The 57154-nt window shown below is 69.3% G+C and carries 52 protein-coding genes; 10 read left to right on the top strand and 42 right to left on the bottom strand.

All coding sequences use genetic code 11. The annotated features are described in order from the left end of the window. Positions 1 to 54: 54 nt before the first annotated feature. A complete protein-coding gene (locus tag ACQ393_RS00985) occupies positions 55 to 882 on the bottom strand; it encodes a TetR/AcrR family transcriptional regulator (RefSeq protein ID WP_430644942.1) in 828 nt (275 codons plus the stop codon). Here ACQ393_RS00985 and ACQ393_RS00980 point away from each other — a divergent pair. Continuing rightward, complete coding sequence (locus ACQ393_RS00980) at positions 845 to 1333, top strand: DUF6326 family protein (protein WP_430644941.1); 489 nt, start codon at positions 845 to 847, stop codon at positions 1331 to 1333. The two genes, ACQ393_RS00985 and ACQ393_RS00980, sit on opposite strands and share 38 nt — an antisense overlap. A 23-nt stretch (positions 1334 to 1356) precedes the next feature. Here ACQ393_RS00980 and ACQ393_RS00975 read toward each other — a convergent pair whose 3' ends face one another. Together ACQ393_RS00975 and ACQ393_RS00970 are read right to left on the bottom strand one after the other, a co-directional pair. Then, entirely contained in the window at positions 1357 to 4443 is a 3087-nt protein-coding gene (locus ACQ393_RS00975) for a hypothetical protein (RefSeq protein ID WP_430645332.1), read from the bottom strand. A gap of 151 nt (positions 4444 to 4594) precedes the next feature. Continuing rightward, positions 4595 to 4909 (bottom strand): SHOCT domain-containing protein, encoded by a 315-nt coding sequence (locus ACQ393_RS00970; protein ID WP_430645331.1) that lies wholly within the window; start codon positions 4907 to 4909, stop codon positions 4595 to 4597. Positions 4910 to 5397: 488 nt separating this feature from the next. On the opposite strand from ACQ393_RS00970, the gene ACQ393_RS00965 reads away from it, so the two are divergent. Further along, the gene (locus ACQ393_RS00965) at positions 5398 to 6264 is read left to right on the top strand and encodes a MarR family winged helix-turn-helix transcriptional regulator (protein ID WP_430644940.1); all 867 of its coding nucleotides are present in this window, start codon (positions 5398 to 5400) and stop codon (positions 6262 to 6264) included. Between the two features lie 41 nt (positions 6265 to 6305). Here the strand turns inward: ACQ393_RS00965 and ACQ393_RS00960 are convergent, their stop codons facing one another. Both ACQ393_RS00960 and ACQ393_RS00955 read right to left on the bottom strand, forming a co-directional pair. Beyond that, positions 6306 to 7676 carry a class I SAM-dependent methyltransferase gene (locus ACQ393_RS00960; protein ID WP_430644939.1) on the bottom strand — a complete coding sequence of 457 codons (1371 nt, stop codon included), beginning with the start codon at positions 7674 to 7676 and terminating at the stop codon, positions 6306 to 6308. After that, on the bottom strand, positions 7673 to 9010 hold the full coding sequence (locus tag ACQ393_RS00955; protein WP_430644938.1) for an FAD-binding oxidoreductase: 1338 nt from the start codon (positions 9008 to 9010) through the stop codon (positions 7673 to 7675). Before ACQ393_RS00955 ends, ACQ393_RS00960 begins: the two co-directional genes overlap by 4 nt. A 983-nt stretch (positions 9011 to 9993) precedes the next feature. On the opposite strand from ACQ393_RS00955, the gene ACQ393_RS00950 reads away from it, so the two are divergent. Beyond that, entirely contained in the window at positions 9994 to 11451 is a 1458-nt protein-coding gene (locus tag ACQ393_RS00950; RefSeq protein WP_430644937.1) for a DUF4041 domain-containing protein, read from the top strand. A 93-nt stretch (positions 11452 to 11544) separates the two neighbouring features. On the opposite strand, the gene ACQ393_RS00945 is transcribed toward ACQ393_RS00950, so the two are convergent. Then, positions 11545 to 11964, bottom strand: a complete 420-nt coding sequence (locus ACQ393_RS00945; RefSeq protein WP_430644936.1) for a nucleoside deaminase — start codon at positions 11962 to 11964, stop codon at positions 11545 to 11547. A 123-nt stretch (positions 11965 to 12087) separates the two neighbouring features. On the opposite strand from ACQ393_RS00945, the gene ACQ393_RS00940 reads away from it, so the two are divergent. After that, complete coding sequence (locus ACQ393_RS00940) at positions 12088 to 12492, top strand: VOC family protein (protein ID WP_430644935.1); 405 nt, start codon at positions 12088 to 12090, stop codon at positions 12490 to 12492. 238 nt (positions 12493 to 12730) lie between these two features. On the opposite strand, the gene ACQ393_RS00935 is transcribed toward ACQ393_RS00940, so the two are convergent. The 9 genes from ACQ393_RS00935 to ACQ393_RS00895 form a co-directional block, all read right to left on the bottom strand. Next, positions 12731 to 13444, bottom strand: coding sequence for a DUF6338 family protein (locus ACQ393_RS00935; protein WP_430644934.1), 714 nt, complete (start codon positions 13442 to 13444; stop codon positions 12731 to 12733). Positions 13445 to 13602: 158 nt separating this feature from the next. After that, positions 13603 to 13893 (bottom strand): hypothetical protein, encoded by a 291-nt coding sequence (locus ACQ393_RS00930; protein WP_430644933.1) that lies wholly within the window; start codon positions 13891 to 13893, stop codon positions 13603 to 13605. After that, positions 13893 to 14879 carry a caspase family protein gene (locus tag ACQ393_RS00925; protein WP_430644932.1) on the bottom strand — a complete coding sequence of 329 codons (987 nt, stop codon included), beginning with the start codon at positions 14877 to 14879 and terminating at the stop codon, positions 13893 to 13895. Before ACQ393_RS00925 ends, ACQ393_RS00930 begins: the two co-directional genes overlap by 1 nt. A 6-nt stretch (positions 14880 to 14885) precedes the next feature. Continuing rightward, the gene (locus tag ACQ393_RS00920; RefSeq protein WP_430644931.1) at positions 14886 to 15257 is read right to left on the bottom strand and encodes a TIR domain-containing protein; all 372 of its coding nucleotides are present in this window, start codon (positions 15255 to 15257) and stop codon (positions 14886 to 14888) included. A 118-nt stretch (positions 15258 to 15375) separates the two neighbouring features. Next, positions 15376 to 16395 (bottom strand): class 1b ribonucleoside-diphosphate reductase subunit beta, encoded by a 1020-nt coding sequence (nrdF, locus tag ACQ393_RS00915; protein ID WP_430644930.1) that lies wholly within the window; start codon positions 16393 to 16395, stop codon positions 15376 to 15378. 43 nt (positions 16396 to 16438) lie between these two features. Beyond that, complete coding sequence (gene nrdE / locus ACQ393_RS00910; RefSeq protein WP_430644929.1) at positions 16439 to 18544, bottom strand: class 1b ribonucleoside-diphosphate reductase subunit alpha; 2106 nt, start codon at positions 18542 to 18544, stop codon at positions 16439 to 16441. Between the two features lie 35 nt (positions 18545 to 18579). Continuing rightward, positions 18580 to 19008, bottom strand: coding sequence for a class Ib ribonucleoside-diphosphate reductase assembly flavoprotein NrdI (gene nrdI, locus ACQ393_RS00905; RefSeq protein ID WP_430644928.1), 429 nt, complete (start codon positions 19006 to 19008; stop codon positions 18580 to 18582). A gap of 52 nt (positions 19009 to 19060) precedes the next feature. Further along, positions 19061 to 19294, bottom strand: a complete 234-nt coding sequence (nrdH, locus tag ACQ393_RS00900; RefSeq protein WP_154347074.1) for a glutaredoxin-like protein NrdH — start codon at positions 19292 to 19294, stop codon at positions 19061 to 19063. A gap of 537 nt (positions 19295 to 19831) precedes the next feature. Next, on the bottom strand, positions 19832 to 20233 hold the full coding sequence (locus ACQ393_RS00895) for a hypothetical protein (RefSeq protein ID WP_430644927.1): 402 nt from the start codon (positions 20231 to 20233) through the stop codon (positions 19832 to 19834). Between the two features lie 108 nt (positions 20234 to 20341). Here ACQ393_RS00895 and ACQ393_RS00890 point away from each other — a divergent pair, with 108 nt between their 5' ends. Together ACQ393_RS00890 and ACQ393_RS00885 are read left to right on the top strand one after the other, a co-directional pair. Further along, on the top strand, positions 20342 to 21076 hold the full coding sequence (locus ACQ393_RS00890) for an NYN domain-containing protein (RefSeq protein ID WP_430644926.1): 735 nt from the start codon (positions 20342 to 20344) through the stop codon (positions 21074 to 21076). 130 nt (positions 21077 to 21206) lie between these two features. After that, the gene (locus ACQ393_RS00885; protein ID WP_430644925.1) at positions 21207 to 22022 is read left to right on the top strand and encodes an alpha/beta fold hydrolase; all 816 of its coding nucleotides are present in this window, start codon (positions 21207 to 21209) and stop codon (positions 22020 to 22022) included. A gap of 34 nt (positions 22023 to 22056) precedes the next feature. Here ACQ393_RS00885 and ACQ393_RS00880 read toward each other — a convergent pair whose 3' ends face one another. From ACQ393_RS00880 to ACQ393_RS00850, 7 genes are all read right to left on the bottom strand, one after another. Next, positions 22057 to 22527 carry an SRPBCC family protein gene (locus ACQ393_RS00880; protein ID WP_430644924.1) on the bottom strand — a complete coding sequence of 157 codons (471 nt, stop codon included), beginning with the start codon at positions 22525 to 22527 and terminating at the stop codon, positions 22057 to 22059. 40 nt (positions 22528 to 22567) lie between these two features. Beyond that, positions 22568 to 23629: a LacI family DNA-binding transcriptional regulator gene (locus ACQ393_RS00875; RefSeq protein WP_430644923.1), complete on the bottom strand. Its 1062-nt coding sequence runs from the start codon at positions 23627 to 23629 to the stop codon at positions 22568 to 22570. A gap of 139 nt (positions 23630 to 23768) precedes the next feature. After that, the gene (gene yjfF, locus ACQ393_RS00870; RefSeq protein ID WP_430644922.1) at positions 23769 to 24839 is read right to left on the bottom strand and encodes a galactofuranose ABC transporter, permease protein YjfF; all 1071 of its coding nucleotides are present in this window, start codon (positions 24837 to 24839) and stop codon (positions 23769 to 23771) included. Further along, positions 24836 to 25879, bottom strand: a complete 1044-nt coding sequence (locus ACQ393_RS00865) for an ABC transporter permease (protein WP_430644921.1) — start codon at positions 25877 to 25879, stop codon at positions 24836 to 24838. The genes yjfF and ACQ393_RS00865 overlap by 4 nt, the downstream gene beginning before the upstream one ends. Further along, on the bottom strand, positions 25876 to 27621 hold the full coding sequence (locus tag ACQ393_RS00860; RefSeq protein ID WP_430645330.1) for a sugar ABC transporter ATP-binding protein: 1746 nt from the start codon (positions 27619 to 27621) through the stop codon (positions 25876 to 25878). The genes ACQ393_RS00865 and ACQ393_RS00860 overlap by 4 nt, the downstream gene beginning before the upstream one ends. Before the next feature lie 197 nt (positions 27622 to 27818). After that, entirely contained in the window at positions 27819 to 28802 is a 984-nt protein-coding gene (locus ACQ393_RS00855; RefSeq protein WP_430644920.1) for an ABC transporter substrate-binding protein, read from the bottom strand. Positions 28803 to 29093: 291 nt separating this feature from the next. Further along, positions 29094 to 29681, bottom strand: a complete 588-nt coding sequence (locus ACQ393_RS00850; RefSeq protein WP_430644919.1) for an HhH-GPD-type base excision DNA repair protein — start codon at positions 29679 to 29681, stop codon at positions 29094 to 29096. 114 nt (positions 29682 to 29795) lie between these two features. Between ACQ393_RS00850 and ACQ393_RS00845 the strand changes: the two genes are divergently transcribed. Next, positions 29796 to 30176, top strand: coding sequence for a glyoxalase superfamily protein (locus ACQ393_RS00845; protein ID WP_430644918.1), 381 nt, complete (start codon positions 29796 to 29798; stop codon positions 30174 to 30176). Here the strand turns inward: ACQ393_RS00845 and ACQ393_RS00840 are convergent. From ACQ393_RS00840 to ACQ393_RS00775, 14 genes are all read right to left on the bottom strand, one after another. Further along, complete coding sequence (locus tag ACQ393_RS00840) at positions 30161 to 31264, bottom strand: LacI family DNA-binding transcriptional regulator (RefSeq protein WP_430644917.1); 1104 nt, start codon at positions 31262 to 31264, stop codon at positions 30161 to 30163. The two genes, ACQ393_RS00845 and ACQ393_RS00840, sit on opposite strands and share 16 nt — an antisense overlap. Before the next feature lie 11 nt (positions 31265 to 31275). Further along, positions 31276 to 32799 carry an L-arabinose isomerase gene (gene araA / locus ACQ393_RS00835; RefSeq protein ID WP_430644916.1) on the bottom strand — a complete coding sequence of 508 codons (1524 nt, stop codon included), beginning with the start codon at positions 32797 to 32799 and terminating at the stop codon, positions 31276 to 31278. A gap of 76 nt (positions 32800 to 32875) precedes the next feature. Continuing rightward, positions 32876 to 34483 (bottom strand): xylulokinase, encoded by a 1608-nt coding sequence (locus ACQ393_RS00830; protein WP_430644915.1) that lies wholly within the window; start codon positions 34481 to 34483, stop codon positions 32876 to 32878. A 144-nt stretch (positions 34484 to 34627) separates the two neighbouring features. Next, a complete protein-coding gene (mmsB, locus tag ACQ393_RS00825; RefSeq protein ID WP_430644914.1) occupies positions 34628 to 35872 on the bottom strand; it encodes a multiple monosaccharide ABC transporter permease in 1245 nt (414 codons plus the stop codon). A 31-nt stretch (positions 35873 to 35903) separates the two neighbouring features. After that, complete coding sequence (gene mmsA, locus ACQ393_RS00820; protein WP_430644913.1) at positions 35904 to 37433, bottom strand: multiple monosaccharide ABC transporter ATP-binding protein; 1530 nt, start codon at positions 37431 to 37433, stop codon at positions 35904 to 35906. Positions 37434 to 37565: 132 nt separating this feature from the next. Next, complete coding sequence (chvE, locus tag ACQ393_RS00815) at positions 37566 to 38636, bottom strand: multiple monosaccharide ABC transporter substrate-binding protein (RefSeq protein ID WP_430645329.1); 1071 nt, start codon at positions 38634 to 38636, stop codon at positions 37566 to 37568. 171 nt (positions 38637 to 38807) lie between these two features. Next, complete coding sequence (locus ACQ393_RS00810) at positions 38808 to 39605, bottom strand: L-ribulose-5-phosphate 4-epimerase (protein ID WP_430644912.1); 798 nt, start codon at positions 39603 to 39605, stop codon at positions 38808 to 38810. Beyond that, positions 39602 to 39754 (bottom strand): hypothetical protein, encoded by a 153-nt coding sequence (locus ACQ393_RS00805; RefSeq protein WP_430644911.1) that lies wholly within the window; start codon positions 39752 to 39754, stop codon positions 39602 to 39604. Before ACQ393_RS00805 ends, ACQ393_RS00810 begins: the two co-directional genes overlap by 4 nt. A gap of 178 nt (positions 39755 to 39932) precedes the next feature. After that, positions 39933 to 40961 carry a LacI family DNA-binding transcriptional regulator gene (locus ACQ393_RS00800; protein WP_430644910.1) on the bottom strand — a complete coding sequence of 343 codons (1029 nt, stop codon included), beginning with the start codon at positions 40959 to 40961 and terminating at the stop codon, positions 39933 to 39935. A 177-nt stretch (positions 40962 to 41138) separates the two neighbouring features. After that, positions 41139 to 42620, bottom strand: coding sequence for an MFS transporter (locus tag ACQ393_RS00795; protein WP_430644909.1), 1482 nt, complete (start codon positions 42618 to 42620; stop codon positions 41139 to 41141). 106 nt (positions 42621 to 42726) lie between these two features. Further along, positions 42727 to 43557, bottom strand: a complete 831-nt coding sequence (locus ACQ393_RS00790) for an aldo/keto reductase (protein ID WP_430644908.1) — start codon at positions 43555 to 43557, stop codon at positions 42727 to 42729. A 92-nt stretch (positions 43558 to 43649) separates the two neighbouring features. Beyond that, positions 43650 to 45008, bottom strand: a complete 1359-nt coding sequence (locus tag ACQ393_RS00785; protein WP_430644907.1) for an APC family permease — start codon at positions 45006 to 45008, stop codon at positions 43650 to 43652. 96 nt (positions 45009 to 45104) lie between these two features. Continuing rightward, on the bottom strand, positions 45105 to 46265 hold the full coding sequence (locus tag ACQ393_RS00780) for a cystathionine gamma-synthase (protein WP_430644906.1): 1161 nt from the start codon (positions 46263 to 46265) through the stop codon (positions 45105 to 45107). Between the two features lie 14 nt (positions 46266 to 46279). Beyond that, positions 46280 to 47647: a cystathionine beta-synthase gene (locus ACQ393_RS00775; RefSeq protein ID WP_430644905.1), complete on the bottom strand. Its 1368-nt coding sequence runs from the start codon at positions 47645 to 47647 to the stop codon at positions 46280 to 46282. Positions 47648 to 47922: 275 nt separating this feature from the next. On the opposite strand from ACQ393_RS00775, the gene ACQ393_RS00770 reads away from it, so the two are divergent. Both ACQ393_RS00770 and ACQ393_RS00765 read left to right on the top strand, forming a co-directional pair. Beyond that, complete coding sequence (locus ACQ393_RS00770) at positions 47923 to 48594, top strand: DUF3105 domain-containing protein (RefSeq protein ID WP_430644904.1); 672 nt, start codon at positions 47923 to 47925, stop codon at positions 48592 to 48594. Then, positions 48591 to 49301, top strand: a complete 711-nt coding sequence (locus ACQ393_RS00765; protein WP_430644903.1) for a DUF305 domain-containing protein — start codon at positions 48591 to 48593, stop codon at positions 49299 to 49301. Before ACQ393_RS00770 ends, ACQ393_RS00765 begins: the two co-directional genes overlap by 4 nt. Positions 49302 to 49352: 51 nt before the next feature. Here ACQ393_RS00765 and ACQ393_RS00760 read toward each other — a convergent pair whose 3' ends face one another. The 4 genes from ACQ393_RS00760 to ACQ393_RS00745 form a co-directional block, all read right to left on the bottom strand. Then, positions 49353 to 51287, bottom strand: coding sequence for an ABC transporter ATP-binding protein (locus ACQ393_RS00760; RefSeq protein WP_430645328.1), 1935 nt, complete (start codon positions 51285 to 51287; stop codon positions 49353 to 49355). 195 nt (positions 51288 to 51482) lie between these two features. Then, the gene (locus ACQ393_RS00755; RefSeq protein WP_430644902.1) at positions 51483 to 52478 is read right to left on the bottom strand and encodes a carbohydrate ABC transporter permease; all 996 of its coding nucleotides are present in this window, start codon (positions 52476 to 52478) and stop codon (positions 51483 to 51485) included. Further along, entirely contained in the window at positions 52475 to 53443 is a 969-nt protein-coding gene (locus ACQ393_RS00750; protein WP_430644901.1) for a carbohydrate ABC transporter permease, read from the bottom strand. Before ACQ393_RS00750 ends, ACQ393_RS00755 begins: the two co-directional genes overlap by 4 nt. Positions 53444 to 53554: 111 nt before the next feature. Beyond that, positions 53555 to 54913, bottom strand: a complete 1359-nt coding sequence (locus tag ACQ393_RS00745) for an ABC transporter substrate-binding protein (protein ID WP_430644900.1) — start codon at positions 54911 to 54913, stop codon at positions 53555 to 53557. 205 nt (positions 54914 to 55118) lie between these two features. Here ACQ393_RS00745 and ACQ393_RS00740 point away from each other — a divergent pair, with 205 nt between their 5' ends. Beyond that, positions 55119 to 56183 (top strand): LacI family DNA-binding transcriptional regulator, encoded by a 1065-nt coding sequence (locus ACQ393_RS00740; RefSeq protein WP_430644899.1) that lies wholly within the window; start codon positions 55119 to 55121, stop codon positions 56181 to 56183. 126 nt (positions 56184 to 56309) lie between these two features. Here the strand turns inward: ACQ393_RS00740 and rplL are convergent, their stop codons facing one another. Together rplL and rplJ are read right to left on the bottom strand one after the other, a co-directional pair. Then, positions 56310 to 56699 carry a 50S ribosomal protein L7/L12 gene (rplL, locus tag ACQ393_RS00735; protein ID WP_067947898.1) on the bottom strand — a complete coding sequence of 130 codons (390 nt, stop codon included), beginning with the start codon at positions 56697 to 56699 and terminating at the stop codon, positions 56310 to 56312. A gap of 50 nt (positions 56700 to 56749) precedes the next feature. Continuing rightward, positions 56750 to 57154, bottom strand: a 405-nt coding sequence (rplJ, locus tag ACQ393_RS00730; RefSeq protein WP_430644898.1) for a 50S ribosomal protein L10, incomplete at its 5' end; no start/stop codon positions are given.

Below are 57154 nucleotides of genomic sequence, written 5' to 3'. Positions count from 1 at the left end.
CGACCGACGACGAGGAGCCGGGCGTCGTCGAGATCGAGGACGCCGACGCGGGCGCTACGCGGAGGTTGCGGCGTTCCGGAGGGGCTCGAGCGCGGCGAGGACGAGGTCGAGGCCGAAGACGAACTCATCCGCCGGATCGAACCCGTCCGCGACGAGCGCCGCAGCGGATTCGTTGAGGTGGGGGAACTCGTCAGCGGGGAGCTGGGGAAGGTAGACGTCCTCCGTCATGCCCGCGATCTCATCGGCGGTGTCGAACGGGAGGCTGGCTTCCTGAAGGGCGAAACCGTAGACGTAGCTGTCCAGCAGCCAGTTCGCATGCACCGCCATCGAGACCGTGAAGCCGGCCGTTCGCAGGCAGGCGAGGACCGCCTCGTGGTGTCGGAGGTTCGCGGGTCCCGGTGACGTCCGCGACTCCATGAGGCCGATCGCCCACGGGTGGCGAGCGAGAACCCGACGGGCGGAGACCGCCCGCTGTCGAATCGCCGACTGCCAGTCGGTCCCTTCACGGGGGAGCTCGATCTCGTCGAACACGATATCGACCATCGCGTCCAGCAGCTCCTCCTTGTTCGCCACGTAGTGATAGAGCGACATCGCCCCAACGTCGAGCGTGCGGGCGAGTCGGCGCATGCTCATCCCCTCGGCGCCCTCGCGGTCGGCGAGACGGATCGCCTCGAGCACCACTCGCTGTCGACTCAGCCCTGCGTCCGGCGTGGCCTGACGTTGTTCCACCGCTGACATGGTCTCCTCGCTGGCTCGAACGGCTTGACAATCGTACAGCGTACGAGCGATAGTACAGCGTACGACGTACGGTGTACGAAACTCCCGATCACGAAGGAAGCAGCCGATGACCATCAGAACGACGACGCCGAACCCGCTCGACACCCCGTCGGTCCCCGTTCAGGTGAAGCTGGCCGCCGCATGGACCAGCTTCATGTTCCTCTACGCCTACGTCGACGTCCTCAACTTCTACAAGCCCGGCGTCGTCGACGACATCCTGGCGGGGGTCGTCTTCGAGTTCGACGTCAGCCCGACGCTGTTGACCGTCTTCCTCGTGACCGTCTCGATCCCGGCCCTCATGGTGATGCTCGCCATCATGCTTCCCGCCCGGGTCAACCGCGCCACGAACCTCGTCGTCGCGTCGCTGCTCGTCCCGTACTCCATGTTCAACGCGGTCGGCGAGTCGTGGGACTGGGCCTTCTTCTACGGGATCTCCATCGGACTCGAGTTGCTGATCCTGGCCTTCATCCTGCGCTCTGCCTGGGCGTGGCCCCGAACGCCCGCCGTGTCCGCCGGTTCCGCGGCGACCGACCAGCGACAGGGCCGTCGAGGGTGAGGCCCGGTCCGAATCGTTCCCGGCTACACGCGCGCGGTCTCCCGCTCCGCGGCGGGCGTTGCCCGTCCGCTCCGGCGAACGACGGCCGGCAGCGTCGCGGCCACGAGCCCGCACGCCGCGACGACCGCGCCGAGCACCGCGAGCCAGAGCGCCGCATCCTGCGGGATGTCGAGGTACACGGTGATCCCGAGGATCCGCGAGAGCCCCCACGGCAGCAGCGCCATCTGGTCGTTCCAGGTCGTGAGCGCCGCTTCGAGCCCGATGGCGGCGACGAGCCCGGCGATGGCGGCGACGGCGGCGCCCGACGCGGCGACGACCGCCCCGACGGCGCGTCGCACGCCGAGCGGGCCGACGACCGACCACGCCGCCGCCACGAGCACCCAGCCGAACAGCGCGAACGAGACGACGACGTAGACGCTCCGCTCCACCTCGTCCGTCCAGAACCCGAACCAGTAGCCTCCGGGGCCGGACGGCACGAGCACCGCCGCGAGCAGGGCGACGCGGAGCAGGGCGGCACCGCCGACCGCGGCGACGACCGCCGGCCAGGGCGCGCGCAGCGCACGCACGATCAGAACGAGGACGACCGCGAACACGAGCCAGGCGCCGAGCGTCGCGACCAGGTGCGCCGGCGCGGCGAACCAGGTGAGGATGCCGCGGCTGACCGCGAGCGCCACCGCCGGCACCGCGACAAGCGCGACCCGTTCGCCGCGCCCGAGGTCGCGCACGACCTCCGGGGCCCGCCACGGGCGGGTGCCGGCCACCCACATGGCGCGGGCAACGGAGGCGAGCGGCAGGCGCCGCACCCGCTCGGATCGCGCCGCGATCCCGTAGCCCAGCCAGCCCGCGACGAGCACGAGCAGCGCGAGGGCCGACCAGCCCATCGCGGGGTCCCGCTCGGCGCGCTCGGCGCCGAGTCGTGCCGCTTCGAGGTTGAACGCCGGATGGTACGGGTCGCCGCCGTAGGCGGCCTCGTGTTCGGCGGCTGATTCCCGGAACGCGGCGCGTGCCGCCTCCCACTCGCCGCGTGCCTCGGCCGACCCGGTGTCGTGCCACTCGGCGTTGCGGAGGACCATCGTGCGGTAGTCGGCGAGCATGCCGAGCGTGTTCGCCTCGTAGTCGAGGGCGCCGAGGAACTCCTCGCGCATCGACGGGTCGTGCCAGGTCGCGAAATCCGTCGTCTCGATCGAGGCGCGCATCCGCTCGACGGCCTCGAGCGCCCGCGCTCCTCCGTTGATGGCCTCGTCGAGTTCGTCGCGCGAGATCGCGTAGATCACGTCGAGCGAGGCGCTGTCTCCGGTCGGGATGTCCCATTCGAAGATCCACATCATGGGCGGCGGTTCCAGCCCGATCGCGAACACGCGGCGGTCGGCGAACGGACCGATGTAGAGGCCGTCGGTGATCGCCTCGCGCGAGTCGGCCATCGCCTCGCCGATGGCCTGCACGGTCGCGGGGTCGTCCGAGAACCAGCGCCGCGCCCAGTCGGCCGTGATCGACGCCGGATCCAGCGACGGATCGCGCGCGAGCCGCACGGCGAGCTCGGTGTTGAGCTCGGCGAGCTGCCAGAAGCCCGCCTTCAGTTCGAGGGAGAGTGGGCCGGCGCGCCAGGGTCCGCCGTCCTGCGTCCACGTCCAGATGCCCTCGATGTTCGGGTTGGCGGCGAGCAGCCGGTCGAACACCTGCGCGTAGAGCGGCCCGAGGTCGTTCGGGAAGGCGCCGAAGTTCTCGAACTCCCGGCGCGACTGGAACTCGATGATGCGACGCTGGTCGCCGACCTCGAGCGTGTCGTTGATCGGCAGGTGGCTGTAGAAATCGCCGAGCGAGTACTTCGTCGAGACGATGAGTCGGTCCGAGTCGATGCCGTCGAGCACGGCGCGGTACGAGTCGGCGTTGGTGTGCATGTCGCCGACGGCGCCCACGCCGACGCTCCAAGTGCGGAAGATCAGCTCGCGATCGGCGCGCTCGGCCTGGGCCAGCAGGGTCTCGAGCATCGTGCGCACCGCGTCGACGGTCGTCACGGCGAGCGTGCTGCGGTAGTCCCACTCGGGCAGGTCGTAGACCTGGCCGGCCTCGCCGATGCGGATGAGCACTCCGTCGACGTACGGCATCTCGCGGTAGAGCTCGTCGAGTCCCGCCGCGTACACCTCCCAGAACTCGGGGTCGTCGGTCGCGAACCCGCCGAACCGGTCCTGCAGGTACTGCTCGAGCGGCGTCGTGACGACGAGCATGTCGGTGCGCAGGTACACCTCAAGCCCGGCCGCGCGGGCCGACGCCCACATCGAACCGAACGCGTTCCGCATCGCGAGCGCGCGGGCGACGTGCTCGTCACCGGGTGCGTAGACCTCGGTGCCGTCGCCGACGTCGGAGAACGTGAGGTACTCGAGCAGGCCCGGCACGGTGATCGCGGTGTACCCCTCGGCGAGCAGGTGGTCGACGTACGCGCCGAACTCGGTGCGCGCCTCGGCGAGCGCGGCCTCGTCGATGTATGGCGCGTCGGCGAGGATCACGTCTTCGAACGCGCGCGAGTTGTGCGAGTAGTCGGTCCCCGCCGCGTGCGCCGCCTCGTCGACGGCGACGCCGACCGCGCCGAGGTCGGCCATCCGGAACCCGAGGCGCGAGGTCACCGTCTCCCCCGCATGCTCGTCGACCGGTCGGCCGTCGCGCACCGCGGAGGCGAGGTCGTAGACCCCGCGGATGGCGCCGGCCTCGGTTCGCCCGATGACGGTGAGCGCTGCACGGGTGCCCTCGAGGCGATAGGTCTCGTCGCCGTCGGCGCCCGTCGCCGCCTCGTCGGCCCTCGCGTCGCCGATCGAGGCGCCGACCCGAACCGACAGCGTCGCCCGACCGTCGGTGCGCGGCGCCCCGGCGACCGCGTCATCGAGCTCCTCGAGCGCGGCGAGCATCCGCGGCCCGTCGGGCACGTCGGATCGGACGAACTCGGGCGGTGCCGCGAACTCGACGGGCTCCGCGACGGCGGCCGTCTCGACGGGCACGTCGGCAGCCTCCGAGCGGATGCCCAGGGCGTCGGTCAGCGCGACGGCGATCCCGGCGCCCAGCGCGAGCAGGATCAGTGCGGCGATCCCGACGCGCAGGATCCGGCCGGGGTGCGTCATCACGCTGGGGAGCGTAACACCACTGGGACGACCGTCCCACTTCGCTCAGCGGAGCTAGCCCCCGGAGCGAGCACTGGCCCGGGCGTGGAGGATCCTCCACGCCCGGGCCATCGTGTCACCCGTGTCGCACGGGTTCGAGGCATCCGCTCGATCAGGCCAGCGCCTTGGCCTTCAGCTGCTCGTACTCGGTGTCGGTGATGGTTCCGGCCTTGCGCAGTTCCGCAGCCTTGGCGATCTCGTCGGTCGGGCTCGCGCCGGCGACCTGCTGGATGTACGAGTCGGTCGCCTGCCGCGCCTCGGCTGCGGCGGTCACGTTGCGCTGCGCCATCCCGTTGCCGCGGGCGATGAGGTAGACGAGCGCGGTGAGGAACGGCACGAAGATGAGGAACACGATCCAGACCGCCTTCCACCACCCGTTGAGCGTGGTGTCGCGGAAGAGGTCGCCGATGATCGAGAACAGGATCATCAGGTAGGCGACGAAGAAGAACGACCAGATGATCAGCCAGAGGACGTCGAAGAAGTTCACGGGTATCACTTTCGATGGGAGTCGGAGGCGGTCAGATCACGGCACAGTCGCATGCAGGCCAGGCGCCGCCGCGTCAACGATAGCGGGTTTCCAGGAAGGTCCGGGACCGCTCTGAACAATGTTGCACGCAGGCCGGCGCAGGGCCGATGACGGGCCCGCCCGCCCGTGAGCTTCACGCACGGACGGACCCTGTCGCCACGCACCCCCCGGATCGGCGACGGCGTCGCAGGAGAACCCGAAATGCCACCTACGCCGCAAGGCAGTCAACAGACCGAGATGCTGCCACTTCCCACCATAGCGCCACAGCCCGACATTTGGGACGCTTCTGAACAACAACATCGAGTGAACGGAGAGCAGGCCTCCCCCACGTCACGGGATACGGTTGAGGGCGCGTCGCCGCGGAGCGACGCTGGAGTCAGGGTGTGGACATGGTCGTGAGCGCGGAACGCAGGACCGCGGGGCTGCTGGGCGGGTTCAGCGAGGAGTTCACCCGCCTCTTCGACCGCTCATTCGGCACCGACTGGGCCGAGAACGCGGAGATCCTCGCACTGCTGCGGATCGTCACCGTCGACGGAACCACGACGAGGGTGATCGCGCAGGACAGCGGGCTGGATCGTCGAGCGGTCACGCGACTGATCGCCCGCCTGCGCGACCGCGGGATCGTGACCGTCGCACGCACCCCCGTCGATGGCCGAACCGTCGCGGTCGTCCTGACCCCCGAGGGCCGGAGACTCGCTCGCCGCCTGCCCGGCGAGTTCACCGAGCTGTTCCGGAACTCCGCGTCGCACGCGGCCGAGATCGTGAACCTCCTGCACGGACCCGAGGACGTGACCCCGCCGCCGGTCGGCGAGCCGCTCGAGCTGGCGCGGGAGATCGCGCGGGTCGGCATTCAGCTCGGCGACCACACGCGTGCCGCCACGGGTGGAGCCCTGCGGCCGGGGCGGCAACTCGCCGCGCTGGCCCAGATCGACGCCAACCCCGGCATCCGCCCGTCGCGATTGTCCGCTTTCCTCGGCGTGACCAGAGGCGGCGCCGCCTACGTCATCGACCAGCTGAGCGCGGCCGGCCTGGTCGAACGCCTGCGCGGTACGGTGCCGGATGACTCCCGCGCCGTCGTGCTTCGGCCGACACCAGCCGGCGTCCGGGTGGCGACCCAGCTCGTCGACGCCATCAGCGCCAATCGCGCAGCGCTGATCGCCGTGCACTCGGCGATCGCGGCCTACGCGCGCACGCCCGATCCGGCGGCCACCGCGACGGCAGCTGATCAGTTCCAGTCCGCTCTCGAACCCGACTGAGCGGGGCGGATGCCTCGGGCCTCCGGCCTTCGGTCGGCCGCCTACACCGCCCACCACGGCCGCAGCGGCAGGTCGCCGACTCCCCCGCGGTCATCCGGCTTCACCGCCAGCACCTGGTGCAGCTGGATGCCGCCGCGCTCGAACTGGAGCCGCGACCCGGCCATGTAGAGCCCCCACACCTTCGCGGTCGGCAGGCCGACCTCGTCGACCGCCTCGTCCCAGTGCTCGACGAGGTTGGCGCACCAGTCGCGCAGCGTCAGCGCGTAGTGCGGGCGCAGGTTCTCCTCGTGCAGCACCTCGAGGCCGACATCCTGCGCTTCGGTGATGATGCGCCCGGATCCGGTGAGCTCGCCGTCGGGGAAGACGTAGCGGTCGATGAACCCGTGCGTCGAGGGTTCGGACCGGTTGTCTGGGCGGGCGATGCAGTGGTTGAGCAGCAGCCCGCCGGGGCGCAGCCGCGACTGCAGGAAGCGGAAGTACTTCGCGTAGTTGCGCACCCCGATGTGCTCGAGCAGCCCGATCGACGACACCGCGTCGAACCCGGTGTCGGCGATGTCGCGGTAGTCGCCGTGGCGCACCTCGGCGAGCTCGCCCAGGCCCTCCTCGGCGATGGCGCGCTGCGCCCACGTGGCCTGCTCCTCCGACAGCGTGACGCCCACGACACGGATGCCGCGGCGCGCCGCGTAGCGCACCATGCCTCCCCAGCCGCAGCCCACGTCGAGCAGCCGGTCGCCAGGGCTCAGCCGCAGCTTCTCGAAGACGAGCCGGTACTTGTTCTCCTGGGCCTCGTCGAGGGATGCCTCGGGGCGCGGGTAGCACGCGCAGGTGTAGGTCATCGACGGCCCGAGCACCCACTCGTAGAAGGTGTTCGAGACGTCGTAGTGGTGGTGGATGGCTTCGGCGTCCCGCGCCTTGCTGTGCCGGCGCCCCGTCGCGACCCGACGCCAGCGGGGCGGCGCCTCCCCCGGCGGCGGCGCGATCGGCCGCAGGTGCGCGACGCCGATCGAACGGAGGATCTGCGCGATGGCGCGTGGCGGCGGCATCCGGAACACCAGTTCGTCGGCGAGCGCCCGCAGCAGTTCGTAGGGGTCGCCCGGGTGCACGCCGTGGATCTCGAGGTCGCCGGCGATGTAGGCGCGCGCGAGGCCGAGGTCGCCGCGACCGGTGGCGAGGTAGGTCGTGCCGCGCGGCGTCTTCAGCTCGATGCCGAGCGGGGCGTCGGGCGGGCCCGCCGAGCTGCCGTCGTACGCGGTGAACCGCAGCGGGAGCTGCCCGCCGGCGACGAGCTCGAGGATCTCCGCGAGGGTGAGCTTGCCCGAGGCATCCGGCTTCGGCGCGGCATCCGCCGTCGGGGCATCCGCCTTCGTGGCATCCGTCGCCGCCCCGGGACCGCGCTCCTTGAACGTCGTCATCGTCGTTGCACCGCCTTCGCGTAGAGGTCGAGGAGCCGTGAGTCGGGGTCGTAGCGCCGCTTCGCGGCGCGGTAGGCGTCGCCGCCGTAGAGCGCGTCGAACTCGTCGCGCGGGTAGAAGGAGTCGGAGTACAGCGACTTGTGCCCGTCGAGTTCGGTGACCTTGCGCTCGATGTTCCGGTTGGTCGCGCCCTCCGTGACGCCGACCGGCACGGTCGACCAGAAGCCGACGTTCACGTAGGTGCGGTGCGGCTCGAGCGGGTACAGCGGCCAGTCGGCATCGTCGCGCGGTCGGAGCGGGCACAGCCAGATCGGCTCGATCGGCACCTCGGCGAGGAACCAGTCGAGGAACTCCGCGGTCCGCTCGATCGGGATCTCGACGTCCTGGATGACGCGCTCGCGCGGCGGCCGGCCGCGGAACCGCTCGATGCGGTTTCCGACGTCGTACCGCCGTTCGAGCTTCATGAGCTTCCAGTACGCGCTGCTGCACCGGTAGCGCCGCGGCCAGAACCGGCGAACGAGCGGATGCTGCGCGCCGAACGCCTGCGAGCACCAGAACCAGTCGGTGTCCCACCGCCACAGGTAGTCGTGGATCGTGAGCCGGTCGCGCGTCGCGCCATCCGCATGTTTGATGGAGCGGTAGAAGATGCGCTGGCCGGTGTAGTCGCTGGTCGGGCCGGATGCCGCGGTCTGCACGCCCACGCAGAGGTAGCTCTCGTCGGCGCTGAAGACGACCCCGTCGAGGTAGTCGACCCGCGTGCCGTCGTCGAGGGCGCCGGTCTCGACGATGTTGTCCATCGTGTCGATGAGATCGGCGAGGGCGTGGAACCGCACGTGCGTGAGCGCGACGAACGGCTCGACCGGCTCGAGCTCGATGCGCAGCCGCACGGCGTAGCCGAGCGTGCCGTACGAGTTCGGGAACGCGCGGAACAGGTCGGCGTGCTCCGTCGGCGACGCGGTCACGACCTCGCCGGCGCCGGTGAGGATGTCGAGCTCCAGCACCGACTCGTGCGGCAGCCCGCTGCGGAACGACGTCGACTCGATCCCGAGCCCCGTCACCGCGCCGCCCAGCGTGATGGTCTTCAACTGCGGCACCACCAGCGGCGCCAACCTGTGCGACAGCGTCGCCGCGACAAGATCCTCGTACGTGCACATGCCGGCCACGTCGGCCGTCCGCGCCTCCGCGTCGACCGCGATGACCTGCGTCAGCCCCGACGTGTCCAGGCCCCGGACCTCGACCCGATCGCGCGACCGGAACAGGTTCGACGTCGGCTTCGCCAGCCGCACCGTCGCCGTCACCGGCACGGCCCGATAGCTTGCCAGCAGGCGCTCCACGCCGTCAGCGTGAGCAGCTCGTGCGTCAGTCGCGTCGGTCGCAGGAGCGGACACACCCTCACGGTAGTCCGCCGCGGCCGCTGCCCGCAGGAGCAGTTTGGCGGTTGTCGACGGCTGAACCCTCCCGACGGCTGCCCGATACGCCGTAGGTTGGGGAGGTGGTGAGCGAAGGCGTCCCGGACCATTGCGACTGGTGCTTCGGCGCGTTGACGGACCCGGCCCGCGAGCGGTCGCGCTGGCTAGGGCTGGCGGGCGAGGATGCGTGGGCGTGTTCGGAATGTCTCGAGGCTGGCCGATATCGGCTCCCGCCCGACGGTTGGGCTGGTCCTGCGCAGGAGTGGCTGGCGAGCGACGAGTACGTCCTGAGCGTCGACGACCGAACCGTGATCGTAAACGCGCTGAATGAGGTGCTCCATGGCCCGAGTGCCGTCGAAGACTGGGAGTTCCAGACGCGACTGGGCGTCCCGCGGCCGGCTGCACTTCAGACCCTCCGGCGCATCGGCGGCGTGTCTTAGCCTGTATCGCCCGACGCGGTCGGGACTGACGCCTCGGGGGGCGAGCTTGTCGTGCCTCCTACCGAGGCCTCGCAATTACTTGCTGGCGTGAAGCCACGCTCGATCAGGTCGACCGAGCCGCCTGCTCGATGAGCGCCCGTACCTCGGGAACGAGCTCGTCGACCGGCCCGTCAGCCGGCAGGCCCCGGCGGCCGCCGTGATCAGCAACTCCGCGACAGCGGATGCCGCCGCGCCGGCCACTGCGCGCCATCTCGGTGATCTGCTCTGACGACGCGACGTACACGATGCGCCCGAGCCCGACCCATGCAGGCGCCGTCGAGCACATCTGGGCCCTTCGGGATGCACCCGATTGGGGGCTCCCGCCCATGCCGGCAAGGCGGTAGACCTAGGGTTCCGTCCCTACTTCGCGGAGGCAGAGATGCGACCCGAACAGAGTTCACCCACAGCCCCTCGATTCGGGCGCGACCGATGAGCGGCTCGGCGCCCGCGGGGTGGTATCCGGATGCCACGACACCGAATGTTCTCCGGTGGTGGGACGGACAGCAATGGACCTCGCATGTGAGCGAGGTCCAGCCCGCCCGGGCCCAAGCGACCACGCAAGTGACCCCACGGCCGCCGACGCGCATGTCGAAACGGCAGGCCCGCGGCCGCGTGGAGGAGCTCGAGGCCCTCGTCGAGAAGCACGGGCTCAGACAGTTCGGCGAGATCGATGCGTACCGTTCCCGGGTCGAGGTCGAGATCGCCTCGGCACGATCAGCGGCAGAGGCGGAGCACGCCTCACTACGCGCACAGTGGGACCACGCCATCCGCGACCTCGCCCGCGAGCACGAGAAGCTCACCAAGACCACACAATCACTACGCGCAGAGATCGAGGCCCGCAAGCGCGAGGTGGTGAAACTGCGCGAGGCGGCCAGCCTGCAGGAGCTCGGCGTCTTCGACTACGAGCACCCGGCCGAGTCATCTGCCGATCTCGCAGGCGAACTCGACGAGCTGCGTGGGCAGATCAAGGCGGCGGTCAGGGACAACCAGGCGACCTCGGCGAGCCAAGGCTTCACGTTCAACAACTCCGCTGCGAAGGGTAGGAAGTTCGTCAGCGACATGAGCAAGATCCTCCTGCGTGCGTACAACGCCGAGGCCGAGAACTGCGTCAAGACGATGCGCGCCGGCAACCTCACCGCCGCGCAACAGCGCCTCGCCAAGGTCGCCGAGCAGATCCAACGCCAGGGAGCGATGATCGATCTGCGGATCACCCACTCCTATCAGCAACTCCGCATGAAGGAGCTTTCACTCGCAGCAAGGCATCTGCAGGCGGTGCAGCGCGAGAAAGAGCTCGAGCGCGAACGTCGAGCCGAGCTGCGTGAGCAGCGCAAGGCCGAGCAAGAACTCGCTCGCGAGCACGAGCGCCTGGAGAAGGAGAAGAGCCACTATCACTCGGTGCTCGCGGCCCTCGAGGCCAGCGGCGATCTCGAAGGCGCCGAGCGGATGCGGCAGAGGATCGCCGACGTCGACCGCGCCATCGAGGACGTCGACTATCGGGCGGCGAACATTCGCGCCGGCTACGTCTACGTCATCTCCAACATCGGCGCGTTCGGCGAGAACATGGTCAAAATCGGCATGACCAGGCGTCTCGAACCGATGGACCGCGTCAATGAACTCGGTGATGCTTCGGTGCCGTTCCGTTTCGACGTGCACGCGCTGTTCTTCGCCGACGATGCCGTCGGGATCGAGAACATGCTCCACACGACCTTCGCCGAGCATCGCGTGAACAAGGTGAACCTTCGTCGCGAGTACTTCCGCGTCACCCCGGCGGAGGTGCTCGAAGCACTCAAGGCGCATCACATCGAGGTGGTCGAGTACACCGTCGAGCCTGTTGCTGAGGAGTATCGCGCGAGCAGTGCACCTGCCTTGGCGGCAAGCGCTTCGTGAACGAGCCAATCCGACGGCCCGCGCGGGCAAACGCATAGGGCCGCGCCCGGCTTCGTTGGTCCCGCTCTGAGCCGTCCGGCGACGGCGCCCGCTTCAGTCTGATCGAGCCGCGCGTTCGATGAGCGCGCGTACCTCGGGCGCCAGTTCATCGACCGGCCCCTCAACCGGCAGCCCCGGGGCAACCGCCGAGATCGGCAACACGGCGACGGCCGATGGCGCGGCGCCAGCCTCTGCGCGCCATCCGCTGATCTGCTCGGCCGACGCCACGTACACGATCCGCCCGAGCCCGACCCACGCGTGCGCCGCCGAGCACATCGGACAGTGCTTCCCCGACGTGTACACCGCCGCCGCCACCCGCTCGTCGGCGGTCAGGTTCGCCGCCGCCCACCGCGCGATCTCGAACTCCGGATGCCGCGTGGCATCCCCCGCCGTCAACCTCACGGTTGCGGTCCTCGAACCGCACGGTGCCGGACGCGTCGACGAGCACAGACCCGAACGGACGGTCGCCGGCATCGAGGCCTTCACGCGCGAGCTCGACCGCCCGGCGCAGGTGGACGAGGTCGGCCTCGGAGATCGTCATGCGTCCCAGCCTGCCCCTTGGGCGCGCCGATGGCATCCCGTCCATAGGATGTCCCGGTGCCTCTCTTCGACCACATCGGCATCACCGTCGATGACCTCCCCCGCTCGATCGCCCAGTTCGACCCCGTGATGCAGGCGCTCGGCTGCACCCGGCAGGACGCCGACAACGGCGTCTCCTGGCACCTCGGGGAGGAGGAGCTGATCCTCTTCCCCGCCCGCGAGCCGGGCACCGGCCCGCACCGGCACGGCCGGGTGGGATGGCAGCACCTCGCGTTCCCGATCGCCTCGCGCGCCGACGTCGACCGCCTCCACCAGATCGCGACGGATGCCGGGTGGACGACGGTCAGCGGACCCAAGCCGTTCCCGCGCTTCAACGACCGCTACTACGCCGCCTTCGTCGAGGACGACAACGGCATCCGCCTCGAGTTCATGTACAACCCGCGGATCGAGCCCGCCGCGTAGCCGCCCCCGAAGCACTCGGCACCGCGCGTTGCCGAAGAAACAGCCAGCGCACCGGATGGTCGGATGCGTAGAGCCGATCCGCAGATGCTAGCCCTTACTGTCTCTACCGATGCCACTGTTAGGAACCGGAGGAGGAGGAGGAGGAGGAGGCACGTAGCGTGCGGGTTCAATTCCGCGCTCCTGCAGCCTGGACGGATCTTTTCCGTTCCGATCGCCATCGCCGCGCCGTGCCTTATTGTCAACCATTCGTCGATCCTCCGTCTACTGTCGCTGGGGTGTCCCAACCGGAAGCCTGCGAAAGTGCTGGCTTGGTCCAGATCACTATGTCATCATCGCCAATGGTGACATAGACCCCCGTTTGCGGAATCGCAGGGCCAAAATTGCCCTCCTCTGTCATGATGTATTGCTGAGCAATGTAGATGCTCGGCTTTTCGGGATAGGTGGTTGCGAAGGATCCCTGCGTGACCCAACCGCCGATCCATCTACCGTCGCCCTTGTGAATCTTTACCCAAGCCTGCTGACCAGCGCGGGCGGCATGATCCCAAGCGCTCGGCGTGCCCGTGTACCCGTACTTGGAACTCGGCAGCCGAAACCGCCCCTTTTCACGTATGTTCCACTCGATGAATCTGAAGTTGAGCGCAAGCGATAGAACCAGCGGCACCAGCACATAAAGGCAGAGCACCGTGACCGCCACCGCACGAGGATCGGTTATCACCAAGGTGTCGGCGTCGCTTCCCGCCCCCACCCCACTGATCAGCCCATCTCCCAGAACGAGCAGATAGATAGAACTGAGAGCGACGGAGAGCACGACGCCGCGCGCGATGGCAAGCCCGACATCGCGATCGCCCGCAAGCTCACCTCGTGCCCACCGACGCACGCCCGCGTAGACGATTCCTGGCAGGGCCATCACGACGAACACGGCGACGGCGAGACTTCCTTCGGGCAACCCCATTTCAGCCTCCTACGCGTGGAGATTTCTGCTTATGCGAGATTGAACAGCGGGGCGCGGACAAGTTCGGGGAGACAGGATGTTTTCCTTCTCGAGAAGGTCAATCGAGCGGTTGAGAAGTATACACGAAGCACGATTCTTCAGTTGCTGCGGCGGGCTCACTAAGCGTGATCATTCGCAATTGCTCGATCGATCAGCGCGAGCACGCCGCGCACTTGCTCGCGATCGCTCTCCTTCTCTTTCTCCGAGAGCTCGGCATACGGCGTATTCATTTGTACGGTCCATCGTCCTACGAGATCGGCGGGAATCATCAGTGACCCATCACCCGCTGGCACGCATTGCTCGTGCAAATAGCGTTGCCAATGTGCCCACCGTTCGTGCTCGTTGGCAGCCAATACTTCAAGCAGTTCGCGGCTTTGAAGGATCAACTTCGTGTCACTTGACTGACTCATCAAATGAGCTCCTGATCCACAAGGCTCCAGTAATGCTGGCCCAAGACTGTAAGTTCGCACGACTTGTTCTGCATGGCAGCGTGCCACATGTGTTCGGCTCCAACGGGACGTGCGAGGTTCACCTTCACGTAGTTCTGGAGCGTCTTGAACGCCGCGTTGTTTGCAGCGTCCGGCGCGGGAAAGTCTGCCGGCTCGGTGCCGTTCCTCTCCGGTTCGTAACTCGGATCCAGTGGAAGCTGGTACTCAGGGGTCGGGAACAGCCGAGTGAGAGCACGGAGGTCGGCCAGATCGATGGATGAGTCGGCCTCACGGAGAGACACGAACGTTTTGACGTTGGTCTTGAAGACCGGTCGCTGTCCCCAGGTCCCAAGCGATTGGTCAATGTGCGCATACGCGCTTCCCGGTGTCACCGAACCCACCAGATTCGCTGCCGCACCATTGAGCGCATCTACCAACAGGGTGGTAAACACCCCAGATCCACCCCCCGGTGTCTCCGAAGCGTATTGCTTATCAGTTGACGCAGTGAGGATTGTAACGCCCTCTGAAATCTCGGCCAGTCCCGCGGTCAGCGAGTTGTTTCCGGCGACGCCACTATGGCAGCTGTCGAGGATCACCACTTTGTTCTTGGCGGGCGAGCCGTTCACGAACGTCATCACGTCGGCGAGCGCTACGCCATCGTCGCCGGTCTGGCTATCACTGCCGCAGAGGTAGCCGCCCGCCTCTTCGATATAGCCATGACCCGCAAAATACAAGAGTGCGATGTCCGAGTCATCGGCGAAGAGTTCGCGGATCGCCTCCTTCAGTTCGGCTCTGCTCACCGCTTGGGCGGGGCCCGTGCCTGCGAGAAGCCGTGGCGTAGGGAAGTTCAGCGTGCCGTCTGCGTTGCGCTCGAGGACGCCCTTCACCGCGTACGCATCATTGACGCATCCGCTCAAATTCGGGAAGTGCTCGTAATAATCGACGCCGACGATGAGTGCTTTGCGCATCCGGTCCTACAGAGAATCAATGAACCCAGCGATGTTGGCGTCGCCCCATGCGTACGTCGACACACCCGGGATCTGGGTACGATCGTTAGAGTAAGCCCAGATCCCGCGGATCGGCTTCCCCTCTTCTTTCGCGCACTGAATCTCCCATTTCTGTCCGCTCGAGCTGAGCGAATTCTTACTGACGAGGACGATCACTCCGTGGGATCTCCGGATCCGGGTGCGCACTCGATCCTTCCAGTCCGAGTCGTACGGCTGCTTCACGGACATGTCGATGAACTCGAAGGGCGATCGGGGATGCAGCGACTGTCCCTTGAGAAGGTCGCGCTGGTGTTCGTCTTCGATCGCGAAGGCGACGAATACGGTCTTCTTGTCAGCCATTGGATGCCTTTCTAGGTTGTCGTGTGTTGCCGCGCAGAGGCATTATGCTCATCCGCACCACTAACGTTGCAGAAGTTCGCCAACGTGCAGAAGTGCGCCGTTGAGGTTGATCGCCCGATCAAAAATCCCAGTCCTCGTCCTCCGTGTTGACCGCCTTGCCGATCACGTACGACGAGCCCGAACCCGAGAAGAAGTCGTGGTTCTCGTCGGCGTTCGGCGAGAGCGAGGCGAGGATCGCCGGGTTCACGTCGGTGACCGAGGAGGGGAACATCGACTCGTAGCCGAGGTTCATGAGGGCCTTGTTGGCGTTGTAGTGCAGGAACTTCTTGACGTCCTCGGTGAGGCCGAGACCGTCGTAGAGGCTCTGCGTGTACTGCACCTCGTTGTCGTAGAGCTCGTAGAGCAGCGAGAACGTGTAGTCCTTGATCTCGTCGCGCTTGGCCTGGTTGACGAGCTCGAGTCCGCGCTGGAACTTGTAGCCGATGTAGTAGCCGTGCACGGCCTCGTCGCGGATGATGAGGCGGATCAGGTCGGCCGTGTTCGTCAGCTTTGCGCGCGACGACCAGTGCATCGGCAGGTAGAAGCCCGAGTAGAAGAGGAACGACTCGAGCAGCGTCGAGGCGACCTTCCGCTTCAGGGGCTCGTCGCCGCGGTAGTACTCCATCACGATGGAGGCCTTCTTCTGCAGGTGCTCGTTTTCGACCGACCAGCGGAACGCCTCGTCGATGTCCTTCGTCGAGCACAGCGTCGAGAAGATCGACGAGTAGCTCTTCGCGTGCACCGACTCCATGAACGCGATGTTCGTGTACACCGCCTCCTCGTGCGGGGTCAGCGAGTCGGGGATGAGCGAGACCGCGCCGACCGTGCCCTGGATGGTGTCGAGCAGCGTGAGACCGGTGAACACCCGCATCGTCGTGGTCTGCTCTTCGGGGGTCAGCTGGTTCCACGACTGCACGTCGTTCGACAGCGGCACCTTCTCGGGCAGCCAGAAGTTGTTCACCAGGCGGTTCCAGACCTCGAGGTCCTTGTCGTCCTGGATGCGGTTCCAGTTGATCGCGTTGACGTGGCTGACCAGCTTGACCGGCGTGGCGTGGGCCGGGTCGTTGGTGGCCGAGTTCACCGGGTCGGTGAGAGTCATCCGTTCATTCCTCTTCTCGAGTCATCCGTAATGTGAGAAATGCTCACAAAGTGCACGAGACGCACATTTCCAGCTCTGTGCCCTCGAGGGCCTGCTGGCGCAGCCGGATGTAGTAGATCGTCTTGATGCCCTTGCGCCAGGCGTAGATCTGGGCCTTGTTGATGTCGCGGGTCGTCGCGGTGTCCTTGAAGAACAGCGTGAGCGACAGGCCCTGGTCGACGTGCTGCGTCGCCGCGGCGTAGGTGTCGATGACCTTCTCGTAGCCGATCTCGTACGCATCCTCGTAGTACTCGAGGTTGTCGTTCGTCATGAACGGCGCCGGGTAGTAGACGCGGCCGAGCTTGCCTTCCTTGCGGATCTCGATCTTCGACGCGATCGGGTGGATCGACGACGTCGAGTTGTTGATGTACGAGATCGAGCCGGTCGGCGGCACCGCCTGCAGGTTCTGGTTGTAGATGCCGTGCTCCTGGATGGAGGCCTTCAGCTCCTGCCAGTCGTGCTGCGTCGGGATGTGCACGCCGGCGTCGGCGAAGAGCTCGATGACCCGAGCGGTCTGCGGCACCCACGCGGCATCCGTGTACTTGTCGAAGAACTCGCCCGACGCGTACTTCGAGTCGGCGAAGCCGTCGAAGGCCTCGCCGCGCTCGATCGCGATCTGGTTCGACGCGCGCAGCGCGTGGAAGAGCACCGTGTAGAAGTAGATGTTCGTGAAGTCGATGCCCTCTTCGCTGCCGTAGTGGATGCGCTCGCGGGCGAGGTAGCCGTGCAGGTTCATCTGGCCGAGGCCGATGGCGTGCGACTTGTCATTGCCGTCCTCGACGGAGCGCACCGACGAGATGTGCGACATGTTCGAGACGGCGGTGAGGCCGCGGATGGCGGTCTCCACCGTCTTGCCGAAGTCGGGCGAGTCCATCGACAGTGCGATGTTCATCGACCCGAGGTTGCAGGAGATGTCCTTGCCGATCTGGGCGTAGGAGAGGTCTTCGTTGTAGGTCGTCGGCGTGTTGACCTGGAGGATCTCGGAGCACAGGTTCGACATGTTGATCCGGCCCTTGATCGGGTTGGCCTTGTTCACCGTGTCCTCGAACACGATGTAGGGGTAGCCCGACTCGAACTGGATCTCGGCGATCGTCTGGAAGAACTCGCGCGCGTTGATCTTCGTCTTCTTGATGCGCGGGTCGTCGACCATCGCGCGGTAGTTCTCGGTGATCGGCACGTCGCCGAACGGCTTGCCGTATACGCGCTCGACGTCGTACGGCGAGAAGAGGTACATGTCCTCGTTGTTCTTCGCGAGCTCGAACGTGATGTCGGGCACGACGACGCCGAGGGAGAGCGTCTTGATGCGGATCTTCTCGTCGGCGTTCTCGCGCTTGGTGTCGAGGAACCGCATGATGTCGGGGTGGTGCGCCGACAGGTACACGGCACCCGCGCCCTGGCGCGCGCCCAGCTGGTTTGCGTACGAGAACGAGTCCTCGAGGAGCTTCATCACGGGGATGATGCCCGACGACTGGTTCTCGATCTGCTTGATGGGCGCACCCGACTCGCGGATGTTGCTGAGCAGCAGTGCCACGCCGCCGCCGCGCTTCGACAGCTGCAGCGACGAGTTGATGCCCCGCGAGATCGACTCCATGTTGTCTTCGATGCGGAGCAGGAAGCACGAGACGAGCTCGCCGCGCTGCGCCTTGCCCGTGTTGAGGAACGTCGGCGTCGCCGGCTGGAAGCGGCCGGAGATGATCTCCTCCACCAGCTCGGTCGCGAGCTGCTCGTCGCCCTGCGCGAGGCCGAGCGCGGTCATGACGACACGGTCTTCGAAGCGCTCGAGGTAGCGCTTGCCGTCGAAGGTCTTCAGCGTGTAGCTCGTGTAGTACTTGAACGCGCCGAGGAAGGTTTCGAAGCGGAACTTCTTCGAGTACGCCAGGTCGTTGAGCTTCTGGATGAACTCGAACGAGTACATGCCGAGCGTCTCGGGCTCGTAGTACTCCTTCTCGACGAGGTAGTCGAGGCGTTCCTTGAGGGAGTGGAAGAAGACCGTGTTCTGGTTGACGTGCTGCAGGAAGTACTCCCGCGCCGCCTCCTTGTCCTTCTCGAACTGGATCTTCCCGTCGGCGCTGTAGAGGTTCAGCATCGCGTTCAGGGCGTGGTAGTCCATGCCCGAGTTGCTCGAGCGCGGTGCGTCGATGACCGCTACGCCACTGTCGCCTGCGGCGCCTGCTGCTGCGTTGACCAAAATGCGTCCAATCCCTCGTCGACGGCGCGAACGTCGTCTGGTGTTCCGAATACTTCGAAGCGGTAGAGGTGCGGCACATGGCACTTGGCGGCGACGATGTCGCCGGCGAGGCCGTAGGCCGCACCGAAGTTGGTGTTTCCGGCGGCGATGACGCCGCGGATGAGTGCGCGGTTGTGCGGGTCGTTCAGGAACCTGATGACCTGCTTGGGCACGGCGCCCTTGCCGTTCCCTCCCCCGTAGGTCGGAACCACGAGGACGTACGGTTCGTCGGCGACGAGCGCGGCATCCTTCGCGTGCAGCGGGATGCGCGTCGCCGGCCGTCCGAGCTTCTCGACGAAGCGTGCGGTGTTGCCCGACACACTCGAGAAGTAGATGAGGTTCGTCATGACTGCTCCAGGTCGTGCATCTCGACCCCCCGGTCGATGCGCCCGGGAGCCGTTACGCGAGCCGAGAGGCCAGCTCGTCGATCTTGTCGGGTCGGAAGCCCGACCAGTGACCTTCGTCGGTGATGACGACCGGGGCCTGCAGGTAGCCGAGCTCCTTGACCGCGGCGAGGGCGGTCTCGTCCTGCGACAGGTCGAGCACCTCGTACTCGATGCCCTTGCTGTCGAGGGCGCGGTACGTGGCGTTGCACTGGACGCAGGAAGGCTTGGTGTAGACCGTGACCGTCATCTCTGTGACCCCTCTTTCTCAGGCTCCTGGAGGAGCCGTTCCCCCGGTGTTGCTTCGACTCATCGATACTACATCTTGTGTCTGGGCAATTGCACGACCACAAGATGATGTAGTTACATCCGTGTAGTTTTCCACCGCGTTCTCCACCGTTCACTCACAGGCCGAAGCCGGTCTGATCGGCGGATTTCCGCGGTTCGGATTCGGGTTCTCCACAGGCCTGCTCATCTGTGCAGAGCCGGCCTGTGAATGGATGTCGGGCGTGTCGTCGGCGTGTCGCCCGCGCATCACGCCGGCACGGGGCATCCGCACCGCCCTCGCGACGGTGCCGCGACCCCCGCTGTCGACGGCTTCACGCGACATACCGGCTCCCCCGACCCGACATCTGGCCCTCATCGGCCCGCCAACCACAAGATGTGGTGGCGTCCGCTGGTAATGCTGCCACCACCCACCGACATTCCAGTGACGGATGCCGCGGCGCGTCGCGGCGGATTCGGAGAAGTCGTCCGCCTCGGTGCGCGGCAGCGCCTGCCGCGCCGCTCAGGCCAGCGTGAGGCCCGAGACCTCGAGCAGCAGCAGCGCGGCCACCACGAACGTCAGGCCCGTGTAAAAGAGGTCCTCGATCCAATCGAAGAGGCCCGGCTTGCGGGCGAGCATCATCGTCGGGTTGTAGTAGAACACCGAGGCGATGATCACCAGGACGGCGAAGACCAGCCCGACCCACGCCGCGAACGGGACGCCGAGGAACAGCAGGATGACGACCACCGTCGCGAGCACGTACAGCCAGAGCCCGCTGACGAACGAGCGCATCGAGTCGTACTTCGACACGCCGGACTTCGCGGTCGCCCGCCACAGCTCGTACAGCAGCGAGAGGGTGAACGAGACGACCAGCACCCAGGCGGCGATGGATTCCAGCAGCGTCGGGTGGGTCGGTGCGTCCATGGGGCACTCCTCCGGGTCGCGTGGCGGGAGTGCCACGATGTGGTCACGCTAGCGACTCGCTGCGTGCCGGGGAAGATCGGCGACCTGGTCGGCTGCAATGCTGGGCGGATGGCGCAGCCGAACGAACTCCTCGCCGTCCTCATCGACGCCGACAATGTCCCGCCGTCGAAGATCGGCGCGGTCCTCTCCGAAGTGGCGGGCTTCGGCACGGCATCGGTGAAGCGGGTGTACGGCGACTGGACGAGGCCCAACCTCAGCAGCTGGAAGACGGTCGCGAGTGAGCACGTCATCCAGCCGATGCAGCAGTTCGCGAACACGGTCGGCAAGAACGCGACCGACAGCGCGCTGATCATCGATGCGATGGACCTGCTCTACACGCGACGGTTCCACGCGTTCTGCATCGTGTCATCCGACAGCGACTTCACGCGTCTGGCGTCGCGCATCCGCGAAGAGGGCGTCACCGTGTACGGGTTCGGAGAGCGGAAGACGCCCGAAGCGTTCCGCAACGCCTGCGATCGGTTCACCTACCTCGAAGTACTCGACGAGCCGGCGGCGGAGACCACGTCCCCGACTCCGACGCGCGTACCGCCTCCGAGGCTCCGCAGCGACACCAAGCTCGTCTCCGGCCTGCGCGCGAGCGTCGGGGCGGCATCGCAGGAGGACGGGTGGGCGAACCTCGCCGCGGTGGGCCACGTGATCCGGAACCAGCAGCCCGACTTCGACTCACGCAACTGGGGCTACGCGAAGCTCTCCGACCTGGTGCGCGCGACGGACCTGTTCATCGTCGAGGCTGCGAACGGCGGCGGCGTGAAGGTGCGGGACAAGCGGAAGAACGGCGACTGAGCCCGACTCGCGCGGGATACGAGCTGGCCTCGTGCCATCCCTCGGCCCCCTATCGCACGCCGCCCGACCGGGCTAGCCTGACGACGGACCCCGTACCCCGACGCAGCCCACCCTGCGAAGGAAGGACCCAATGTCCCACACCGTCATCTCGCACGACGGCGCCTCGATCGCCTACGACCGCGAGGGCGAGGGCCCTCCGGTGATCCTCGTCGGCGGCGCGTTCCAGTTCCGCGCCTTCGACCCGACCACGAAGCAGCTCGCAACGCTGCTCGCCAAGCGCGGCTACACGGTCGTCAACTACGACCGGCGCGGACGCGGCGAGAGCGCGCACGACGTGCCGATGGGCCTGCACGAGACGCTCGCCGACCTGCGGGCGATCGTCGCGGAACTGCAGCGGATCCACGAACTCGGCGAGGGGGTCGCCCTGTTCGGCAACTCGTCGGGTGGGGCGATCGCGCTCGCGGCCGCCGCGCACGGCCTGCCCGTGACCGCGATCGTCGGCTTCGAGGTGCCGATCGGCGCCGAGCAGGGGGCGGATGGCGCGGAATTCCTCGCCGGCATCCGCGACCGTATCGCGGGCGACGACCCCGACGCGGTCGTCGAGTACTTCATGAAGGACATGCCCACCGAGTGGATGGACCAGGCGAAGGCGAGCCCGTCATGGCCGCTCATGGTGCGCATCGGGCCGAGCCTCGAGGCGGATGCCGAGTCCCTCGCCTGGGCGCAGTCCGCGCCGCACGCCGAGCTGCTCGGGTCGATCCAGGCGCCGACGCTCGTGCTCGTCGGCGAGCAGACCCTCGACGAGATGTCGCCGGCGGCCGACGCCATCGTCGCCGCGATGCCGAACGCCGAGCGCGGAACGGTGCCGGCCGTGCAGCACTCCTGGCAGCCCGAGGACATGGCCGCGCGCATCGCCGGCTTCCTCGACGAGCACGTGCCGCGCTGAAGGCGATGTCGCCCACCGGCGGGCCGCCGGTGGGTCAGGCCGCACGCGCGAACGACGCCTGCAGGGCGTCGACCGTCGTCCTGCGCTCCCGCAGGGCGATGCGTCGCCACAGCGGCATGCCGATGCGGCTGACGCCGTGGGCCCGGAGGGCCGCGAAGTGCCGGACCAGCGTCGTGCTCGCGTCGACGGCTCCCAGGGCGTACCCCGGCCAGCCCTCGATCGAGATGCGGCCGCTCCTACCCGGATCCCACCAGTGGAACACCACTCGCGTCGGCGGATCGAACTCGACGATCTCGCCCGGCGTCGGCCCGGTCGTCGTCTGGTCGAGAAAGGTCGTTCCGAGGGCCGGCTCACCGGGTGACGTCTGCTCGGTGCGCCTCAGGATGCTGCCCTTCACGGGCATCCACTCGGCGTAGCCCGCGAAGTCGATCAGGCGCCCGAATACCTCGTCGATCGGCGCCGGGATGACGCGGACGAGTTCGAAGCGGAGCGTGGTCGACCCCACCTCCCGCATTCTGCTCCGACCGCGCGGCGCTGTCCACCGGCTAGGACGAGACCGTCGTCCGCGCCCCCGCGGCATCCGACGCGGCACCCGACCCGCCCGGCGGGGCCGTGCTCGCCCGCACCACCAGGTCGGGCACGCGGGGCGCCGGCATCCGGTCGTCGTCGCTCAGGACGGCGAGCACGCCGACCATGGCGTCGCGGCCGAGCTCGACGAAGCCCTGGCGGACGGTCGTGAGCGGCGGCGCGAAGAACTCGGCCTCGGGGATGTCGTCGAAGCCGACGACGCTCACGTCGCCCGGCACCGAGCGGCCCGCCTCGGCGAGCGCGTGCATGACGCCGAGCGCCATCTGGTCGTTCGAGACGAAGACGGCGGTCATCTCGCGATCCTCGGCGAGCGCGCGGCCATGCACGTAGCCGCTGCCCGGCGACCAGTCCCCGACGAGCGGTTCACGCGCAGGCAGGCCGTGCTCGCCCAGCACGGTGGCCCAGCCGCGCACGCGCTCCGCGGCATCCATCGCGTCGGTCGGGCCGGCGACGTGCCGGATGTTCCGGTGCCCGAGCCCGATGAGGTGCTCGACCGCGAGCCGGGCGCCCGCGACCTGGTCGAGCCACACGCGGTGCATCGAGCCCCGGTCCTCGGATGCCACGGCCACGACGGGCACGCCGAGCTCGATGCCATCGAGGGCGTCGAGGGCCGCGCGCTGCGCGGCGATGAGCACGATCGCCTCGACGTTCTGGCGCACGAGGAGTTCTGCCGTGGAGCGCATGCTCGCGGCATCCGTCTCGAGCATGCTCGCCGTGATGACGGAGTAGCGCGCATCGCGCGCGGCCTCGTTGAAGTGCAGCGCGGTGCTCGAGGGGCCGTAGTCGGGCGCGCCGGTGACGATCAGCCCGACCGTGCGGGTGCGGCGCGTGACCAGCGCACGGGCGGCGGGCGAGGGCACGTACCGGAGCTGCTTGATCGCCTGCTCGACGCGGGCCCGGGTCGCGGGCCGCACGTTCGGCAGGTCGTTGAGCACGCGCGAGACGGTCTGGTGCGACACTCCGGCGAGCCGTGCCACGTCGAAGATCGTCGCGGCCCTGGCCTTCTCGTCGTCGCCCACTCGCCGTCCGGCTCCCTGCCCCGCGCCCGATGCGCGCTCGTTCCCCGCCATCATCCCATCGACCCGTTCCGGACCGGGGAGGCTTCCGTCCCCCCGACCGGGGCGCGGGGCCGCGGTCGGGGCGACGGATGCCTCGCCCTCATCGTCTCCTGGCCGTCAGCACCTTCTGCAGGATGATGAACACGAGCAGCAGCGCGCCGATGAAGATCTTCGTCCACCACGACGAGAGCGTGCCCTCGAAGGTGATGATCGTCTGGATCACGCCGAGCACGAGCACGCCGAGCACCGAGCCGAGCACGAACCCGTAGCCGCCCGTCAGCAGCGTGCCGCCGATGACGACCGCCGCGATCGCGTCGAGCTCGGTGCCGATCGCCGTGAGCGGATAACCCGAGAGCGTGTAGAAGGTGAACAGCACGCCGGCCAGGCCCGAGCAGAAGCCCGAGATCACGTAGACCAGCACCTTGGTGCGCGCCACCGGCAGGCCCATGAGCAGACCGGATGTCTCGCCGCCGCCGATCGCGTACACCGTGCGGCCGAAGCGGGTGCCGTGCAGCACCCACACGGCGATCGCGACGACGACGAGCGCGATGATCACGCTCGGGGTGATCGAGAGGCCCGGCCCCAGCGGGATGCGCGAGACCGCGAGCTGGATGAACGTCGGGTCGGTGATCGAGATCGACGACTGGCTGATCACGTAGCAGAGCCCGCGCGCCAGGAACATCGCCGCGAGGGTCGCGATGAACGGCTGCACCTTGAACACGTGGATCATGAGGCCGACGAGGAGGCCCAGGATGCTCGTGAGCACCAGGATCAGCGGGATCACGACCGCCGGGGACCATCCGGTCTGCAGCAGGCTCGCGGCGATCATGCCCGACAGGGCGACGACCGCGCCGACCGAGAGGTCGATGCCGCCCGTCAGGATCACGAACGTCATGCCGACCGCGAGCACGATGAGGTACGCGTTGTCGACGAACAGGTTGAGGAACACCTGGCCCGAGAAGAAGCCGCGGTAGCGGACGCCGCCGATCACGAAGATCGCGACGAACAGCAGGCCGGTGACCGTGACGGGGCCGTACTTCGGGCTCGTGAGCAGGCCGAGCGCGGCCGCGAGCGGGCTGCGCCGACGGTTCCCCGACGGGCCGGCGGGGCCGCTGCCCCGGCGGGGGCGCGTCGGTCGGTTCGTCGTGGGTGCCTCGAGGATCTCGGTCATGATGCGGCGACCCCCTTCCCGGATCGGACGGCGAGCCGTCGTCGGAACCCGCTCAGCGCGTCGGCCGTCGTGGGCGACTGGAGCAGGCACACGGCGGTGACCACCGCGGCCTTGAAGACCATGGTGGCGATCGGCGGGATGCCGACCGTGTAGACGGTGGTGACGAGCGTCTGGATGACGAGCGCCCCGACGAGCGTGCCGACGAGCGAGTAGCGTCCACCCGCGAGGGACGTGCCGCCGATGACGACCGCGAGGATCGCGTCGAGCTCGATGAAGAGGCCGGTGTTGTTCGCGTCGGCCGCCGCGGTGTTCGCCGTGAGGATGAGCCCGGCGATCGCCGCGCACAGCGCGCAGAACGTGTAGACCGCGAAGAGCAGCCCCCTCGCGCGCACGCCGGCCTGGCGGCTCGCCTCCGGGTTGATGCCGACCGATTCGATGAACATGCCGAGCGCCGTGCGGCGCGTGAGCAGCGCCGCGACGCCGAACACGACGGCCGCGATGATCACCGCCACCGGCACGCCCAGCCAGAATCCCGAGCCGAGGAACTTGAACGGCGGGCTGTTCACCGTGAGGATCTGCCCCTCGGTGATGAGCATTGCCATCCCCCGGCCCGCGGTCATCAGGATCAGCGTCGCGATGATCGGCTGGATGCCGAGGACCGCAACGAGGAACCCGTTCCACACGCCGAGCACCAGTGAGATGAGGAGCGCGACCGACACGGCGACGGCGACGGTCGCGAGGCTGCCCGGGTTCGGCGAGCCGAGGATGATCGAGCAGGCGACCGCGCCCGAGATCGCCGCGACCGCGCCGACCGAGAGGTCGATGCCGCGCGTGGCGATCACGAGCGTCATGCCGACGGCGATGATGAGCGTCGGCGCGCCGTTGCGCAGGATGTCGATGAGGCTGCCGAACAGCTGCCCGTCGCGGACCGTGATCTCGAAGAACCCGGGGAACGCGACGAGGTTGATCGCGAACAGCACGAGCAGCATGACGACCGGCCAGAACAGCCGGCTCGACGCCATCTTGGCGAGCGCGCTCACGAGCGGTCTCCTTCGGGGGTGGGGGCGGAGGGTTCGGAGGGATCGGCGGGCACTTCGGCGCCGCGGTCGGCCGCCGAGAGGTCAGGGGCGGATGCCGCGTGGCCGGCGCCCGCGACGACCGCCACGGCCGGCGTGCGCTCGTCGAGCGCCTCGTCGTCGGAGGCGACGCGCCCGTCGGCGATGAGCGCGAGCAGCGCGTCGACCGTCAGCCCGTCGTTCTCGAGGTCGGCGACGACCGAGCGGTCGCGGAGCACCGCGACGCGGTGGCTGAGCCGCAGCACCTCTTCCAGCTCGGCCGAGATGAACAGCACGCTCATGCCGTTCTCGGCGAGGTTGAAGACGAGCTTCTGGATCTCGGCCTTCGCCCCGACGTCGATGCCGCGCGTCGGCTCGTCGAGGATCAGCAGGCGGGGTGCGATCGCGAGCCACCGGGCCAGCAGCACCTTCTGCTGGTTGCCGCCCGAGAGGTTGCGCACGAGCGCGTCGGGGTTGCCGGGCCGGATGTTGAGGGCCTGGATATAGGACTGCGCGAGCTCGTCCTGCTTCTTCTTCGGGATCGGGCGCATCCAGCCCCGGTCGGCCTGCAGCGCGAGCACGATGTTGTCGCGCACGGTGAGGTCGCCGACGATGCCCTCGTCGCGGCGGTTCTCCGACGAGAACGCGATGCGCTTCGAGATCGCCTGCCGCGGGGTGCGGAGCCGTACCTGCTCGCCGCCGATCGTGAGCTCGCCCGTGTCGGCGCGGTCGATGCCGCCGAGGAGGCGCGCGAGCTCGGTGCGGCCCGAGCCGAGCAGGCCCGCGAGCCCGACGACCTCGCCCGCCGCGATCGGCAGGTCGGCCGGGGAGATCGCCCCGCGACGGCCGAGCTGCGACGCCGAGACGAAGGTCGCGGCATCCGTCTCGTCGACGACCGCGGCGCGTGCCCGATGCTCGAGGTCGTCGAGCGCGGTGAGCTCCTTGCCGATCATCTTCTGCACGAGGTCGATGCGCAGCAGCTCGTCGGTGAGGTACTCGCCGACCAGCTTGCCGTTGCGGAGCACGGTGAGCCGGTCGCAGATCTCGTACACCTGGTCGAGGAAGTGCGAGACGAAGAGGATGGCGACGCCCTGCTCCTTCAGCGAGCGGATGACGCGGAACAGCTCGGCCACCTCGTCGGCGTCGAGACTCGACGTCGGCTCGTCGAGGATCAGGACCTTGGCGTTCACGTCGATCGCCCGGGCGATCGCGATGAGCTGCTGCACGGCGAGCGAGTGGTCGCCGAGCAGCGAGCCCGGGTCGACGTCGAGGTGCAGGCCCGAGAGCAGCTCGGCGCTGCGTCGGCGCATCGCGCGCCAGTCGATGCCGCCGAAGCGTCGCGGTTCGCGGCCGAGCATGATGTTCTCGGCCACGGACAGGTTCGGGAGGAGGTTGACCTCCTGGTAGACCGTGGAGATGCCGGCCGCCTGCGCCTGCGCCGGCCCCGAGAAGGAGACCTGCTGCCCGGCGAGGGTGATCGTGCCGGCATCGATGCCGTAGACGCCGGTCAGCGCCTTGATGAGCGTCGACTTGCCGGCGCCGTTCTCGCCCATGAGCGAGTGCACCTCGCCGGGGAACATGCGGAAGTCGACGCCGTCGAGGGCCTTCACGCCCGGGAAGCCGATCGAGATGCCGCGCATCTCGACGACCGGGGCCGGGGCCGTCGCCGTGGGCGAGGCCGGTGGCGACGCGGCGGGTTCGGTCTGCTGGGTCACGGTGCTCTCCATCGAGTCCGCGAGCGGATGCGGCATCCGCTCGTCTGCGCCTGGCGGCGCCGGGGCGCCGGTTCAGCGGCGGGACGTCCGGCCGGACGCCCGGTCGCCGGTTCGGCGGCGGGTGGGACGAGGGTACCGGGTGCGCGGCATGGACGACCGCGCACCCGGCTGGGCCGGCGGGCGCCGCTCGGGGCTCCCGCCGGTCCGGGTCAGTACTGGCGCGTCGGCAGGGCCTCGATCGCCTCTTCCTGCGTGAAGGTGGTCTCCTCGGTGATGATGCGCTTCTCGGGCGTCTCACCCTCGTTGATCTGCTTCACGATGTCGACGAGCTGCGCGCCCAGGAGCGGCGAGCACTCGACGATGAAGTTGATCTTGCCGTCGGCGAGGGCCTGCATGCCGTCCTTGACCGCATCGACCGTGACGATCTTGATGTCCTCGCCCGGAACCAGGCCGGCCGCCTCGATCGCCTCGATCGCGCCGAGGCCCATGTCGTCGTTGTGCGCGTAGATGAGGTCGACATCGGGGTTCGACTTCAGCAGCGCCTCGGTGACCTGCTTGCCGCCCGCACGCGTGAAGTCGCCGGTCTGGCTGGCGACGACCTCGAGGTTCGGGTTCGCGGAGATGACCTCGGCGAAGCCCTCGGCGCGGTCGATCGCGGGCGCGGCGCCCGTGGTGCCCTCGAGCTGGATGATCTGGACGGGCTCGGTCGTGTCGGCGTACTCGTCGAGCACCCACTGGCCGGCCTTCTCGCCCTCCTCGACGAAGTCGGAGCCGAGGAAGCTGACGTACAGCGAATCGTCCTGCGAGTCGACCGCGCGGTCGGTGAGCACCACGGGGATGCCGGCGGCCTTCGCCTCGTTGAGCACGGCGTCCCAGCCGGTCTCGACGACGGGCGAGAACGCGATGACGTCGACCTGCTGCTGGATGTACGAGCGGATCGCCTTGATCTGGTTCTCCTGCTTCTGCTGCGCGTCGGAGAACTTGAGCTCGATGCCCGCCTCCTCGAAGGACGCCTGGATGTCCTTCGTGTTCGCGGTGCGCCAACCCGACTCGGCGCCGACCTGCGCGAACCCGACCACGAGCTCGTCGAGCGGCTTGGGACCCTCCGCCGAGGCGTCTCCGCCACTGGCGCATCCGGTGAGGGCGAGGAGCATCGCGCCGGAGACGGCCGCGATGCCGATGAGCTTCTTCATCAGCTGGAACCTCCTTGTTCACTGCCGGCGTCTGGGGCTGCTGCGTCTCGGTGCGCCGGGCGGCCGGTTCATTCGGGCCGCGTCGAAATGTTAGCGCTCACAAGTGAGCGCTCACAAGTGCGAGTTCGGTAACGGATGCATCACGGCGCCACGGCCCCAGCTCTCGTTGCTGAATTCGCTGATCGCGGCGCTTTTCCGGCGCCCTGCATCCGGCCGCGGCCGTCCGCTCGCACTGCGTGGACCCCGAAATGTGATCGCTCATCCGGAGCCGGCGCCCGCGCCGTCCGGCCGCTACTGCTTGGCTGCCTTCGCGGCGGCCTTCGCCGCCTGCTTCGTGGCGCGGACCTTCGCGAGCGACTCGGGGTCGACGATGTCGGCGACCGAGGAGTACGACCCCTCGTCGCCGTAGTGACCGGCGGCGGCGCGCCATCCGTTCGCCTCGAGCCCGCACTGCTTGCCGAGCAGGGCGAGGAAGATCTTCGCCTTCTGCTCGCCGAAGCCGGGCAGCGCCTTCAGGCGCTTGAGGATCTCGGCGCCGTCGGGGTCGCCCTGCGTCCAGATCGCGGCGGCGTCGCCGCCCCAGTCGTCGCGCACGGCGGCGGCGAGCGCCTGGACACGTCCGGCCATCGAACCCGGGTAGCGGTGCACGGCCGGCGACTGCTTGAACGCCTCGACGAACCGATCGGGGTCGACGGCCGCGATCGCCGCGGGCTCGATCGTGCCGACCCGGTCGCGGATCTTCGCCGGCCCCGCGAACGCCGTCTCCATCGCGACCTGCTGGTCGAGCAGCATGCCCGTGAGCAGCGCGAACGCATCAATGCTCAGGAGCTCGTCGGCGGCGGCATCCCCGGTGATGTTGAGCGTGGTCATGGGGTCCATCCTCCCACCGCGACATCCGCTGCATTCCGGACAGGAACTGACCGCATGGCACGGGACACTGAGCGAGTCAGCCCAGCCGGGGCACCCGCCGCCGGCCCGAACAGGAGGACCACCATGGACTGGAAGATCGAGCTCATCCACGTACCCGTCACCGACGTCGACCGGGCGAAGTCGTTCTACGTCGACAAGCTCGGCTTCAACGCCGACCACGACCAGCGCGTCAGCGACGACCTGCGCTTCGTGCAACTCACCCCGCCCGGGTCGGCATGCTCGATCGCCTTCGGCGAGGGCCTCGGCAACACCCTCGAGCCGGGATCGCTCGACGTCATCCAGGTCGTGATCGCCGACGCCGACGCCGCGCTCGCCGAGTTGCGCGCCAAGGGCGTCGAGTGCGAGGGCGTCGACGAGCAGGCCTGGGGCCGCTTCATCACGCTCGCCGACCCCGACGGCAACCGCTGGACGCTCCAGGAGCTGCCCGCCTACTCGGCCGCCTGACGAACGGTCGGCGGCGCCGAGCTCGCGCGCACGACGAGCTCGGGTACGCGCGACGTGCGATCGGGCGCGGCCGCCTCGTCGCGGAGCACGTCGGCGACGGTCGCCATGATGTCGCGGCCGAGGGAGTCGAAATCCTGCCGGACGGTCGTGAGCGGCGGGGTGAAGAACGCGGCCTCGGGGATGTCGTCGAAGCCGACGACGCTGAGCTCGTCCGGCACCGCGACGCCCACCTCATGGCAGGCGTGCAGCACGCCGAGCGACATCTGGTCGTTGCCGACGAACACGGCGGTCGCCCAGCGCTCAGCGAGCACGCGGCGGCCCGCCGCGTGGCCGGACGCCGCGAGCCAGTCCCCCGCGATCGGCTCGCGCACCTCGAGACCGTGCGCTTCGAGCGCGACGGCGAAGCCGCGGCGGCGTTCTGCGGCGTCCATCGAGTCGGCCGGACCGCTGACGTGCGCGATGCGGCGGTGACCGAGCCCGATGAGGTGCTCGGTCGCGAGCCGGGCGCCGGCGGCCTGGTCGAACGAGACGCGGTGCATGCCCGGCTCGACCTCGGATGCCACGGCCACGACGGGCACGCCCGCATCGATGCCGCGCAGCACGTCGATGCCCTCGCGCTCGCCCGAGATCAGCACGATGGCCTCGACCCGCTGCAGCACGAGCCGGTGCACGGCCTGCGTGAGCACGTCGGCGTCGAGCGTGCGCATGCTCGCCTGGCTGACCGCGTACCCCGCTTCGCGGGCGGCCTCGTTGAATCCGAGCGCGGCGCTCGAGGGGCCGTAGTCGGGGCGCCCGGCCTGGATCAGCCCGATCGAGCCCGACCGCCGCTGCGCCATGGCCCGGGCCGTCGGCGAGGGCGTGTAGTTCAGTGCGGCGATCGACTCGCGCACGCGCTCGCGCGTGGCGGCGGCGACCCCGGGCAGGTCGTTGAGCACCCGCGAGACGGTCTGGTGCGAGACACCCGCGTGCCGCGCGACGTCGAACATCGTCGGCACGCCGGTCGACTCGAGGCCCCCCGACGAGCCCGGAGCGCCGGACACCCCGCCCGGGCCGTCGCCGACCCGCGCTGAGGCATCCGCACCGCTCACGGAGCCCTCCTTCAGAGGCCCTGCGCCAGACGGTAGTACGCCTGGTTCCACCGGACCTCGCGCTGGAACTCGCGCAGCTCGGTACCCTCGTCGATCACGAGGAGCTCGACCCGCGCCATCTCCGCGAAGTCGCGGAACACGTCGACGCCGACGGCCGTCGACATGACGGTGTGGTGCGCGGCGCCGGCCGTGAGCCACGCCGCGGCCGAGGTCTGGAAGTCGGGGGCGGGCTTCCAGATCGCGCGGCCGACGGGCAGCTTCGGCAGCGGCTCGCGCGGCGCGACGTTCTCGACGACGTTCGCGGTGAGGCGGAACCGGTCGCGCATGTCGGACAGCGCGACGACGACCGCGGGGCCGGGGTCGGCAGTGAAGACCAGGCGCACCGGATCCTCCTTGCCGCCGATCCCGAGCGGGTGGATCTCGAGCGACGGCTTCGACGTGGTGATCGACGGGGCGACCTCGAGCATGTGCGCACCGAGGATCAGCTCGTCGCCGGGGGTCAGGTCGTACGTGTAGTCCTCCATGAGGGTCGCGCCGCCGGGCAGGCCCGCGCCCATCACGTTCGCGACGCGCACGAGGATCGCGGTCTTCCAGTCGCCCTCGGCGCCGAAGCCGTAGCCCTCGGCCTGGAGGCGCTGCACCGCGAGCCCCGGAAGCTGGCGAAGCGCCCCGAGGTCCTCGAACGAGGTCGTGAAGGCGCCGAAGCCGCCCTCCTCGAGGAACGAGCGCAGCCCGATCTCGATCGCCGCGCCGTAGCGCAGCGACTCGTGCCGCTCGCCGCCGCGCCGCAGCTCCGGCGCGACGTCGTAGTCCGCCTCGTAGACCGCGACGAGCGCGTCGATGTCGGCGTCGGATGCCGCGTGCACGGCCTCCGCGAGCTCGTTGACGCCCCACGTGTTGACCTGCACGCCGAACCGCAGCTCGGCCTCGGTCTTGTCGCCCTCGGTGACGGCGACGTAGCGCATGTTGTCGCCGAAGCGCGCGAGCTTCAGGCTTCGCGCCGCCGCGAGGCCGGCCGCCGCCCGCTGCCACGTGCCGAGCTCGCGCTGCACGCGCGGGTCGGAGGCGTGCCCGACGATCGTCTTCCGCGGCACGCCGAGCCGGGTCTGGATGTACCCGAACTCGCGGTCGCCGTGCGCCGCCTGGTTGAGGTTCATGAAGTCGAAGTCGATGTCGCCCCAGGGCAGCTCGATGTTCGCCTGCGTGTGCAGGTGCGCGAGCGGCTTCTGCAGCGCGTCGAGGCCGGCGATCCACATCTTCGCGGGGCTGAACGTGTGCATCCACGCGACGACGCCGATCACGTTCGGCGCGGCGTTCGCCTCGAGCGCGACCTGCTTGATCGCGGCCGAGTCGGTGAGCACGGGCTTCCAGACGACCTTCACGGGCACGTCGGATGCCGCGTCGAGCGCCTCGGCGATGGTGCGCGACTGGTCGGCGACCTGCGCCAAAGTCTCGGGCCCGTAGAGGTGCTGGCTCCCGGTGAGGAACCAGACCTCGTAGCCGTCGAGCGAGGTGGTGAGCGGGGTGCGGGTCATGTGCGTGTCCTTCTGGTGCTGGGTTCGTGTTCGGTGAGCGGATGCCTCGGGGCGCGAGCCTCGGGTCTCCGTCGGGTCAGAGCGCCGCGACGGCGGCCGCTTCAGCGGCGAGTCCGGCGGCGTAGCGGTCGAGGTAGGCGGCGAAGCCGGCGACATCCGCCGGGTCGGGTTCGGCGACGTCGATCGCGGCCCCGGCGAACACCCGGTCGGAGAGGTACGTGCCGAGATCGAGTTCGTCGGCCGCGCCGAGGTACGCCGCGAGCACCGCGATGCCCCACGCGCCGCCCTCCGACGCGGTCTCGCCGATCGCGACCGGCGCGTCGAGCGCGCCCGCGAGGAAGCGCTGCGCGACCCCGGCGGTGCGGAAGATGCCGCCGTGCGCGAACATCCGGTCGAGCCCGACGCCCTCGTCGTGCAGCACGCGCATGCCGAGCGCGAGCGTGCCGTACACGCCGTAGATCTGCGCGCGCATGAGGTTCGCGAGCGTGAGCCGACTGTCGGGCGTGCGGACGACCATCGGTCGCCCCTCCTCGAGCCGGGCGATGGGCTCGCCCGCGAGCTGGTTGTACGCGATGAGGCCGCCGGCATCCGCCTCGCCCTCGAGCGCCTCGCGGAACAGCGCGCCGAACACCTCGTCGCCCGACAGCGGCGTGCCCGCCGCCTCGGCGAACCGCCCGAACACGCCCGCCCACGCCGCGAGCTCGCTCGCGCCGTTGTTGCAGTGCACCATCGCGACGGGGTCGCCCGCGGGCGTCGTGACGAGGTCGAGCTCCTCGTGCGCGCTCGCGAGCGGCCGCTCGAGCACGACCATCGCGAAGATGCTCGTGCCGGCGCTCACGTTGCCGGTGCGCGGCGCGACGGCGTTCGTCGCGACCATGCCCGTGCCGGCGTCGCCCTCGGGCGGGCAGAACGGGATGCCGGCGCGGAGCGCGCCCGTCGGGTCGAGGAGCGCCGCGCCCCCGTCGGTGAGCGATCCCGCGGCGCGGCCGGCCGGCAGCACCTCGGGCAGCAGCTCGCCGACCTTCAGGCCGGGCGCCCGTGGCGCGACGAGCTCGTCGTAGACGCCGACGAGCCGGGCGTCGTACGAACCCGTCGCCGAGTCGATCGGGAACATCCCCGACGCATCGCCGACGCCGAGCACGTTGCGCCCCGTGAGCTTCCAGTGCACGTAGCCGGCGAGGGTCGTGAAGCTCGCGATCGAGGCAACGTGCTCCTCCTCATCGATCACCGCCTGGTGCAGGTGCGCGATCGACCAGCGCAGCGGGATGTTGAGCCCGAACCGCTCGCTGAGCTCGGCGGCAGCCGGGCCGGTCGAGGTGTTCCGCCAGGATCGGAACGGCACGAGCAGCTCGCCGTCGGCGTCGAACGGGAGGTAGCCGTGCATCATCGCCGAGACGCCGATGGCGCCGAACGTCTCGGGCGCCACGTCGTGGCGGCGGCGCACGTCGGCGACGAGGTCGGCGTACGCGGCCTGCAGCCCCGACCAGACGGCCTCGAGCGAGTAGGTCCACCGGCGGTCGACGAACTCGTTCTCCCACTCGTGGCTGCCGACCGCGAGCACCTCGGTCGGATCGGGGCCGACCAGGCAGGCCTTGATGCGGGTGGAACCGAGCTCGATGCCGAGGGACGTGCGCCCCTCGAGGATCGCGCTGCGCGCGGCATCCGTGGTCATGGTCTCGCTCATCGTCGTGCGTCTCCACTGAGGTTCGTTAGCGCTAACAGCGCCCATGTTAGCGCTAACGAACCGCTCCGCCAAGAGCGGGGGACGACGAAGGGCGGATGCCGCGCGGCATCCGCCCCTCGCCGTCTCAGGAGGAACTGCTACGGGTCAGTGCCCGCCCGACCGACGCTTGTTGTACACGTCGAACGCCACCGCGAGCAGCAGCACGAGGCCCTTCACGGCCTGCTGCCACTCGATGCCGATGCCCATGATCGACATGCCGTTGTTCAGGACGCCGATGATCAGGCCACCGATGATCGCGCCGCCGATCGTGCCGACGCCGCCCTGCACCGCCGCGCCGCCGATGAACGCCGCCGAGATCGCCTCGAGCTCGAAGCCGTCACCGGCCTTCGGGCCCGCGAGGTTCAGTCGGGCCGTGAAGATGAGGCCCGCGAGCGCCGCGAGGAAGCCCATGTTCACGAACAGCCAGAAGTCGACCCGGCGGGTCTTGATGCCCGACAGCTCGGCCGCGTGGCGGTTGCCGCCGATCGCGTAGATGTGGCGGCCGAACACGGTGCGGTTCATCACGATGCTGTACACGAGCACCAGCACGCCGAGGATGATGAGCGTGACCGGGATGCCCTTGTACGACGCGAGCGCGTAGGCGAAGAAGCCGATCGCCGCCGAGATGAGCACGAGCTTGGTGATGAACCAGGCGATGGGCTCGACGTCCTGGCCGTACTTCACGCGACCGCGACGGCTGCGCACCTGCTGCACGACGAGGATCACGATCGCGAGCGCGCCGACGCCGAGCGTCAGCGGGTCGAGCTCGAACTCGCCGAACACGTTCGACAGGAAGCCGTTGCCCAGCGCGCGGTACTCGGTCGGGAACGAGCCGATGTTCGCGTTGCCGAGCACGACGAGCGCGAGTCCGCGGAAGATGAGCATGCCCGCCAGGGTCACGATGAACGCCGGGATGCCGACGTACGCGATCCAGAAGCCCTGCCAGACGCCGACGAGGGCGCCGATGACGAGCGAGAGCAGCACGGCGAGCCACCACGGCAGGCCCCATTGGACGGCGAACACGCCCGAACAGGCGCCGACGAACGCCGCGACCGAGCCGACCGACAGGTCGATGTGGCCGGCGATGATGACCATCACCATGCCGATCGCCAGCACGAGGATGTACCCGTTCTGCACGACGAGATTCGAGATGTTCTGCGGCCGCAGCAGGATGCCGTCGGTCAGGAACGCGAACAGCACGACCACCGCGACGAGCGCGATGAAGATGCCGTTGCGGCCGAGGTCGCTGAGGACGTGCGTCAGCCGGTCGGTGAACTTGTTCTGGACGGGATTGACGTTGGCGCCCGCCGCGGTGGATTCCTCGACGGTGGGTGGGTTCGGATTCGACATGATGTCTCCTGGGTGATCCGTCAGCCGCGGGCTAGCGGGGCTTTTCCATGGTCATGAGCTTGAGCATCGACTCGGGCGTGGCCTCCTCGACCGGGAGCTCGCCCGTGATGCGACCCTCCGAGAGGGCGTAGACGCGGTCGCAGATGCCGAGCAGCTCGGGCAGCTCGGAGGAGATCACGATGATCCCCTTCCCGGCGGCGGCGAGCTTGTTGATGATCGTGTAGATCTCGTACTTCGCACCGACGTCGATGCCTCGGGTGGGCTCGTCGAGGATCAGCACGTCGGGGTCGGAGTAGATCCACTTCGACAGCACGACCTTCTGCTGGTTGCCGCCGGACAGCTTGCCGGTCTTCACCAGGACGCTCGGCGCCTTGATGTTCATCGACGTGCGGTACTCGTTGGCGACCGCGTACTCCTCGTTGTCGTGCACGAGGCCGTACTTCTCGAGCTTCTTCAGCGACGCCATCGAGATGTTCCGCTTGATGTCCTCGATGAGGTTGAGGCCGTAGGTCTTGCGGTCCTCGGTCGCGTACGCGATGCCGTTGTCGATGGCCTCGGCGACCGTGCGGGTCTTGATCTCCTTGCCGCGGAGGAAGACCTTGCCCGAGATCCGCGAGCCGTACGAGTGCCCGAAGAGGCTCATCGCGAACTCGGTGCGGCCGGCGCCCATGAGCCCCGCGATGCCGACGATCTCGCCAGCGCGCACGGTGAGGTTCACGTTGTCGACGACGACGCGCGACGTGTCCTGCGGGTGGTGCGCCGTCCAGTCCTCGACCCGGAGCAGCTCCTCGCCGAGGTTCGGCGTGTGGTCGGGGTACCGGTGCTCGAGGTCGCGACCCACCATGTCCTTGATGATGCGGTCCTCGGTGACGTCCTGCTTCGCGATCGTCTCGATCGTCTTGCCGTCGCGGATGACCGTGACGGTGTCGGCGACCTTCTTGATCTCGTTGAGCTTGTGGCTGATGATGATCGACGTGATGCCCTGCCCCTTGAGGTGCAGGATCAGGTCGAGCAGGTGATCGGAGTCCTCGTCGTTGAGGGCCGCCGTCGGCTCGTCGAGGATGAGCAGCTTCACGCGCTTCGAGAGCGCCTTCGCGATCTCGACCAGCTGCTGCTTGCCGACGCCGATCTCGCGGATCTTCGTCGTCGGGTTCTCCTTCAGTCCCACCCGGGCGAGCAGCTTGGACGCCTCGAAGTTCGTCTTGTTCCAGTCGATGAGACCGCCGGCGCCCTTCTGCTCGTTGTTGAGGAAGATGTTCTCGGCGATCGAGAGGTAGGGGCTGAGCGCGAGCTCCTGGTGGATGATCACGATGCCCTTGGCCTCGGAGTCGGTGAGGTCCTTGAAGGCGACCTCCTCGCCCTCGAACACGATCGCGCCGTCGTAGCTGCCGTGCGGGTAGACCCCCGACAGCACCTTCATCAGCGTCGACTTGCCGGCGCCGTTCTCACCGCAGATCGCGTGCACCTCGCCGCGCTCGACCGCGAGGTTGACGTTCGAGAGCGCCTTCACGCCGGGGAAGGTCTTCGTGATGCCGCGCATCTCGAGAATGTGGTTGGTCATCCCTTGCTCCTGCTCCATTGCCGGTGTGGGGCCGGCCGAGTGGCGGATGCCGCGGCCGGGACCTGAGGCGAGGGTACTCCCGCCGCAGGTCCCGACACGCGGTGCGTCATCCGTTTCGGATCAGCGGCTGGATCAGCCGTTGATCTCCTCTTCGGTCCAGTAGCCGCTGTCGACCAGGACCTCGGTGATGTTGTCCTTCACGACGATCTGCGACTCGAGGAGGTACGAGGGCACGACCTTCACGCCGTTGTCGTAGTCCTCGGTGTTGTTGACCTCGGGCTCCTCGTCGTTCAGCAGGGCGGTCGCCATGTCCACGGCCACGGCCGCGAGGTTGCGGGTGTCCTTGAAGATGGTCGAGTACTGCTCGCCGCTGTTGATCGCCTTGACCGAGTCGAGCTCGGCGTCCTGGCCCGAGATGATCGGCCACTCGTCGCCGACCGAGTAGCCGGCGTCGGTGAGGGCCGAGATGATGCCGCGCGAGAGGCCGTCGTACGGCGAGAGCACCGCGTCGACCTGCGAGCCGTCGGAGTACGTCGAGACGAGGATGTCCTCCATGCGGCTCTGGGCGACCTCACCGTCCCAGCGGAGCGTGGCGGCCTGCTCGAAGTCGGTCTGGCCCGACTTCACGACGAGCGTGCCCTCGTCGATGTAGGGCTGGAGCGTGTCGATCGCGCCGTTCCAGAAGAACGTGGCGTTGTTGTCGTCGGGCGAACCGGCGAACAGCTCGATGTTGAACGGACCCTCGGGCGCGTCGGCGGCCTCGGCACCTTCGAGGTCGGTGAGGCCCAGGCCGGCGAGGAGCGACGTGGCCTGCTGCACGCCGACGATGTAGTTGTCGAACGACGCGTAGTAGTCGACGTTCTCCGAGTCGCGGATGAGGCGGTCGTAGGCGATGACGGGGATGTCGTTGTCGGCGGCGTTCTGCAGCACCTCCGAGAGCGTCGTGCCGTCGATCGAGGCGATGATCAGGGCCTCGGCGCCCTTGGTGATCATGTTCTCGATCTGCGAGACCTGCGTGGGGATGTCGTCCTCGGCGTACTGGAGGTCGACCTGGAAGCCCTGCTCCTCGAGCTGCTCCTTGACGGCGTCGCCGTCCTGGATCCAGCGCTCCGAGCTCTTGGTGGGCATCGCGACGCCGATGAGGCCGCCGTCGCCCTCTCCGCCGCCGCCGTTGCCGCCCGAGCACGCGGCGAGCGCGAGCATCGAACCGGCCGCCAGCGTGGCGAGGAGCACCTTCTTCGTGGTGTTCACGGTGTGTCCTTTCACTGTGTGGTCATGGACGTCGTCGTCTTGGTGACGTTTCGGAGTTCCGGCCTCGTCCATGACGACCGGCTCCCAGCGGCATCCCTCGTGACCACGGATGCCGCAAGCTCTTCAGTTGCGTTTCGCCTTCGTCTTCGGGGCGGCGGTCGCCTTCGCTCCGGGCTCGGGCCGCCGGGCGTCGGACGACTGCCCGGCTGCGCCGTCTCGACGGGCATCCCCTGCCTGCCCGTACACGTTCTGGTACCGGTCGTACAGCCGGTCGATCGACTCCTGCGGGATCGGGATCAGCGGGCCCGCCTCACGCGCGAGGTGCACGGTGCGCGCGACGTCCTCGACCATGACCGCGGCCTTGACCGCGTCCTTCGCGTTCGCGCCGATCGTGAACGGGCCGTGGTTCTGCATCAGCACCGCACGCGAGCGGTGGCCGCGGAGGGTCTCGACGATGCCGCGGCCGATCGAGTCGTCGCCGATGATCGCGAACGGGCCGATCGGGATCGGCCCGCCGAACTCGTCGGCCATCGCGGTGATCACGCACGGGATCTCCTCGCCGCGCGCGGCCCACGCGACCGCGTAGGTCGAGTGGGTGTGCACGACGCCGCCGACCTCGGGCATGTTCCGGTACACGTACGCGTGCGCGGCGGTGTCGCTCGACGGGCTGCGGTCGGAGCCCGGCGTGCCGGGGATGACGTTGCCGTCGAGGTCGCAGAGGATCATGTTCTCGGGCGCCAGGTCGTCGTAGCTGACGCCCGAGGGCTTGATGACGAAGAGATCGGCGCCGGGCACCCGGCCCGAGACGTTGCCGCCGGTCCACACGACGAGCCCGTAGCGGGTCAGCTCGCCGTGCAGCCGGGCGACGTCCGCGCGGGTGCGGGCGATGGCCACCTCGACCTGGGGTCCGAACGTCGTCATGCGGCGACCGCCCGCCGGGTCGAGCCGACGGATGCCGCGGCGCGGGCGCCGATCGTTCCGATGCCGGTGCCGGGGGTCCCGATGGAGACGGCGCTGCCCCGGAGCGCAGCCGGGCTGGTGGGCCGGCCGGGGGCGGTCGTGTCGATCACGCGGGACTCCTTCGTCAGTGCTGCGCACGCCCCGGAGGGGCGATGGTGGAACGTCCGGCGATGTGACGCTCCATGTGACCGTTCACATCGCGAGACTCATGTTAGCCACAGGTTTCGCGATTCTGTCAACCGAGCAAGGTCACGGAACGGTAACGGGCCGATCGGGTCACTCCGGGCGTCAGAACGCCGGAGCTCCGACCGACTCCCGCACGATCAGCTCTGGGACGATCGTGCCGCGGTACTCGGGCGCCGCCGCGTCGATGTCGCCGAGCAGCAGGGCGACGCACCGCCGGCCGAGCTCGGCGAAGTCCTGGCGCACGGTCGTGAGCGGCGGCCAGAAGTGCGCCGCCTCGGGGATGTCGTCGAAGCCGATGATCGACACGTCGCGCGGGATCTCGAGGCCGGCATCGCGGACCGCGTGCATGACCCCGAGCGCCATCTGGTCGTTCGATGCGAAGATCGCCGTGAAGTCCCGGACCGTGAGCAGTTCCCGCCCCGCGTAGAAGCCGAAGTCGGCCGTCCAGTCGCCGAGGATCGGCGCCGTCGTGGGCACGTCCTGCGCTCCCATCTCGTCGAGGAACCCGCGCATGCGCGCCTCCGCCTCGATCCAGTCCTGCGGGCCCGCGAGGTGGTAGATCGACCGGTGCCCGCGCTCGATCAGGTGGCGGGTGGCCAGGCGCGCGCCCGCGATCTGGTCGACCGAGAGCGTGTGCTCGGGGTCGCGGCCCGTCGACTGCAGCGTCACGTACGGCACGTCGATCGACAGCTGGGCGAGCGTGTCGAAGACCCGCACCTGCGGGGCGATGACGACGAGGCCCTCGATCCCCTGGGCGCGCAGGTGGGCGAGCCCGTCGGCGATCGACACGGCGTCGGAGGACTCGATGTTCGCCGTGGTCACCCAGTAGCCCGAGGTGCGCGCGGCGGCCTCGATCGCCGCGATGCTCGACGCCGGCCCGTAGTGCGTGCTCGACGCCGACAGGATCCCGATCGTGCGCGACCGGCTCGTGACGAGCGCCCGCGCGGCGCGGTTGGGCGTGTACTGCAGTTCGGCCATGACGTCGAGCACGCGCTGCTTCGTCTCGGGCCGGATGCTCGGGTGATGGTTGAGCACGCGCGACACGGTCTGGTGGGAGACCCCCGCGACGCGCGCGACATCGCGGATGCTCGGGGCACGCCCCTTCGGCGGCTCCTGCGACGGCTCTGGCACGATGACCTTCGTTCGATCGCGGCATGTTCACGGTCACACATGCCGGCGACACCATTATGCACATCCCCGCGCGGAATGTGACCGTCACAATGTGACGGTCACATGAACGGTCGGGCCGCGCCGCGGCGCGGCGGCATGCGCTTCCCCGTCAGCGCCCTCCGCATGCCGTCGGCCCCGCTACTCCCCCGTCGTCGAGGTCGCCTGCGACTCGCCCGCCGGCACCGCGGCGCCCGTCACCCGGTCGCGCCAGCCGTGGGGCGGCCGTACGCGGGACGCGAGCAGCACGCCGACCACGGCGATCGCGGCGGTCACGGCGAACTCGGGCGCGTACGCGCCGGCGGCGGCGACGCTCGCCACGAGCGCCGTCACCGCGAGCGAGACCGCGCCGCCGAGCGACTCGCCGATGGTCAGCGCCGCGCTGTTGAAGCCCTGCACCGACTGCGGCGACTGCTCGAGCACGGCCACCGAGAACCGCGGGTACATGAAGCCCATCGCGGCGCCCGCGAGCGTCCAGGCGACGAACGCCGCGGCGGGCGGCAACGTGAGCAGGGCGATCGCGAGCACTCCGGCGAGCGAGATCGCGAGCGTGATCGCGCCGATCCGCACGACCTCGGTGTTCGAGAGCCGCGCGTCGAGCCGCCCCTGCAGCCACGATGCGGCGGCCCACGACAGGCCGGCGCCCGTGAGCACGGCGCCGGCGAGCCCGGCCGGCAGGTCGTAGCGCTCGATCAGCATCTTCGGCAGGTAGATCTCGGCGCCGAAGAACGCGCCCGCGACGATCGCCCGCATGAGCACCGTCGCGGGGATGCCGCGCACCGCGCGGAGCGTGCCCGGCGGGAGCAGCGGTCGCACGGCGACGACGGCCACCGCGATCGAGAGCACGGCGACGATCCACCGCCAGGGCTCGTCGAACCCGGCGGCGAGGCTGATGCCGAGCGCCGCGGCCGCCGCGAGCACCGACCAGCCGAGTCGACGGCCGCTCCACGGCACGTTCGGGTCGCCCCGCACGAGGTCGAGCACGCGCAGCAGCGGCGCGAGCATCATCAGCGCCGCCGGCAGGACGAGCGCGATCACGCCGAGGAACACCCAGCGCCAGTCGAGCTCCTCGGCGACGTAGCCCGCGACGGTCGGCCCGAGAATCGACGGGATGACCCACGCCGCGGCGAATCCGGCGAAGACGCGTGAACGCACCGACTCGGGGTAGACGCGAGCGACGATGACGTAGAGCGGCACGATCACGGCCGCGCCGCCGATGCCGTGGACGAGCCGGCCGAGCACGAGCACCGGCATGTTCGGCGCGAGCCCCGCGATCACGAGGCCCACGACGAAGAGCACGCCCGCGGCGAGCAGTGGAGGCAGCGGACCGGAGCGGTCGCTCCAGTTGCCGGCGACGACCATGCCGACGACGCCCGCAGCGAGCGGCACCGAGAACGCGAGCGCGTACAGCCCCTCGCCGTCGAGGTCGGCCGCGATGATCGGCATCGCGGTCGTGACCGCGAGCACCTCGAACGCGGCCAGGAGGATCAGCGCGAACATGCCGAGCGAGAGCCAGCGCCACTGCCTCGCGAACACCCCGCCGGCGGGCACCGCGCCCCCGGCGGGCGTGCCGGCCGCGGGAACGGCGTCGTCGGATGGCACGGGGGTGGAGCGGTCGGTCACCTGATCGAGCCTACGTCCGCCCCGCGACATCCGCTCGGCTCGAACCGGCCGCCGTTCGGCACGACACCGCCATCGTCGGCGAGTGAGCGCGCTCGGATGACGCCCGCTACATCTCCTCGTGCGTGTCGGGGTCCGCGCCCCAGATGCGCCCGCGCTCGAGACCCGAGATCGCGTCGACCTCGTCGGCGCCGAGCTCGAGGTCGAACACGTCGAGGTTCTCGCGCCGGCGCACGGCATCCGCCGACTTCGGGATCGGCACCGCGCCGAGCGCCAGGTGCCATGCGAGCACGACCTGCGCGGGCGTCACCCCGTGCCGCCCGGCGATCTCGACGATGACGGGCTCGGCGAGCAGCTCGGTGCGCTTGGCGAGCGGGCTCCAGCTCTCCGTGCGGATCGAGTGCTCGGCGTGGTAGGCCCGCAGCTCGCCCTGCGGGAAGTACGGGTGCAGCTCGACCTGGTTCACGACGGGCATGAGCCCGGTCTCGGCGAAGAGCCGGTCGAGCATCGCCGGGGTGAAGTTCGAGACGCCGATCGAGCGGACGACGCCGCGCTCCTTGAGCTTGATCATCGAGCGCCAGCTGTCGACGTACCGGTCGCGCTTCGGGTTCGGCCAATGGATGAGGTAGAGGTCGACCCAGTCGAGGTCGAGGCGCTTGCGCGACTGCTCGAAGCTCGCGAGGGTCTCGTCGATCCCGTGGTGGCGGCCCGGCAGCTTGGTCGTGACGAACAGGTCGCTGCGGTCGACCTCCGACCGGCGGATCGCCTCGGCGACCACTTCTTCGTTGCCGTAGTTGTAGGCCGTGTCGATGAGCCGGTAACCGTCGTGGATCGCCGAGACGATCGCGTCGACGCCCGACTGGTCGTTCAACCCGTACGTGCCCAGTCCGATCGCGGGGATCGTGTTGCCGTCGGCGAGTGCGTACGCGTGGGCGGTCATGCGCACCATCCTCCCCCGTGACGGCCCGCACATGCCAGCCGACCTGCGGCATCCACCCCGATTCGCAGGAGATACGGATGCCGCGGCGCGGCTCAGCCCCCGGTGCGGCCGGCGGCGGGGACGGATGTCGCGGCGTCGTCCTCCGCCACCGGTGCCCGCCGCGCCCGCAGCCGCCGCACGATCGTGACGACCGCGGATGCCGCGGCCAGCGCGATCGGCACGACGAGGTTCTGCCACGCCAGCACGAGGAGCCCCGCCGTGAGCACCGTCGCGACGACCGCGAGCCACCAGCCGAGCGAGAACCGCCGGAGCAGCAGCGTCGCCGCGAGCATGCCGGCCGCGTAGATCGCGACCATGTTGCTCGTGTGGATCAGGATGAAGCCCGACAGGTCGAGCCGGTTCCACAGCATGAGCCCGAAGTAGACCACGATCAGGCCGGCGGTCAGCGCGAGCGCGCGGCGCGGCACGGCGCCGTCCTCGGCGCCCTTCGCGAAGAACCGCGGCAGGTCGCCGTCGCGGCCGAGCGCGGCGCCGAGCTTGCCGAACGCGGGCAGGTAGGCGTTCACGACGCCGACCGTCACGATCGCGGCGACGATCGCGACGAGCACCGAGCCGACGCCGGGCGCGGTGGTCTCGACGAGGTCGAGCAGGGGCACCTGGCTCGCGCCCGCCCGGTCGCCGAGCACGGCGACGGTCACGAACTGGAGGGCCAGGTAGCCGACCCCGACGACCGCGATGGCGATGCCGGTCGCGAGCGGGATGGTACGGCGCGGGTCGCGGAACTCGCCCGCGATGTGCGTGCCGACCTCCCACCCCGCGAACGCCCAGACGAACAGGCTGATCGCGACGCCCACCCCGGCCCAGCCGTTCGGGAGGAACGGCGTGAGGTTCGCCGGGTCGGCCGCCGGGAACGTCACCGCGACGACACCGACCACGACCGCGAGCAGCAGCCCGGTCAGCACGAACTGCACCCACCCGGCGACGCGTACGCCGAACCAGTTGGCGATGAACGGCGGCACGAAGACGGCGAGGCCGATGATCGGCACGGCCGTGCGGTCGACGCCGAGCACCGCGACGACGTACTCGCCGCCGAGCACGGCCACGACGGGGGCGCCGACGCAGACGCCGAAGAAGAACCAGTACCCGGTCATGCGTGCCGCGGTCGGGCCGAGGGCGCGGCGGACGTAGCTGGCGACGCCGCCCGGGTCGGGGAAGCGCGAGGCGAGCGCGGCGAACGTGCCGGCGAGCGGGATCGACAGCAGCAGCACGGCGGCGACTGCGACGATCGAGGCGGGCCCCGCCGCCTGCGCGGCGAGTCCCGGCAGCACGAGGATGCCGGTGCCGAGCACGCTCGCGACGTAGAGGGCCGTGCCCTGGACGAGGCCCAGTCGGCCGTGGTGCTCGGCGGTCGCGCCCACGGGAGACGCCGCATCCAGGGTTCTCGAACTCACCTGATCATGGTGCCGGATGCCGCGCACGCGCGCACTGGCAGGAATGACAGTGTTCGTTCATATCGCGCCACTCCCGCACCGGCGGGGCGGCGTCGGTCAGACCCGGCCGAGCGCGCCGTCGATGTCGGCGAGCAGGTCGTCGACGTCCTCGATGCCGACCGACAGTCGCACGATCGACTCGGGCACCTCGGCCTCGGTGCCCTTGACCGACGCGTGCGTCATCTCCGACGGGTAGTTCACGAGCGACTCGACGCCGCCGAGCGACTCGGCGAGCGTGAACAGCTCGGTCGACTCCGCGAAGCGCCGCGCCGCGGCGCCGCCGCCCGCGAGGTCGATCGACACCATGCCGCCGAAGCCCGACATCTGGCTCGCGGCGAGTGCGTGCCCCGGGTGCGACTCGAGGCCCGGATAGAGCACGCGGGCGACCGCCGGGTGCTCGTCGAGCCGCCGGGCGATCGCGAGCGCGTTCTGGCTGTGCCGCTGCATCCGGATGCCCAGCGTCTTGATGCCCCGGGTCGTGAGGAACGCGTCGAACGGCGCCGACACGGCACCCGCCGCGAACTGCGTGAAGCCGACGCGCTCGGCGAGCTCCTCCTGGCCGGGCGCGAAGACGGCCGCGCCGCCGACCACGTCGGAGTGCCCGCCGAGGTACTTCGTCGTCGAGTGGATCACGACGTGCGCGCCGAGCGAGATGGGCTGCTGCAGCGCGGGGCTCGCGAACGTGTTGTCGACGACGACCGTGAGGCCCGCCTCGTCGCCGAGCTCGGCGAGCGCGGCGATGTCGGAGATCTTCATGAGCGGGTTCGACGGCGTCTCGACCCACAGCACCTTCGTCGTGCCGAGCTCGATGGCGTCGCGCACGGCGGCGAGGTCGCTCGTGTCGACCGTCGAGTGCCGCACGCCCCAGTCGCCGAAGATGCGGCGGATCAGCCGGTGCGTGCCGCCGTAGACGTCGTTGCCGATCACGACGTGGTCGCCGGGCTGGAGGACGGTGCGGAGCAGGGCGTCCTCGGCCGCGAGGCCCGAGGCGAACGACAGGCCGCGGATTCCGCCCTCGAGCGCTGCGAGCTGGGTCTCGAGTGCGGCGCGCGTCGGATTGCCGCCGCGGGAGTACTCGTAGCCGCCGCGGAGGCCGCCGATGCCGTCCTGCGCGTACGTCGAGGTCACGTGGATCGGCGGGATCACCGCGCCGGTCGTGGGGTCGAAGTCCTGGCCCGCGTGGACCGCGCGGGTGTCGAAGCGTGTTTCGTGCTGCATGGGTCCGGGGCCTTTCAGGAGGAGAGGTAGGCGAGCAGGTCGGTGCGCGTGATGACGCCGAGCGCCTTGCCGCCGTCGGTGACGAGCATCGCGGGCGCCTCGCCGAACGCCTGGCGCGCGGTCGCGACCGGCTCGTTGACGCCGATGAGCGGCAGCGCGTCGCCGACCACCGCCGACACCTCGTCGGTGAGCTTCGCCCGCCCCGAGAAGACCTGCTCGAGCAGTTCCTCCTCGTGCAGCGCGCCGACGACCTCGCCGAGCACGACGGGCGGCTCGGCCGAGAGCACCACCAGCTGCGAGACGCCGGCCTCGGTCATCCGGTCGATCGCCTCGCGCACGGTGTCCTGCGGGTGCACGTAGACGAGCGGCGCCGTGCGGTCGGCCTTGGCCGCGAGGAGGTCGCGGATCGTGTGCCCGGCCGGCGCGTTGCCGAAGCCGTAGGCGCGCAGCCACTTGTCGTTGAAGATCTTGCCGAGGTACCCGCGCCCCGAGTCGGGCAGCAGCACCACGAAGACGTCGTCGGGTCCGGCGGATGCCGCGGCCTTCAGCGCTGCGACGACGGCCATGCCGCTCGATCCGCCGACGAGGATGCCCTCCTCGCGAGCGAGCCGGCGCGTCATGTCGATCGACTCGGCGTCGGTCACGGCGATGATCTCGTGCGGCACGCTCGGGTCGTACGCCGTCGGCCAGAAGTCCTCGCCGACGCCCTCGACGAAGTACGGCCGCCCGGTGCCGCCCGAGTAGACCGAGCCCTCGGGGTCGGCGCCGATGATGCGCACCGTGTCGCCGGAGACCTCGCGGAGGTACCGGCCGGTGCCCGTGATCGTGCCGCCCGTGCCGACGCCGGCCACGAAGTGCGTGACCTTCCCGTCGGTGTCGCGCCAGATCTCGGGACCGGTCGTCTCGTAGTGCGAGAGCGGGCCGTTGGGGTTGGAGTACTGGTCGGGCTTGAACGCGCCCGGGATCTCGCGCGCGAGCCGGTCGGAGACGCCGTAGTACGACTCCGGGCTGTCGGGGGCGACCGCGGTCGGCGTCACGACCACCTCCGCGCCGTACGCCTGCAGCACGTTGCGCTTGTCCTCCGACACCTTGTCGGGGCACACGAAGACGCAGCGGTACCCGCGCTCCTGCGCGACAAGGGCGAGCCCGACGCCCGTGTTCCCCGAGGTCGGCTCGACGATCGTGCCGCCCGGCTTCAGCTTGCCCTCGCGCTCGGCGGCGTCGATGATGTTCCGCGCGATGCGGTCCTTCGAGGAGCCGCCCGGGTTCAGGTACTCGAGCTTGACCAGCACCGTGGCATCCGTCACGCCCTCGGTCACGCGGTTGAGCCGGACCAGCGGGGTGTTGCCGACGAGATCGGTGATGTGCGCTGCGTACTTCATCAGTGGAGTTCGTTCCTTGGTGTCGTGTGCGTCGAGGGGCGCCCGTTCGGCGCCCGACGCGAGGGAAGGGGTCGCTGGGTCAGCGACGACAACACCGGCACGAGAAGCTCACCCGGCCAGCCTAGCGAATGACGGATGCCTCGTGGCAGGCCTCGTCGAGGGTTCGCCGCGGATCGCCTCCGGCCGGCACGTGACGGCGTTCTCCCAGCCCGATACGTTCGTATTGGAGTACCCGACCCCGTCGATCCCATCCCCCGTTTCGAGGAAGGCCCCGCGTGAGCGCGACCCCGCCCGGCAAGAAGCCCACCGTCAAGCAGCAGCGCGCCGCCGAGCGCGAGCGCAAGCTCGAGGAGTACCGCAAGCGCGAAGCGCGCATGAAGCGCAACCGCCTCATCGCGATCTGGAGCTCGGTGGGCGTCGGCGTCGCGATCGTCGCCCTGATCGTGACGTCGATCGTGCTCACCCCGCAGGCCGCGAACTACACCGCGGGCGGCGAGGGGGCCGACATCGAGGGCGTCGAGACCTTCGAGAACGCGTCCGAGCACGTCGAGGGTGTCGTCGACTACGAGCAGACGCCGCCCGCCGGCGGTCAGCACAACCCGGCGTGGCTGAACTGCGGCGTGTACGAGGAGGTCGTGCCGAACGAGAACGCCGTGCACTCGCTCGAGCATGGTGCGATCTGGGTCACCTACGACGCCGACGCGCTCTCCGACGACGACGTCGCGACGCTCCGATCGAAGCTCCCGAGCACGTACGTGATCCTCTCGCCGTTCGACGGCCTGCCCTCGCCGGTCGTGCTCAGCGGCTGGAACGTGCAGCTCCAGGCCGACGGCGTCGACGACCCGCGCATCGAGGACTTCCTCGAGGAGTACTGGCAGAGCCAGAACGTGCCCGAGCCGGGTGCCCTCTGCACCGGCGCGATCGACGGCCCCGGCAAGGTCGCGTGAGCTCCGAGCACGACGGCCAGGACGGCCACGACGCCCGGCCCCGCCGCTCGGGCATCGGCCGCTGGGCGGTCGTGCTCGCGGCATCCGTCGCCCTCGTCGTCGTCGCCGGCGCGGCCTTCGCGATCGGCCGGCTCTCGACGCTCGGCGAGGAGACCCCGGCGAACGCGAGCGCCGAGGCGGGCTTCGCCCGCGACATGCAGGTCCACCACCAGCAGGGCGTCGAGCTCGCGATGATCGTGCGCGACGCGAGCGACGACCCCGACGTGCGGCTGCTCGGCTACGACATCGCGACCACGCAGGCGCAGCAGTCCGGCCAGATGTACGGCTGGCTCGCCGAGTGGGGCCTGCCTCAGGCGGGCCCCGAGCCCTCGATGACCTGGATGACGCGGCCCGCCGCCGACGGCAGCAGCCATGCCGGGCACGACTCGGGCGACGGTTCGGATGACGCCGCGCACGTGCCGGGCGAGCCGATGCCGGGGCTCGCGACGCCCGAGCAGGTCGCCGAGCTCCGCGAGCTCTCGGGGGTGGAGGCCGAGCGGAGGTTCCTCGAGCTCATGATCGCCCACCACCAGGGCGCCGTCGTCATGGCCGAGGCGGTGCTCGAGCGCTCGACCTACCCGGTCGTGGTCTCGCTGGCCGAGTCGATCGTCGCGAGCCAGCAGGCCGAGATCGAGCTCATGGAGGGCATGCTCGCCGAGCGCTCGTAGCGCGGCGCGGGATGGCGTCGGGCGCGCCCGACGCCGCCGCCGGCGGGGCGCTCAGGCCGTCGGCACCTCGGGCTGCTCGGCCTGCTGGCGGTAGAGCGACGCGTAGACGCCGCCCTGCGCGATGAGCTCGGCGTGCGTGCCCGACTCGGCGATGCGCCCGGACACGACCACGAAGATCACGTCGGCCGACACGACCGTCGAGAGCCGGTGCGCGATGGCGATCGTCGTGCGGCCGCGCGACGCGTCGTCGAGCGCGGCCTGCACCACGCGCTCGCTGATCGTGTCGAGCGCGCTCGTCGCCTCGTCGAGGACGAGCACCGCAGGATCCTTCAGCAGCACGCGCGCGATCGCGATGCGCTGCTTCTCGCCGCCCGAGAGGCGGTACCCGCGTTCGCCCACGACGGTGTCGTAGCCGTCGGGGAACGACGCGATGGTCTCGTGGATGTTCGCGGCGCGGGCGGCGGACTCGAGCTCGGCGTCCGTGGCATCCGGCCTGGCGTAGCGCAGGTTGTCGGCGATCGAGGCGTGGAACAGGTAGGTCTCCTGGCTCACGATGCCGATGTTCGAGACGAGCGACTCGTGCTCGAGGTCGCGCACGTCGACGCCGGCGAAGCGCACGGCGCCGCCGGTCACCTCGTAGAGCCGCGGCACGAGGTACGAGACCGTCGTCTTGCCCGCGCCGCTCGGGCCGACGAACGCCGCGTACTGGCCGGGCTCGATCGTGAACGAGACGTCGTCGAGCGTGGGCCGCCCGTCGTCGTCGGCGTCGGGGTACCGGAACGAGACGTGGTCGAACTCGACCCGGCCGAGGATCGGGCGGCCCGAGCCATCCGTCGCCGTGGTCGCCGGCACCGGGCGCGCATCGGGCGCGTCGGTGATCGCCGGCCGCAGGTCGAGGTACTCGAAGATGCGCGCGAACAGCGCGCCCGACGTCTGCAGGTCGAGCGCGACGCGCATGAGCGCCATGAGCGGGAACAGCAGCCGCGCCTGCACCGTCGTGAACGCGACGATCGTCCCGGCGGAGATGTCGGTCGAGCCGCCGGTGATGAGCCACCCGGAGGCGAGGTAGACGATCGCAGGGATCGCCGACATGAAGATGCCGACCATGGCGAAGAACCACTGGCCGGTCATCTGCTGCCGCACCTGCAGGGCGATCTGGTTGTCGTTCTCGTCGCTGTAGCGCCCGATCTCGCTGCGCTGGCGCGTGAAGCTCTTCGAGAGCAGGATGCCCGAGACCGACAGCGTCTCCTGCGTGATCGCCGTCATCTCCGACAGCGATTCCTGCGTCTTCGCCGCGATGCGCGCACGCACCTGGCCGACGCGCCGCTGCGCGATCACCATGACGGGCAGCAGCACGAGCGCGATGAGCGTGAGCTGCCAGTTGAGCAGCAGCATGGCCACGAACGCGGCGAGCACCGTGACGGTGTTGCCGAGCACGCTCGAGACCGTGTTGGTCAAGACGGATGCCACGCCGCCGACGTCGTTCTGCAGGCGGGACTGGATGACGCCCGTCTTCGTGCGCGTGAAGAAGCTGAGCTCCATGCGCTGCAGGTGCGTGAACATCCGCACGCGCAGCGCCCCCATGACCCGGTTGCCGACGGTCGCGGTGAGCCAGGTCTGCCAGACGCCGAGGAGCGAGGAGACGACGAACACCGCGAGCATCGCCACGACGATCGTCGTCAGCACCGGCAGGTTCGGGCTCATCACCTGGCCGTCGGGGCCGACGGGGAACAGGCCGTCGTCGAACGCGCGCTCGGTCAGGAGCGGCGGGATGACGCTGAGCGCGGCGCCCACGAGCACCAGCACGACCGTGACCGTCAGCGCGCCCTTGTGCGGCGCGAACAGCTCGGCGATGCGCCGCGCGAGATGCGGGATCTTCGGCGCCTCGGCGTTCTCGGCGCGCTGCATCGACTCGTCGGCGCCGCTGATCCGGGTGCGGGGCTTGCCCATGCGGCCCGACTGCCCGCCGGGCGCGCTGCCGTGCATGCTCATGCATCGAGCCTAGGTGCGTCCGCCGACGCGACGGCCGCCCGGGGAACGCCCACCGGCCCGCGTTCGCCGAGGGCGTGACGGAAGCGGACGGCGCGGTGCATCGCCGGGGCCGGGGCACGACGAGGGGCGGATGCCGCGACATCCGCCCCTCGTTCGGTGCCCGGATGCCGTGGCATCCGCTCGGTTCGGTCAGCCCTTCGTCGCGCCCGCCAGGAGGCCGCGCACGAAGTACCGCTGGAGGCTGAAGAACACGATGAGCGGGATGACGATCGAGATGAAGGCGCCGGCCGTGAGGAGCTCCCACGCCTGGCCTCTCGTGCCCGTCAACTCCGCCAATCGTTGGGTGAGTGGCGCCACGTCCTGTGTGCCGCCGGAGAAGATCAGGGCGACGAGCAGGTCGTTCCACACCCAGATGAACTGGAAGATCGCGAACGACGCGATGGCCGGGGTGGCCAGCGGCAGCACGATCCGGAAGAAGATCTGCCCGTGCGTGGCGCCGTCGACGCGCGCGGCCTCGATGACGTCGCCCGGGATCTCCGCGATGAAGTTGTGCAGCAGGAAGATCGCGAGGGGCATCGCGAACATCGCGTGCGCGAGCCACACCGGCGCGTAGTTCTGCTCGGGGATGATGGGGATCACGTCGTGCAGCCACGCCTGCATCGGCCGCAGCCAGATGGAGAACGTCTGCAGCAAGGGCACGAGCGCCATCTGCAGCGGCACGATCTGGAGTGCGAACACGAAGATGAACAGCGCGTTCGCACCGCGGAACTTGATCCACGCGAACGCGTACGCCGCCATCGTCGCGAGGACGAGCGGGATCAGCGTGCCGAGCAGCGTGATCGCGATCGAGTTGACGATGTAGGCGCCGAGCTGCGGCGACGACGCCGACGGCGAGAGCAGCACCTCGGCGTAGTTGTCGAACGTGAAGCCCGGGTTCTGGAAGATCGTCCACCACCCGGTCGTGCGGATCAGCTCCGCCGGACGGAACGACGAGATGAACAGGCCGAAGGTCGGGATCGTCCAGAGGACGGCGATGATCAGGGAGACGATCGTCGCCGTGCGGGAGGTCAGGCGCTTCTTGACGCGGCCGGCCTTCGTCGGCTGGGCGTACTCGGACTCCTCGGCGGCTTCGAGTGAACCCTTGTCTCTGCTGACCGGGAGGTCGGCCGGGGCGACGCTGCTCATCGGATCTCCCTCTGCTTCCGGAGGACGTTGACGTTGTAGATGACGATCGGCATGACGAGCAGGAACAGGATCAGCGCCAGCGCCGACCCTCGCCCGACCTCGCTCGCCCGGAACGCCTGGGTGTACATCTCGTTGGCGATGACGCTCGTGTTGAAGTTACCGGCGGTCATCGTGCGGACGATGTCGAAGACCTTCAGCGTGGCGATGGAGATCGTCGTGACGACCACGACGAGAGCGCCGCGGATGCCGGGCACCGTGACGTTGATGAACCGCTGCCACGCGTTCGTGCCGTCGAGCTGCGCCGCTTCGATCTGCTCCGTCGGCACGCCCTTGATGGCCGCGCTCAGCAGCACCATCGCGAAACCGGTCTGGATCCAGATCATCACGACGATGAGGAGGAACGTGTTGATCGGATCGGTCTGGAGCCATTGCACGGGCTCGCCGCCGAACGCCACGACGAGGGCGTTCAGCAGGCCGATCTGCTCGCGCTCGCCCGAGCGGTACTCGTAGACGAAGCGCCAGATGATGCCGGCGCCGACGAACGAGATCGCGATGGGCATGAACAGGATGACCTTGTAGTACTTCTCACCGCGCGACTTGTCGATGAAGACCGCGTAGGCGAGCCCGACGATGGTCGACACGGTCGGGACGATGAGCACCCAGATGATGGTGTTGATCAGGGTCCGGATGGCGGTGGGCTGCGTGAAGGTCCAGATGAAGTTGTCCATGGTCCACGCGCCGCTGTCGGTCTGGAACGCGAGGATCGAGGTGCGGATCGCCGGGTACACGAGCCCCACGGCGAGGAACAGCAGCGCCGGGGTGAGGAATCCGGCGAGCTGCCAGTAGTCGCGGCCCCGCTTCGGGGCCTTGTCGATGAAGAAGATGAGGAGGCCGATGATCGCGGCGAAGACCGCGAGCCCCATCACCACCTGAAGGATCTTGCCGAGCAGGTCGCCCGTGGTCATCATGCCTCCCGGTTCGTCGTTGAATCTGGGGGTCCCGAGGGGCGGGGTGCCTCACCCCGCCCCTCGGTCATACCGCGTGCGACCCGAGGGGCGCGCGCGGCGCGCTGGCGATCAGCTGCTGGGCCAGCTCGCCTCGATGGTGTCGAGCACCTGCTCGGTGCTGTCACCGCTCACCCACGCGACGATCCCCTTCCAGAAGGAGTCGGCGCCGACGGCGCCGGGCATCAGGTCGGAACCGTCGAACCGGAACGTGGTCTCGGGGTCCTGCAGGATCTCGATGGACTGGACGAGCAGCTCGCTCGACGCGTTCTCGGGGTCGACACCGGTGTTGGCGCTGATGACGCCGCCCAGGCTCACGCGGTTGTTCGCCCAGAGGTCGCTCGAGAGGTACGTGCGCACCGCCTCGACCTCCTCGGAGTCGGTGAACGCGACCGGGAACTCGCCGCCGCCGGTCACCGACAGCGGGTCGTCGGCGTTGACCGGGGGAAGCAGGAACGCGAACACGGTGCCGTCGGAGGCCACGGTGTTCTCGTCGCCGCCCTCGGGGTTCCAGAAGGTCTCGTAGAAGGAGGCCTGGTGGTGCAGCGAGCACTCGCCGTCGAGGATCGGCAGGCCGGCCGTCTGGAACGCCTCGGTGATCTGCGTCGACACGTCGCCGATGCCGCCGTTGACCATGTCGTCGTTCTTCAGGTACTCGCCGACCGCGTCGAACGCCTCGGCGACCTGCGGGTCGTTGAACGGGATCCCGTGGGTCACCCACTCGTCGTAGACGTCGGGGCCGTGCAGCCGGAGCATGTAGTCCTCGATCCAGTCGGTGCCGGGCCAGCCGGTCGCCTCACCGGACTCGAGGCCGACGCACCAGGGCTTGTGGTCGCCCTCGTCGGCGATGGTCTGCGACAGCTCGGTCAGCTCGTCGAGCGTGGCCGGGATCTCGTAGCCCTTCTCCTCGAACTCCGCCGGCGAGTACCAGACGTAGCCCTTGATGCTCGCCATCAGCGGCGCGGCGTAGAACGTGCCGTCGTAGGTGCCGTAGTTCTTCCAGTCCTCGCTCCACCATTCGTCGACGTTCGCCTCGACGCCCTCGGACGCCGGGATGAGCCATCCGCCGGCCGCGAGCCGCTGCAGCAGGCCGGGCTGCGGGACGATGCCGATGTCGGGGGCGTTGCCGCCCTCGGCGAGCACCGCGATCTGGGCCTCGAACTCGCTCGAGCCCTGGTAGTCGATCGAGATGCCGGTGCAGGTCGCGAAGTCGGACCAGGATTCGACGAGCCGGTCGGCCTCGAGGTCGAGGATCGTGCCGCCGATGGTGACCTCGGCCCCGTCGAACGTGCCGTACTCCTCGTAGTCCGCGCAGTCGACGTCGCCCGCGTCTTCGTTCGCGATGTCGCCGGTGCACGCGGTGAGCGCCAGGCCGGCCGCCGCGGCCACCGCGACGGGGGCCGCCCAACGGCGATGCCGTGTGAGTCTCATGTCATCTCCTCGTTGAGTGTGGTGCAGGGCGGAACCGGGAACCGGTTCCAGAGCCAACGCTAGGCGACCGCGGCGCTGGTCGGCAAGGGCGCTTCGCGTCACGATCCGGTGACGGATGTCGCGGGGCGGCCGATTCTGGCACCGGTTCCACACGGACCCGCTTTCGGCGTACACTCCGATCGCAGGGCCCGATGGAGGGAGCGTGATGACTGCGATCTCGGATGTCGCGCGCCTGGCGGGCGTCTCGAAGTCGACGGCATCGCGGGCCCTCTCGGGTCGCGGCTACGTGTCGGAGGCCACGCGTCGCCGGGTCGCCGACGCCGCGGCCGAGATCGGGTACATCGCCTCCCCCAACGCCGCCAGCCTGGTCACGGGCCGCACGAAGAACGTCGGCGTCGTCATCCCCTTCGTGAACCGCTGGTTCTTCGGCGAGGTGCTCGAGGGCATCGAGCGCACGCTGCTCGCCGCCGGCTACGACCTCACGCTCTACAACCTCGCGCTCGCCGGCCCGGAGCGGGACCGGGTGTTCGACTTCTTCCTCGCCCGCAAGCGCGTCGACGCGGTCATCGCGGTCGGCGTCGACCTCAGCGATCGCGAGGTCGAGCTCATCGCACGCCGCGGCAAGCCGATCGTCGCGCTCGGCGGCACGGGCCCCGGCGCCCCACGGCTGGCCATCGACGATCGCGGTGCCGCGCGCCTGGCGACCGAGCACCTCATCGACCTCGGCCACGAGCGCATCGCGCACCTCGCGGGCGCCGGCGCGGGCTCGGCGGCCCGCAGCGTGCAGGCGCTCCGTCGCGTCGGGTTCGCGGATGCCATGCGCGAAGCGGGGCTCACCCCGGCCGGAGGGGCGGACGGCATCGTCGAGGCCGACATGACCCTGCCCGGCGGCTACGTCGCGGCGCTCCAGCTCCTCGGCCACCCTGCGACGCGACCGACCGCGATCTTCGCGGCCTCCGACGAGATCGCGTTCGGCGCGATGCGCGCCGCCGAGCGCCTCGGGATGTCGCTGCCCGGCGCGCTCTCGATCGTCGGCTTCGACGGCCACGAGCACGCGGAGCTGTTCGGCCTCACCACGATCGAGCAGTTCCCGCGCGTGCAGGGCCGCTTCGCGGTCGACGCCGTGATGCGGCTCCTCGGCGAGCCGACGGGCGACGCCGACCCCGTCACGCCCGACGGGCTGCCCGACTTCGACCGTCCGCTCGAGACGCGCCTCGTGGTGCGCAGCAGCACGACCGCGCCGACGGGGCGGTCGCTCGTGGTGCGATGAGGCGGGGTGACGGCCACGGGCCGGAGACGACGGATGCCCCGTGCCGAACGAATCGGCACGGGGCATCCGTGTGTTCAGGTGACGCAGGTCACCTCAAGCCGGGTGCGCTCTCGCGAGCGCGCCGGATTACTTGAGGGTGACGGTCGCGCCGGCCTCCTCGAGCGAGGCCTTCGCCTTGTCGGCGGTCTCCTTGTTCGCGCCCTCGAGCACGGCCTTGGGAGCACCGTCGACGACGGCCTTCGCCTCGCCGAGGCCGAGCGAGGTGAGCTCGCGGACGACCTTGATGACCTGGATCTTCTTGTCGCCGGCAGCCTCGAGGATGACGTCGAACGAGTCCTTCTCCTCGACCTCCTCGGCAGCGGCGCCACCGCCGGCGGCGGCCGGGCCGGCAACGGCGACGGGGGCGGCCGCGGTGACCTCGAAGGTCTCCTCGAACGCCTTGACGAACTCCGAGAGCTCGATGAGGGTCAGGCCCTTGAACTGCTCGAGCAGCTCCTCAGTGGACAGCTTCGCCATGATTCTTCTCCTTAGATTTCCTGGTAACTCACCGCTTGAGAGGCTCGCGCCTACGCAGCGGACTCCTGCTTCTCACGCAGCGCGTCGACCGTGCGAACGGCCTTCGAGAGCGGTGCGTTGAACAGATATGCGGCTCCGAACAGCGAGGCCTTGAAGGCACCGGCGAGCTTCGCCAGCAGCACTTCGCGGGACTCGAGGTCGGCGAGCTTGCCTACCTCTTCGGCGGTCAGGGGCTTGCCATCGAAGTAGCCGCCCTTGACCACGAGGAGGGGGTTCGCCTTGGCGAAGTCACGCAGCGACTTCGCGACGGCGACCGGGTCACCGTGCACGAACGCGATCGCCGACGGACCCTTGAGGTCGTCGTCGAACGCGGAGATCCCGGCGTTGTTGGCCGCGATCTTGGTCAGCGTGTTCTTCACCACGGCGTAGCTCGCGTCCCCACTGATGGACTTGCG

The organism is Agromyces sp. GXS1127 (genome assembly GCF_050565425.1).
Lineage (GTDB): Bacteria > Actinomycetota > Actinomycetes > Actinomycetales > Microbacteriaceae > Agromyces.
This window is presented reverse-complemented; position numbering and strand designations above follow the sequence as displayed.

Coding starts and splice junctions, on each gene's coding strand:
- ACQ393_RS00945 (WP_430644936.1), bottom strand. CDS start 11,964: ATGCCGGCGACCGTCCGTTCGGGTCTGTGCTCGTCGACGCGTCCGGCA.
- araA (WP_430644916.1), bottom strand. CDS start 32,799: ATGACCCGCACCCCGCTCACCACCTCGCTCGACGGCTACGAGGTCTGG.
- ACQ393_RS00925 (WP_430644932.1), bottom strand. CDS start 14,879: ATGCGCAAAGCACTCATCGTCGGCGTCGATTATTACGAGCACTTCCCG.
- ACQ393_RS00970 (WP_430645331.1), bottom strand. CDS start 4,909: ATGATCCTGTTCTCGATCATCGGCGACCTCTTCCGCGACACCACGCTC.
- ACQ393_RS00860 (WP_430645330.1), bottom strand. CDS start 27,621: ATGGAGAGCACCGTGACCCAGCAGACCGAACCCGCCGCGTCGCCACCG.
- ACQ393_RS00740 (WP_430644899.1), top strand. CDS start 55,119: ATGACTGCGATCTCGGATGTCGCGCGCCTGGCGGGCGTCTCGAAGTCG.
- ACQ393_RS00980 (WP_430644941.1), top strand. CDS start 845: ATGACCATCAGAACGACGACGCCGAACCCGCTCGACACCCCGTCGGTC.
- mmsB (WP_430644914.1), bottom strand. CDS start 35,872: ATGTCGAATCCGAACCCACCCACCGTCGAGGAATCCACCGCGGCGGGC.
- nrdH (WP_154347074.1), bottom strand. CDS start 19,294: ATGACGGTCACGGTCTACACCAAGCCTTCCTGCGTCCAGTGCAACGCC.
- ACQ393_RS00850 (WP_430644919.1), bottom strand. CDS start 29,681: ATGGACCCCATGACCACGCTCAACATCACCGGGGATGCCGCCGCCGAC.
- ACQ393_RS00920 (WP_430644931.1), bottom strand. CDS start 15,257: ATGGCTGACAAGAAGACCGTATTCGTCGCCTTCGCGATCGAAGACGAA.
- chvE (WP_430645329.1), bottom strand. CDS start 38,636: ATGCTCGCGCTCGCCGCGTGCTCGGGCGGCAACGGCGGCGGCGGAGAG.
- ACQ393_RS00775 (WP_430644905.1), bottom strand. CDS start 47,647: ATGAAGTACGCAGCGCACATCACCGATCTCGTCGGCAACACCCCGCTG.
- ACQ393_RS00960 (WP_430644939.1), bottom strand. CDS start 7,676: ATGACGACGTTCAAGGAGCGCGGTCCCGGGGCGGCGACGGATGCCACG.
- ACQ393_RS00750 (WP_430644901.1), bottom strand. CDS start 53,443: ATGACCACGGGCGACCTGCTCGGCAAGATCCTTCAGGTGGTGATGGGG.
- nrdF (WP_430644930.1), bottom strand. CDS start 16,395: ATGACTCTCACCGACCCGGTGAACTCGGCCACCAACGACCCGGCCCAC.
- ACQ393_RS00830 (WP_430644915.1), bottom strand. CDS start 34,483: ATGAGCGAGACCATGACCACGGATGCCGCGCGCAGCGCGATCCTCGAG.
- rplL (WP_067947898.1), bottom strand. CDS start 56,699: ATGGCGAAGCTGTCCACTGAGGAGCTGCTCGAGCAGTTCAAGGGCCTG.
- mmsA (WP_430644913.1), bottom strand. CDS start 37,433: ATGACCAACCACATTCTCGAGATGCGCGGCATCACGAAGACCTTCCCC.
- ACQ393_RS00845 (WP_430644918.1), top strand. CDS start 29,796: ATGGACTGGAAGATCGAGCTCATCCACGTACCCGTCACCGACGTCGAC.
- ACQ393_RS00855 (WP_430644920.1), bottom strand. CDS start 28,802: ATGAAGAAGCTCATCGGCATCGCGGCCGTCTCCGGCGCGATGCTCCTC.
- ACQ393_RS00790 (WP_430644908.1), bottom strand. CDS start 43,557: ATGACCGCCCACGCGTACGCACTCGCCGACGGCAACACGATCCCCGCG.
- ACQ393_RS00755 (WP_430644902.1), bottom strand. CDS start 52,478: ATGAGCAGCGTCGCCCCGGCCGACCTCCCGGTCAGCAGAGACAAGGGT.
- ACQ393_RS00760 (WP_430645328.1), bottom strand. CDS start 51,287: ATGCACGGCAGCGCGCCCGGCGGGCAGTCGGGCCGCATGGGCAAGCCC.
- ACQ393_RS00890 (WP_430644926.1), top strand. CDS start 20,342: ATGGCGCAGCCGAACGAACTCCTCGCCGTCCTCATCGACGCCGACAAT.
- ACQ393_RS00935 (WP_430644934.1), bottom strand. CDS start 13,444: ATGGGGTTGCCCGAAGGAAGTCTCGCCGTCGCCGTGTTCGTCGTGATG.
- ACQ393_RS00780 (WP_430644906.1), bottom strand. CDS start 46,265: ATGCAGCACGAAACACGCTTCGACACCCGCGCGGTCCACGCGGGCCAG.
- nrdE (WP_430644929.1), bottom strand. CDS start 18,544: ATGGACTACCACGCCCTGAACGCGATGCTGAACCTCTACAGCGCCGAC.
- yjfF (WP_430644922.1), bottom strand. CDS start 24,839: ATGACCGAGATCCTCGAGGCACCCACGACGAACCGACCGACGCGCCCC.
- ACQ393_RS00975 (WP_430645332.1), bottom strand. CDS start 4,443: ATGACGCACCCCGGCCGGATCCTGCGCGTCGGGATCGCCGCACTGATC.
- ACQ393_RS00895 (WP_430644927.1), bottom strand. CDS start 20,233: ATGGACGCACCGACCCACCCGACGCTGCTGGAATCCATCGCCGCCTGG.
- ACQ393_RS00745 (WP_430644900.1), bottom strand. CDS start 54,913: ATGAGACTCACACGGCATCGCCGTTGGGCGGCCCCCGTCGCGGTGGCC.
- ACQ393_RS00950 (WP_430644937.1), top strand. CDS start 9,994: ATGAGCGGCTCGGCGCCCGCGGGGTGGTATCCGGATGCCACGACACCG.
- ACQ393_RS00930 (WP_430644933.1), bottom strand. CDS start 13,893: ATGAGTCAGTCAAGTGACACGAAGTTGATCCTTCAAAGCCGCGAACTG.
- nrdI (WP_430644928.1), bottom strand. CDS start 19,008: ATGACGAACCTCATCTACTTCTCGAGTGTGTCGGGCAACACCGCACGC.
- ACQ393_RS00885 (WP_430644925.1), top strand. CDS start 21,207: ATGTCCCACACCGTCATCTCGCACGACGGCGCCTCGATCGCCTACGAC.
- ACQ393_RS00965 (WP_430644940.1), top strand. CDS start 5,398: ATGGTCGTGAGCGCGGAACGCAGGACCGCGGGGCTGCTGGGCGGGTTC.
- ACQ393_RS00810 (WP_430644912.1), bottom strand. CDS start 39,605: ATGACGACGTTCGGACCCCAGGTCGAGGTGGCCATCGCCCGCACCCGC.